53 protein-coding genes (1 of these 53 running past the window's edge) are annotated in these 55,521 nt (G+C 72.3%); 24 read left to right on the forward strand and 29 right to left on the reverse strand.

Annotated elements, in window-relative coordinates:
* The 7 genes from narH to ACQB60_RS37255 form a co-directional block, all read left to right on the forward strand.
* On the forward strand, positions 1-1,133 hold the 3' portion of the coding sequence (narH, locus tag ACQB60_RS37225) for a nitrate reductase subunit beta (RefSeq protein ID WP_496930522.1). It extends 388 nt beyond the left edge of the window; the window shows 1,133 of its 1,521 coding nt (coding positions 389-1,521); its start codon lies beyond the left edge, outside the window; it ends in the stop codon at positions 1,131-1,133.
* Positions 1,130-1,750: a nitrate reductase molybdenum cofactor assembly chaperone gene (gene narJ / locus ACQB60_RS37230; RefSeq protein ID WP_496930523.1), complete on the forward strand. Its 621-nt coding sequence runs from the start codon at positions 1,130-1,132 to the stop codon at positions 1,748-1,750. Before narH ends, narJ begins: the two co-directional genes overlap by 4 nt.
* Positions 1,750-2,472, forward strand: coding sequence for a respiratory nitrate reductase subunit gamma (gene narI, locus ACQB60_RS37235; RefSeq protein WP_496930524.1), 723 nt, complete (start codon positions 1,750-1,752; stop codon positions 2,470-2,472). The genes narJ and narI overlap by 1 nt, the downstream gene beginning before the upstream one ends.
* Positions 2,469-3,677, forward strand: coding sequence for a TIGR04053 family radical SAM/SPASM domain-containing protein (locus ACQB60_RS37240; RefSeq protein WP_496930525.1), 1,209 nt, complete (start codon positions 2,469-2,471; stop codon positions 3,675-3,677). Before narI ends, ACQB60_RS37240 begins: the two co-directional genes overlap by 4 nt.
* Before the next feature lie 253 nt (positions 3,678-3,930).
* Positions 3,931-5,427, forward strand: coding sequence for a protoporphyrinogen oxidase (hemG, locus tag ACQB60_RS37245; protein ID WP_496930526.1), 1,497 nt, complete (start codon positions 3,931-3,933; stop codon positions 5,425-5,427).
* Between the two features lie 81 nt (positions 5,428-5,508).
* Positions 5,509-7,056 (forward strand): alpha/beta hydrolase, encoded by a 1,548-nt coding sequence (locus tag ACQB60_RS37250; protein ID WP_496930527.1) that lies wholly within the window; start codon positions 5,509-5,511, stop codon positions 7,054-7,056.
* Between the two features lie 198 nt (positions 7,057-7,254).
* Positions 7,255-8,769 carry an alpha/beta hydrolase gene (locus ACQB60_RS37255; RefSeq protein ID WP_496930528.1) on the forward strand — a complete coding sequence of 505 codons (1,515 nt, stop codon included), beginning with the start codon at positions 7,255-7,257 and terminating at the stop codon, positions 8,767-8,769.
* Positions 8,770-8,837: 68 nt separating this feature from the next.
* Here the strand turns inward: ACQB60_RS37255 and moeZ are convergent, their stop codons facing one another.
* The 12 genes from moeZ to ACQB60_RS37315 all read right to left on the reverse strand — a co-directional run bounded on the left by moeZ (position 8,838) and on the right by ACQB60_RS37315 (position 23,616).
* Positions 8,838-10,016: an adenylyltransferase/sulfurtransferase MoeZ gene (moeZ, locus tag ACQB60_RS37260; protein ID WP_384846782.1), complete on the reverse strand. Its 1,179-nt coding sequence runs from the start codon at positions 10,014-10,016 to the stop codon at positions 8,838-8,840.
* A 63-nt stretch (positions 10,017-10,079) separates the two neighbouring features.
* Complete coding sequence (locus ACQB60_RS37265) at positions 10,080-10,874, reverse strand: spherulation-specific family 4 protein (protein WP_496930529.1); 795 nt, start codon at positions 10,872-10,874, stop codon at positions 10,080-10,082.
* Positions 10,862-11,818 carry an NAD-dependent epimerase/dehydratase family protein gene (locus ACQB60_RS37270; RefSeq protein WP_496930530.1) on the reverse strand — a complete coding sequence of 319 codons (957 nt, stop codon included), beginning with the start codon at positions 11,816-11,818 and terminating at the stop codon, positions 10,862-10,864. Before ACQB60_RS37270 ends, ACQB60_RS37265 begins: the two co-directional genes overlap by 13 nt.
* A gap of 126 nt (positions 11,819-11,944) precedes the next feature.
* Positions 11,945-13,552 carry a hypothetical protein gene (locus tag ACQB60_RS37275; RefSeq protein ID WP_496930531.1) on the reverse strand — a complete coding sequence of 536 codons (1,608 nt, stop codon included), beginning with the start codon at positions 13,550-13,552 and terminating at the stop codon, positions 11,945-11,947.
* Entirely contained in the window at positions 13,549-15,300 is a 1,752-nt protein-coding gene (locus ACQB60_RS37280; RefSeq protein WP_496930532.1) for a DUF3492 domain-containing protein, read from the reverse strand. The genes ACQB60_RS37275 and ACQB60_RS37280 overlap by 4 nt, the downstream gene beginning before the upstream one ends.
* Positions 15,301-15,501: 201 nt before the next feature.
* The gene (locus ACQB60_RS37285) at positions 15,502-17,157 is read right to left on the reverse strand and encodes a dipeptide ABC transporter ATP-binding protein (protein ID WP_496930533.1); all 1,656 of its coding nucleotides are present in this window, start codon (positions 17,155-17,157) and stop codon (positions 15,502-15,504) included.
* Positions 17,154-18,185 (reverse strand): ABC transporter permease, encoded by a 1,032-nt coding sequence (locus tag ACQB60_RS37290; RefSeq protein ID WP_496930534.1) that lies wholly within the window; start codon positions 18,183-18,185, stop codon positions 17,154-17,156. Before ACQB60_RS37290 ends, ACQB60_RS37285 begins: the two co-directional genes overlap by 4 nt.
* Positions 18,182-19,114 (reverse strand): ABC transporter permease, encoded by a 933-nt coding sequence (locus ACQB60_RS37295; protein WP_496930535.1) that lies wholly within the window; start codon positions 19,112-19,114, stop codon positions 18,182-18,184. Before ACQB60_RS37295 ends, ACQB60_RS37290 begins: the two co-directional genes overlap by 4 nt.
* 2 nt (positions 19,115-19,116) lie before the next feature.
* On the reverse strand, positions 19,117-20,835 hold the full coding sequence (locus ACQB60_RS37300; protein ID WP_496930536.1) for an ABC transporter substrate-binding protein: 1,719 nt from the start codon (positions 20,833-20,835) through the stop codon (positions 19,117-19,119).
* Positions 20,836-20,991: 156 nt separating this feature from the next.
* A complete protein-coding gene (locus tag ACQB60_RS37305) occupies positions 20,992-21,084 on the reverse strand; it encodes an Ms4533A family Cys-rich leader peptide (RefSeq protein WP_384846764.1) in 93 nt (30 codons plus the stop codon).
* Positions 21,085-21,151: 67 nt separating this feature from the next.
* Entirely contained in the window at positions 21,152-22,597 is a 1,446-nt protein-coding gene (locus ACQB60_RS37310; protein WP_496930537.1) for a DUF3152 domain-containing protein, read from the reverse strand.
* An 8-nt stretch (positions 22,598-22,605) separates the two neighbouring features.
* Positions 22,606-23,616 (reverse strand): alpha/beta fold hydrolase, encoded by a 1,011-nt coding sequence (locus ACQB60_RS37315; RefSeq protein WP_496930538.1) that lies wholly within the window; start codon positions 23,614-23,616, stop codon positions 22,606-22,608.
* Positions 23,617-23,823: 207 nt separating this feature from the next.
* Between ACQB60_RS37315 and ACQB60_RS37320 the strand changes: the two genes are divergently transcribed.
* The 4 genes from ACQB60_RS37320 to ACQB60_RS37335 all read left to right on the forward strand — a co-directional run bounded on the left by ACQB60_RS37320 (position 23,824) and on the right by ACQB60_RS37335 (position 25,725).
* Entirely contained in the window at positions 23,824-24,054 is a 231-nt protein-coding gene (locus tag ACQB60_RS37320) for an Rv3202a family protein (protein ID WP_384846758.1), read from the forward strand.
* Between the two features lie 190 nt (positions 24,055-24,244).
* The gene (locus ACQB60_RS37325; RefSeq protein ID WP_384846756.1) at positions 24,245-24,886 is read left to right on the forward strand and encodes a TetR/AcrR family transcriptional regulator; all 642 of its coding nucleotides are present in this window, start codon (positions 24,245-24,247) and stop codon (positions 24,884-24,886) included.
* 160 nt (positions 24,887-25,046) lie between these two features.
* On the forward strand, positions 25,047-25,274 hold the full coding sequence (locus tag ACQB60_RS37330) for a DUF3107 domain-containing protein (RefSeq protein WP_384846754.1): 228 nt from the start codon (positions 25,047-25,049) through the stop codon (positions 25,272-25,274).
* A gap of 184 nt (positions 25,275-25,458) precedes the next feature.
* The gene (locus tag ACQB60_RS37335) at positions 25,459-25,725 is read left to right on the forward strand and encodes a hypothetical protein (protein ID WP_384846752.1); all 267 of its coding nucleotides are present in this window, start codon (positions 25,459-25,461) and stop codon (positions 25,723-25,725) included.
* Between the two features lie 17 nt (positions 25,726-25,742).
* Here ACQB60_RS37335 and ACQB60_RS37340 read toward each other — a convergent pair whose 3' ends face one another.
* Complete coding sequence (locus ACQB60_RS37340; RefSeq protein WP_496930539.1) at positions 25,743-26,501, reverse strand: ferritin-like fold-containing protein; 759 nt, start codon at positions 26,499-26,501, stop codon at positions 25,743-25,745.
* Between the two features lie 467 nt (positions 26,502-26,968).
* Here ACQB60_RS37340 and ACQB60_RS37345 point away from each other — a divergent pair, with 467 nt between their 5' ends.
* Both ACQB60_RS37345 and ACQB60_RS37350 read left to right on the forward strand, forming a co-directional pair.
* Positions 26,969-29,032 carry a DEAD/DEAH box helicase gene (locus ACQB60_RS37345; protein WP_496930540.1) on the forward strand — a complete coding sequence of 688 codons (2,064 nt, stop codon included), beginning with the start codon at positions 26,969-26,971 and terminating at the stop codon, positions 29,030-29,032.
* A gap of 158 nt (positions 29,033-29,190) precedes the next feature.
* Positions 29,191-30,120, forward strand: coding sequence for an alpha/beta fold hydrolase (locus ACQB60_RS37350; RefSeq protein WP_496930541.1), 930 nt, complete (start codon positions 29,191-29,193; stop codon positions 30,118-30,120).
* An 18-nt stretch (positions 30,121-30,138) separates the two neighbouring features.
* Here ACQB60_RS37350 and ACQB60_RS37355 read toward each other — a convergent pair whose 3' ends face one another.
* Positions 30,139-31,026, reverse strand: a complete 888-nt coding sequence (locus ACQB60_RS37355; RefSeq protein WP_496930542.1) for an NYN domain-containing protein — start codon at positions 31,024-31,026, stop codon at positions 30,139-30,141.
* 249 nt (positions 31,027-31,275) lie between these two features.
* Here ACQB60_RS37355 and ACQB60_RS37360 point away from each other — a divergent pair, with 249 nt between their 5' ends.
* Complete coding sequence (locus ACQB60_RS37360) at positions 31,276-31,428, forward strand: DUF8834 family protein (RefSeq protein ID WP_496930543.1); 153 nt, start codon at positions 31,276-31,278, stop codon at positions 31,426-31,428.
* Positions 31,429-31,575: 147 nt separating this feature from the next.
* Here ACQB60_RS37360 and ACQB60_RS37365 read toward each other — a convergent pair whose 3' ends face one another.
* The 3 genes from ACQB60_RS37365 to ACQB60_RS37375 form a co-directional block, all read right to left on the reverse strand.
* Positions 31,576-32,181, reverse strand: a complete 606-nt coding sequence (locus ACQB60_RS37365; RefSeq protein ID WP_384846741.1) for a MarC family protein — start codon at positions 32,179-32,181, stop codon at positions 31,576-31,578.
* A 105-nt stretch (positions 32,182-32,286) separates the two neighbouring features.
* Positions 32,287-33,153, reverse strand: a complete 867-nt coding sequence (locus ACQB60_RS37370; RefSeq protein ID WP_496930544.1) for a PHP domain-containing protein — start codon at positions 33,151-33,153, stop codon at positions 32,287-32,289.
* Positions 33,154-33,386: 233 nt separating this feature from the next.
* Complete coding sequence (locus ACQB60_RS37375) at positions 33,387-34,028, reverse strand: DUF6758 family protein (protein ID WP_384846737.1); 642 nt, start codon at positions 34,026-34,028, stop codon at positions 33,387-33,389.
* A 197-nt stretch (positions 34,029-34,225) separates the two neighbouring features.
* On the opposite strand from ACQB60_RS37375, the gene ACQB60_RS37380 reads away from it, so the two are divergent.
* Positions 34,226-35,518, forward strand: a complete 1,293-nt coding sequence (locus tag ACQB60_RS37380) for an MFS transporter (protein WP_496930545.1) — start codon at positions 34,226-34,228, stop codon at positions 35,516-35,518.
* A gap of 137 nt (positions 35,519-35,655) precedes the next feature.
* Here the strand turns inward: ACQB60_RS37380 and ACQB60_RS37385 are convergent, their stop codons facing one another.
* On the reverse strand, positions 35,656-36,261 hold the full coding sequence (locus ACQB60_RS37385; protein ID WP_496930546.1) for a suppressor of fused domain protein: 606 nt from the start codon (positions 36,259-36,261) through the stop codon (positions 35,656-35,658).
* Between the two features lie 444 nt (positions 36,262-36,705).
* On the opposite strand from ACQB60_RS37385, the gene ACQB60_RS37390 reads away from it, so the two are divergent.
* Together ACQB60_RS37390 and ACQB60_RS37395 are read left to right on the forward strand one after the other, a co-directional pair.
* Entirely contained in the window at positions 36,706-37,830 is a 1,125-nt protein-coding gene (locus ACQB60_RS37390) for a magnesium and cobalt transport protein CorA (RefSeq protein WP_496930547.1), read from the forward strand.
* A 34-nt stretch (positions 37,831-37,864) separates the two neighbouring features.
* Positions 37,865-38,389, forward strand: coding sequence for a hypothetical protein (locus ACQB60_RS37395; RefSeq protein ID WP_496930548.1), 525 nt, complete (start codon positions 37,865-37,867; stop codon positions 38,387-38,389).
* A 21-nt stretch (positions 38,390-38,410) separates the two neighbouring features.
* Here ACQB60_RS37395 and ACQB60_RS37400 read toward each other — a convergent pair whose 3' ends face one another.
* Positions 38,411-39,193 (reverse strand): hypothetical protein, encoded by a 783-nt coding sequence (locus ACQB60_RS37400; protein WP_496930549.1) that lies wholly within the window; start codon positions 39,191-39,193, stop codon positions 38,411-38,413.
* 205 nt (positions 39,194-39,398) lie between these two features.
* Between ACQB60_RS37400 and ACQB60_RS37405 the strand changes: the two genes are divergently transcribed.
* From ACQB60_RS37405 to ACQB60_RS37415, 3 genes are read left to right on the forward strand one after another with little or no spacing between them, the layout of a single operon-like run.
* On the forward strand, positions 39,399-40,679 hold the full coding sequence (locus ACQB60_RS37405; protein ID WP_384846725.1) for a magnesium transporter MgtE N-terminal domain-containing protein: 1,281 nt from the start codon (positions 39,399-39,401) through the stop codon (positions 40,677-40,679).
* Positions 40,666-41,232: a DUF1003 domain-containing protein gene (locus ACQB60_RS37410; RefSeq protein WP_496930550.1), complete on the forward strand. Its 567-nt coding sequence runs from the start codon at positions 40,666-40,668 to the stop codon at positions 41,230-41,232. Before ACQB60_RS37405 ends, ACQB60_RS37410 begins: the two co-directional genes overlap by 14 nt.
* 44 nt (positions 41,233-41,276) lie before the next feature.
* Complete coding sequence (locus ACQB60_RS37415) at positions 41,277-42,410, forward strand: Mrp/NBP35 family ATP-binding protein (RefSeq protein WP_384846721.1); 1,134 nt, start codon at positions 41,277-41,279, stop codon at positions 42,408-42,410.
* A gap of 86 nt (positions 42,411-42,496) precedes the next feature.
* Here the strand turns inward: ACQB60_RS37415 and ACQB60_RS37420 are convergent, their stop codons facing one another.
* The 5 genes from ACQB60_RS37420 to sigE all read right to left on the reverse strand — a co-directional run bounded on the left by ACQB60_RS37420 (position 42,497) and on the right by sigE (position 47,873).
* Positions 42,497-43,168: a hypothetical protein gene (locus tag ACQB60_RS37420; protein ID WP_496930551.1), complete on the reverse strand. Its 672-nt coding sequence runs from the start codon at positions 43,166-43,168 to the stop codon at positions 42,497-42,499.
* 182 nt (positions 43,169-43,350) lie between these two features.
* Positions 43,351-43,806, reverse strand: coding sequence for a sec-independent translocase (locus ACQB60_RS37425; RefSeq protein ID WP_496930552.1), 456 nt, complete (start codon positions 43,804-43,806; stop codon positions 43,351-43,353).
* 116 nt (positions 43,807-43,922) lie between these two features.
* Positions 43,923-45,887, reverse strand: a complete 1,965-nt coding sequence (locus tag ACQB60_RS37430; RefSeq protein WP_496930553.1) for a S1C family serine protease — start codon at positions 45,885-45,887, stop codon at positions 43,923-43,925.
* A gap of 163 nt (positions 45,888-46,050) precedes the next feature.
* On the reverse strand, positions 46,051-47,103 hold the full coding sequence (locus tag ACQB60_RS37435; RefSeq protein ID WP_496930554.1) for an anti-sigma factor family protein: 1,053 nt from the start codon (positions 47,101-47,103) through the stop codon (positions 46,051-46,053).
* Positions 47,100-47,873: an RNA polymerase sigma factor SigE gene (gene sigE, locus ACQB60_RS37440; RefSeq protein ID WP_496930555.1), complete on the reverse strand. Its 774-nt coding sequence runs from the start codon at positions 47,871-47,873 to the stop codon at positions 47,100-47,102. The genes ACQB60_RS37435 and sigE overlap by 4 nt, the downstream gene beginning before the upstream one ends.
* A gap of 140 nt (positions 47,874-48,013) precedes the next feature.
* On the opposite strand from sigE, the gene ACQB60_RS37445 reads away from it, so the two are divergent.
* Complete coding sequence (locus ACQB60_RS37445; RefSeq protein WP_496930609.1) at positions 48,014-48,712, forward strand: O-methyltransferase; 699 nt, start codon at positions 48,014-48,016, stop codon at positions 48,710-48,712.
* A 118-nt stretch (positions 48,713-48,830) separates the two neighbouring features.
* On the opposite strand, the gene ACQB60_RS37450 is transcribed toward ACQB60_RS37445, so the two are convergent.
* Positions 48,831-48,998, reverse strand: a complete 168-nt coding sequence (locus ACQB60_RS37450; protein WP_003966491.1) for a DUF3117 domain-containing protein — start codon at positions 48,996-48,998, stop codon at positions 48,831-48,833.
* A 337-nt stretch (positions 48,999-49,335) separates the two neighbouring features.
* Here ACQB60_RS37450 and chcB point away from each other — a divergent pair, with 337 nt between their 5' ends.
* On the forward strand, positions 49,336-50,136 hold the full coding sequence (chcB, locus tag ACQB60_RS37455; protein ID WP_384846711.1) for a 2-cyclohexenylcarbonyl CoA isomerase: 801 nt from the start codon (positions 49,336-49,338) through the stop codon (positions 50,134-50,136).
* A gap of 33 nt (positions 50,137-50,169) precedes the next feature.
* Here chcB and ACQB60_RS37460 read toward each other — a convergent pair whose 3' ends face one another.
* Positions 50,170-50,763, reverse strand: coding sequence for a DNA-3-methyladenine glycosylase I (locus ACQB60_RS37460; protein WP_496930556.1), 594 nt, complete (start codon positions 50,761-50,763; stop codon positions 50,170-50,172).
* Positions 50,760-51,215, reverse strand: a complete 456-nt coding sequence (locus ACQB60_RS37465) for a DivIVA domain-containing protein (protein WP_496930557.1) — start codon at positions 51,213-51,215, stop codon at positions 50,760-50,762. Before ACQB60_RS37465 ends, ACQB60_RS37460 begins: the two co-directional genes overlap by 4 nt.
* 136 nt (positions 51,216-51,351) lie before the next feature.
* Here ACQB60_RS37465 and folP point away from each other — a divergent pair, with 136 nt between their 5' ends.
* The gene (gene folP, locus ACQB60_RS37470) at positions 51,352-52,212 is read left to right on the forward strand and encodes a dihydropteroate synthase (RefSeq protein ID WP_496930558.1); all 861 of its coding nucleotides are present in this window, start codon (positions 51,352-51,354) and stop codon (positions 52,210-52,212) included.
* A gap of 77 nt (positions 52,213-52,289) precedes the next feature.
* On the opposite strand, the gene ACQB60_RS37475 is transcribed toward folP, so the two are convergent.
* Positions 52,290-53,039: an LOG family protein gene (locus tag ACQB60_RS37475; protein WP_496930559.1), complete on the reverse strand. Its 750-nt coding sequence runs from the start codon at positions 53,037-53,039 to the stop codon at positions 52,290-52,292.
* A 99-nt stretch (positions 53,040-53,138) separates the two neighbouring features.
* Positions 53,139-54,227, reverse strand: a complete 1,089-nt coding sequence (gene dapE, locus ACQB60_RS37480; protein ID WP_496930560.1) for a succinyl-diaminopimelate desuccinylase — start codon at positions 54,225-54,227, stop codon at positions 53,139-53,141.
* Positions 54,228-54,310: 83 nt separating this feature from the next.
* Between dapE and ACQB60_RS37485 the strand changes: the two genes are divergently transcribed.
* A complete protein-coding gene (locus tag ACQB60_RS37485; RefSeq protein ID WP_496930561.1) occupies positions 54,311-55,267 on the forward strand; it encodes a VldE C-terminal domain-containing protein in 957 nt (318 codons plus the stop codon).
* Positions 55,268-55,521 lie beyond the last annotated feature (254 nt).

Consider the following 55,521-nt stretch of genomic DNA (forward strand, 5'->3'; position numbering starts at 1 on the left):
CGGGCGAGCCGATCGGCACCATCGAGTGGGGTCCGAACTGGGACGACAACCTGGGCGGCGCCCCGCAGAACGCGCCGCGCGACCCGCTCGTGGAGAAGATCCGCGACGAGGTGGGCGAGAAGATCCGCTTCGAGTTCGAGCAGAGCTTCATGTTCTACCTCCCGCGCGTGTGTGAGCATTGCCTGAACCCGGCGTGCGTCTCCTCGTGCCCGTCCGGCGCCATGTACAAGCGCGCGGAGGACGGCATCGTCCTGGTCGACCAGGACACGTGCAGGGGCTGGCGGATGTGCGTCAGCGGATGCCCGTACAAGAAGGTCTACTTCAACCACTCCACCGGCAAGGCCGAGAAGTGCACCCTGTGCTTCCCGCGCCTGGAGGCGGGCATGCCGACCGTCTGCTCCGAGACGTGCGTCGGCCGGATGCGCTACCTCGGAGTGATGCTCTACGACGCCGACAAGGTGACCGAGGCCGCCTCCGTGGAGGACGAACACGACCTCTACCCGGCGCAGTTGGAGTGCTTCCTCGACCCGAACGACCCGGCGGTGGCCGCGGCCGCGCGCGCGAGCGGCATCACCGACGAGTGGCTCGACGCCGCCCGCCGCTCCCCCGTCCACGACCTGATCCGCACCTACCAGGTGGCCCTTCCGCTGCACCCGGAGTACCGCACCATGCCGATGGTCTGGTACGTCCCGCCGCTCTCGCCGGTCGTGGAAGCGGTCGCGGCCGCCGGGCGCGACGGCGAGGACGCGGGCAACCTCTTCGGGGCGATCGACGCCATGCGCATCCCCGTCGAGTACCTGGCCGGGCTCCTCACGGCAGGCGACACGTACGCCGTGGAAGCCGTGCTGCGGCGCATGGCGGCCATGCGGTCGTACATGCGGGGCATCAACCTCGGCCAGGGCGCGGACGAGTCCGTGGCGGCCTCCGTGGGGCTCACCGGCGAGGAGCTCCAGGACATGTTCCGGCTGCTCGCGATCGCCAAGTACGAGGACCGGTACGTGATTCCGACGACCGCGCGCGCGGACGCGGACGCGCTGGCCGACGCGCACCCCTTGGACGACGACTGTCCCGTGGGCGAGGCCCCCAAGGAGCGCGTACTGCTCAACCTGAGCCCCACCCGGAGGAGCGCGTGAACGCCGACGCCGTCGCACGTCTGGTCGCGGGGCGGCTGCTCCAGTACCCGGACGAGCGCCTCCACGCGGATCTGGACCACCTCTACGAAGCGGCCGAACACCACCCCTTGCTGCGCGAGTTCATCGACCACGCGCGCACGGAGCGGCCCTTGGACCTCGCCGCGCACTACACGGAGGTCTTCGACACCCGCAACCGGCGCTGCCTCTACCTGACGTGGTGGACGGACGGCGACACCCGCAACCGCGGTCTCTCCCTGGTGCGCGTCAAGCAGGTCTACCGGGAGCACGGCCTGGAGTTCGCCTCCGAGGAACTCCCGGACTTCCTGCCGGTGCTGCTGGAGTTCGCCGCGCACGAAGAGGCCGCGGGCACGGAGCTCCTGGAGGAGCACCGCGCCGGACTCGAACTGCTGCGCCTCGCCGTCACCGACTTCGGCACCCCCTACGCGCGCGTGCTCGAAGCGGTCTGCGCAACGCTCCCCGGGCCCTCGCCCACCACGAAGGCGGAGGCGAAGGCCCTCGCCCGCAGCGGGCCGCCCCGCGAGACCGTCGGCCTGGAGCCCTTCGGCCCCGGAGTCGAACTCCCCTGGCCCACCGTCCCGGAAAGGACCCCGGCGTAATGGACCTCATCCTGTGGGGCGTGCTGCCCTACGTCGCCGTCACCCTCCTCGTGGCGGGCCTCGTCTGGCGCGCCCGCTACGACCGGTTCGGCTGGACCACGCACTCCTCGCAGCTGCACGAGTCGCGCCTGCTGCGCATCGGCTCGCCGCTGTTCCACTTCGGCATGGCCTTCGTGGTGCTCGGCCACGTCGTCGGCCTGGTGATCCCCGACTCCTGGACCGACGCGGTGGGCGTCGACGACCACACGTACCACCTGATGGCCGTCTCGACCGGTGCCGTCGCCGGGGTCGCCGCGGCCGCCGGCATCGGGATCCTGGTCTACCGGCGCTTCACGGTGCCCGCCGTGCGCAGGGCCACCCTCCGTAGTGACCACCTGATGTACACGGTGCTGCTCGGCGCCATGGCGCTCGGCCTGATCGCGACCGTCCTCAACTCCACCGGGGCGGTCGACTACAACTACCGCGAGGGCATCTCCGTCTGGTTCCGCAGCCTGTTCACGCTGCAGCCCGACTACCACCTGATGGGCGCCGCGCCGCTCGCCTTCAAGCTGCACATCGTCTTCGGGTTCGCGCTGTTCGCGCTGATCCCGTTCTCCCGCCTCGCGCACATGTTCAGCGCCCCCTTCAAGTACCTCTTCAGGCCGTACGTGGTCTACCGCGCGCGGGACCCGAAGCTGCTCGCCAACCGCGAGCCCAAGCGGGGCTGGGAGCGTGTCTCGTGAGCACCCGCCCCAAGGCCACGGGCCGGACGGAACGCGTCGTCCGGCGCCCCCGGCACTCCACCGCCGAGCGCCCCTTCATCGTCATCTGGGAGGCCACGCGCGCGTGCCCGCTGGCCTGCCTGCACTGCCGGGCCGAGGCGCAGCCCGACCGGAACCCGGGCGAGCTGGACGGCGCGGACGCCCGCCGCCTCATGGACCAGATCGCCGCCTTCGGGAAGCCGAGCCCCCTCTTCGTCATCACCGGGGGCGACCCCTTCCAGCGGCCCGACCTCACCGACCTGATCGCGTACGGCGCCTCGCTCGGCCTGCGCGTCGCGGTGTCGCCCTCGGGCACACCGACGCTGGACCGGGCCAATCTGACGGCCGTACGGGACGCGGGCGCCGTCGCCCTGTCGCTGAGCGTCGACGGCTCGACGGCCGAGCGGCACGACGCCTTCCGGGGTGTCGACGGGGTCTTCGAGTGGACCCTGGAGGGCTGGCGCACGGCGCGTGAGCTCGGCCTCAAGGTGCAGGTCAACACGACCGTGACCCGCAACAGCCTGGAGGACCTCGCGGACATCGCGGCGCTGGTGCGGCGCGAGGGCGCGATGCTGTGGAGCGGCTTCGTGCTGGTGCCGACCGGCCGCGGCGAACAGCTCTCCGCGCTCGGCGCCGACGAGGTCGAGGACGTGCTGCACTTCCTGTACGACACGGGTGCGGTCATGGCCACGAAGACCACCGAGGGCCATCACTTCCGGCGGGTCGCCCTCCAGCGGACGATCATGGAACGGCACGGCGAGAAGCCCGAGTTGGGCCCCCTGTACGCGCGGCTCACGGCACGCGCGCGCGTGCTGGGGCTCTTCGACGGCGAGCGGCGCGCGGTGCGGCGCCCGCCCATGGACGTCGGCTCGGGGCGCGGATTCGTCTTCGTGTCGCACACCGGAGAGGTGCACCCCAGCGGCTTCCTGCCGCTGTCGGCGGGCAACGTGAAGCACCACCCCCTGGTCGACATCTACCGGGGCTCGGCGCTCTTCACGACGCTGCGGGACCCCGCGCTGCTCGGCGGCAAGTGCGGCCAATGCGAGTTCAACTCCGTGTGCGGCGGCTCCCGTTCGCGTGCCTACGGGGCGACCGGGCGGGTGCTCGCCGCGGATCCGTGGTGCGCGTACCGGCCGGGCAGCTTCGCGCACCAGGAGGAGCTGCGGGAGCTGTTGGCCACTCCGTAGGAAGTGACCGGCCCGCAGGAAGTTACCGGCCCGCAGGAAATGACCGGCCCGCAGGAAGTGACCGACAGCTCTGGCCGAAAGAACTAGTCGCCGTGCCCCGCCCGGCCGACGGCCCGTTCCCCGTGCCCGTCCCGGGACTTGAGACCTCCCCCGCGGGACCTTCGCCGGGAATGCGCTGCTCCGAGGGCTCGTAGCGTGATCAGGGAGGCCCGTCGTACGTGCGGACCCTGGCGCCCGGCAGGGAGAAACACTCATGCGTTCAGTGATCGTCATCGGCGGCGGCATCAGCGGACTCGCCGCCGCGTGGGAGCTGCGCGACAGCGCGGACGTCACCGTCCTGGAGGCCGGCCCGCGCGTCGGCGGCAAGCTGCGCACCGGCACCCTCGCGGGCGCCCCCGTCGACGAGGGCGCCGAGTCGATCATGGCCCTGCGCCCGGAGGCCGTCCGGCTCGCCCAGGAGGTCGGCCTCGGCGACGCCCTGTGCGACCCCGCCCCCGCCCCCACCACCTTCTGGGCCGGCGGCGCCCTGCGCCCGCTCCCGAAGGGCCACGTCATGGGGATCCCGACGGACCCGGCGGCGATCCGGGGCACCGGGCTGCTGTCCGAGGAGGGGGCGGCCCGGCTGCGCCAGGAGGAGTCCCTGCCGGGCGAGCGGCTCCCCGCCGACGTCGACGTGTCCGTCGCGGAGTACCTCAGCGGGCGGCTCGGCCAGGAGGCCATGGAGCGCCTCGTCGAGCCCATGCTCGGCGGCGTGTACGCGGGCCGCGCCGACCGGCTCTCCCTGCGGGCGACGCTGCCGCGCGTCGCGGCCGTGGCGGAACGCGGCGGCTCACTGATCGCGGCGCTGCGCACGGCGATGTCGGGCGCTCCCTCAAGCACCCCCTCGGGCGCCCCCGCAGGCACCCCCTCGGGCACCCCCGCAGGAGCCCACCCCGGCGCCGCCCCGGGAGCCGCTCCCGCCGCCCCCTCCCGCCCCCGCCCCGTCCCCGTCCAGGGCCTGCGCGGCGGCACCGGACGGCTCGCCCTCAAGGTGGCCGCGGCCGGCGGTGCCCGCATCCTCACCGGCACGCGCGCATGCGAGCTGCGGCGCACGCCCAAGGGAGGGTGGCGCGTACTGGCCCGCACCGGCGACGGACAGCTCCTCATGGAGGCCGACGCGGTGATCCTCGCGCTGCCCGCGTACACCGCCGCCGAGCTCCTGCGCCCGCACTCCCCGGCCGCCGAGGACGAGCTGGCCTCGATCCCGCACGCCAGCAGCGCAGTGATCACCATGGCCTTCTCGCGCGCCAACGCGCTCTCCAAGTCGCACATCAGCGCCCTCCCCGAAGGCAACGGCTTCCTCGTACCCGCCGTCGACGGGCACACCATCAAGGCCGCGACCTTCCTCTCCAACAAGTGGGCCTGGCAGGGCGACGCCGACCCCTCCTTGTTCCTCCTGCGCACCTCCGTGGGGCGCTTCGGCGAGGAGCACCGGCTCGCCGTCCCGGACCGCCATCTGATCCGTACGTCCGTCGCCGAGCTGCACCAGGCGATCGGCGCCATCGGAGAGCCCGTCGCCGCGCGCGTGACCCGCTGGGACCGCGGGCTGCCGCAGTACGGCGTGGGCCACCTGGAGCGGGTCGCCAGGATCCGTGAGGCGGTCGACAAGCTGCCGGGCCTGGAGCTGTGCGGCGCGGCGTACGAGGGCGTGGGCGTGGCGGCCTGCGTGGCGACGGGGACGGCGGCGGCCCGCCGGATCAGCGAGGGCTGAGCGCGGCGGGCTCCGCAGGGGCCTCACCCACACGGCCCGCGCCCCGAGCGCACCGCCCCCGCCCGCCGCAGGATGGGGGTCATGCCGAACCGCCACCCGCGCGCCACCGCTCTGGCCGCCACCGCCGTCCTGCTCTCCGCCGCGCTCGCGGCGTGCTCCAGCGACGGCGACAAGAAGGACGAGGACCTCCCGGCCCAGAAGCTCAGCTGGAAGGCGTGCCCCGCCCCCTCCGCGGCCGAGGGCGGCGGCTCGGCCCCGTCCCCGCTGCCCGGCGGCGCCGAGTGGGAGTGCGCCACCATGAAGGCGCCCCTCGACTGGACGAAGCCCAAGGGAGACACCGTCGACCTGGCGCTGATCCGAGCCACGGCGAGCGGCGACAAGAAGGACCGCATCGGCTCCCTCGTGTTCAACTTCGGCGGCCCCGGCGGCTCCGGAGTCACCACGCTGCCCGCGTTCGGCACGGACTACGCGAAGCTGCGCACCCGCTACGACCTGGTGAGCTTCGACCCGCGCGGGGTGGGCCGCAGCGCTCCCGTCGAGTGCGAGGACGACGAGCAGCTGGACACCTACTTCCAGCAGGACTCCACGCCCGACGACGACGCCGAGAAGAAGAAGCTCGTCGAGAACGTCACCGCCTTCAACAACGCCTGCGACAAGAACTCCGGCAAGGTCCTGCCGCACGTCCGCACCACCGACGCGGCCCGCGACATGGACCTGATGCGCCAGGTCCTCGGCGACGACAAGCTGCACTACTTCGGCATCTCGTACGGCACCGAACTGGGCGGCGTCTACGCCCACTTGTTCCCCAAGAAGGTGGGCCGGGCCGTCTTCGACGCCGTCGTGGACCCCACCCAGACCCCCGAAGAGGGCTCCCTCGGGCAGGCCAAGGGCTTCCAGCTCGCCCTCGACAACTTCGCCGAGGACTGCACCTCGAAGGTGGACGACTGCCCCGTCGGCGACACCGCGCAGGACGTCAAGGACAAGATCGCGAAGCTGCTCGAGGACCTGGACGCCGAGCCCATCAAGGGCATCCCGCCGCGCCGGCTGACCCAGACCGCGGCGACCAACGGCATCGCGCAGTCGCTGTACTCCCAGGACTTCTGGCCGTACCTCACCGAGGGCCTTGAGCAGGCGTACGACGGCGACGGGAAGATCCTGATGGCGCTCTCCGACTCCATGAACGGGCGCAGCGAGAACGGCGAGTACAGCAACATCCAGGCGGCCAACGTCGCCATCAACTGCTCGGACGACAAGGCGCGTTACGACACCGCGTACGTGGAGCAGAAGCTCCCCCGGTTCCGCGAGGCGTCCCCGCTCTTCGGCGACTACCTGGCCTGGGGCATGGTCGGCTGCACGAAGTGGGCGGTCGAGGGCCAGGCCGACCACCCGGACGTGAGCGCCCAGGGGGCGCCGCCCATCGTCGTCATCGGCAACACCGGTGACCCGGCGACGCCCTACGAAGGCGCGAAGAAGATGGCGGACGCGCTCGGCAAGGGCGTCGGCGTCGAGCTCACGTACAAGGGCCAGGGCCACGGCGCGTACGACAGCAAGAACACCTGTGTGCGCGACAACGTGAACAGCTATCTGCTGGACGGGACGGTGCCGAAGGCGGGCACGGTCTGCGCGTGACGGTGAGCACGGCCCACGCCTGAGACCGGGCACGGTCCACGCCTGACACCACGCACGGTCTGCGCATGACGGAACGGGGCCGCCCGCCAGGGGCGCTGTCGGTGGCCCCGCCTACTATGGCCTGACTGTCTTCCGAGGGGGGAAGCGCCTGTGCCACGTTTCGTACGGTCAGCAGCTCTGGCCGCCGCAGGAGTTCTGATGGCGGGGCTCGCCGCGGGCTGCGGCTCGTCGTCCGGCGACGGGAAGGGCGACGACAAGCGGCCGGCCCCCACCACCCCCTCCGCCAAGCCGGACCCGGACTCCGCCCTGCCCGCCTCCCTCACCACGCAGAAGCCGGACTGGGGGCCCTGCAAGGCCGTGAAGGGCGCCGCGGCGCCGGGCTCCGAGTGGCAGTGCGCCACCCTCAAGGTCCCGCTGGACTACACGAAGCCGAAGGGCGAGACGATCGGCGTCGCCCTGATCCGCGCGGCGGCCACGGGCGACCAGAAGGACCGCATCGGCTCCCTGCTGTTCAACTTCGGCGGCCCCGGCGGCTCCGGAGTCTCCATGCTCCCCTCCTTCGCCGACTCCTACAGCAAGCTGCGCGAGCGGTACGACCTGGTGAGCTTCGACCCGCGCGGGGTCGCCGCGAGCGAGGGCGTGCGCTGCCGCAGCGACAAGGAGACACAGGCGGCCGAGGGCCTCGACCTCACCCCGGACACCGCGGCCGAGCAGGCGGCGTACTTCAAGGACGCGAAGGCGTTCGGCACGGGCTGCGCGCGGGACAACGCCAAGCTCATCGGGCACGTCTCCACGCAGGACGCGGCCCGCGACATGGACCTGATGCGCCAGGTCCTCGGCGACGACAAGCTGCACTACCTGGGCATCTCGTACGGCACCGAACTGGGCGGCGTCTACGCCCACTTGTTTCCCAAGAAGGTGGGCCGGCTGACCCTGGACGCGGTCGTCGACCCGAGCGCGGACACGGTCGGCCACTCCAAGAACCAGGCGCGGGGCTTCCAGCGCGCCCTGGACAACTACTTCACGGCGCAGGGCCAGGACCCGAAGGCGGGCTCCGAGAAGGTCGTGAAGCTCCTGAAGCGCATCGACGCGAAGCCCCTGCCGACCGGCTCGGACCGCAAGCTCACGGAGTCGCTCGCCATCACCGGCATCACGGTCACGCTCTACAGCAGGCAGAGCTGGCCCGCCCTGACCCGCGCCCTCGCGGAGGCGGAGGAGGGCAAGGGCGGCCCGCTCCTGGAGCTGGCGGACGCGTACAACGAACGGGACGCGTCGGGCCGCTACAGCACCCAGAGCCACTCCCAGCGCGCGATCTCCTGCCTCGACGACAAGAAGCGGCCCACACCGGCGGAGGCGAAGCGCTCGGTGCCCGACTTCGAGAAGATCTCCCCGGTCTTCGGCGCCTTCATGGCGTGGGACACGGCGGGCTGGTGCCATGACTGGCCGGTCCCGGGCCAGGTCGAGAACCCCGAGGTGAGCGCCCCGGGCGCCGCCCCCATCCTCGTCGTCGGCAACACGGGCGACCCGGCGACGCCGTACGAGGGCGCCCGCAGGATGGCCGACGAGCTCGGCAAGGGCGTGGGCGTCGAGCTGACCTGGAAGGGCGAGGGCCACGGGGCGTACGGGAGCGGCAGCAACTGCGTGGACGACTCGGTGAACGACTACTTGCTGAAGGGCACCGTCCCGAAGGACGGCACGGTCTGCGAGAACTGAGCGGGCTCGACGACGAGTGGGGCCCCGTACCAACCCGGTACGGGGCCCCACTCACACAGCTGCGACGCTCAGTAGACCGGCTTGTCGGGCTCGATCTGGTTGACCCACCCGATCACGCCGCCGCCCACGTGCACCGCGTCCGCGAAGCCCGCCGACTTCAGGACGGCGAGGACCTCCGCCGAGCGGACGCCCGTCTTGCAGTGCAAGACGATCTTCTTGTCCTGCGGAAGGTCCTGCAGGGCGTTGCCCATGAGGAACTCGTTCTTGGGGATCAGCTTGGCGCCCGGGATCGAGACGATCTCGTACTCGTTCTGCTCGCGGACGTCGATGATCTCGATGTTCTCGCCCTCGTCGATCCACTCCTTGAGCTGCTTGGGAGTGATCGTCGAGCCGAGAGCCGCCTCCTGGGCCTCGTCCGACACGACGCCGCAGAACGCCTCGTAGTCGATGAGCTCGGTGACCGTCGGGTTCTCGCCGCAGACCGCGCAGTTCGGGTCCTTGCGGACCTTGACCTGGCGGTACTGCATCTCCAGGGCGTCGTAGATCATCAGGCGGCCGACCAGCGGGTCGCCCACGCCGGCCAGGACCTTGATCGCCTCGGTGACCTGGATCGAGCCGATGGACGCGCACAGCACGCCGAGCACGCCGCCCTCGGCGCACGACGGGACCATGCCGGGCGGCGGGGGCTCCGGGTAGAGGCAGCGGTAGCAGGGGCCGTGCTCGGACCAGAAGACGGACGCCTGGCCGTCGAAGCGGTAGATCGAGCCCCACACGTACGGCTTGTTCAGGAGCACGCACGCGTCGTTGACCAGGTAGCGGGTGGCGAAGTTGTCCGTGCCGTCCACGATCAGGTCGTACTGGCTGAAGATGTCCATCACGTTCTCGGCCTCGAGCCGCTCTTCGTGAAGGATCACGTTCACGTACGGGTTGATGCCGAGGACGGTGTCCTTCGCGGACTCCGCCTTCGAGCGGCCGATGTCGGCCTGGCTGTGGATGATCTGGCGCTGCAGGTTCGACTCGTCGACCTCGTCGAACTCCACGATGCCGAGCGTGCCGACACCGGCGGCGGCCAGGTACATCAGCGCCGGCGACCCGAGGCCACCGGCGCCCACACACAGCACCTTGGCGTTCTTCAGCCGCTTCTGCCCGTCCATCCCGACGTCCGGGATGATCAGGTGGCGGGAGTACCTGCGGACCTCGTCTACGGTGAGCTCAGCAGCTGGCTCGACCAGGGGTGGCAGCGACACGGGGACTCCGTTGGTCGGTATCTACGTACGGTTGTTCTTCCGGTAACACTGCCACGGCCTTCTTCATTCCGAGACACCCGGTCCGATGCGCGAGACGATTTCGTCCCAGTAACCGGGCATGGCCTCCCAGGGGTCGCTCGCCCCGAGGCCGCCCGCGCGCTCCATCCGGTCCGTGAAGTAGATCGTCGAGGCCCCCTGCCAGCGGGCGATGCGCAGCGCCTCGTCGAGGTGGCCGCGCGGCATGCCGTGCACGAAGTGGCAGAAGAGGTCGGCCGGATAGTCGGCCGTCCACTCGGCCACCTGCGACCAGCGGTAGTCGCTCCACGGCCCCGAGAAGGTCACCAACTGGTCGCCGGATTCCGCGTATCCGGGGTACGGGTGGGTGCCGTGCCCGAGCACGACGTGCGCGCCCTCGCGCAGCGCCCGCAGCGTGGCGACGGTCCGGCGCACCTCCGGGAGCGCGGCGCGCTCGGTCGGGCAGCGGTCCAGGTAGAAGCCGTCGACCTGGTACCAGTCGAGGTAGCGGTGGGCTTCCGAGACGAGTTCGCCGAAAGAGCGGGCGCCGTACGTCGTGTCCACGTGACCGAGAACACGCACGCCCGCGTTGCGGAGCCGCCCCGCGGCCTCCAGGCAGTGCGGGTCGGGGCGCGCACCCGGACCGCCCGAGGCCGCCGGGCCGCCCGAACCCGCCACCCCGTTCCCGACATTCAGGACAACCCACTTCAAAGGGGTTCCGGGACGGGTGAGTTCGGCCCACTCGGCGGGCGCGACCAGAGGGTGCGCGAAACCGGGGATGCCGAAGCCGAGGTCCAGCTCGGTGCTCGCAAGGCTCGGCGCGGCGCGGGTCAGATGCGGCATGCCGCCTCCATCCAGATGTCGGCGAGGGACTCTTCGAGGTTGATGCGGGGCCGCCAGCCGAGCCGGTCGCGCGCGGTGCGCACATCGGCCTGCTGCCAGCTGCCGCAGCCGTCCGGGTACGGGTAGGCGCTGGGCGGCGTGTGCTCGGGATCGGTGCGGGGGTGGCCGATGGCGGCGGTCCGGGTGGGGGCGTGGTCCAGCTCGTGCAGGGCGCCGCCGAAGCCCGCGACGCGCGCGAGGACGGCGGCCGCGTCGCGCAGCCGCACCGCGCGGCCCGAGCCGATGTTGACGATGCCCTGCGCGGCGGAGAGCGAGGCGGCGTGCACGGCGCGGGCGACGTCCCGTACGTCGACGAAGTCCCGCTGCACGCCGAGCCCGCCGAGCTTCAGCTCGCCGTCCCCCGACTGCATGGCGCGCCGCATGGCCTCGGCGAGCCGCCCGAGCGGGGACCCTGCCGGGGTGCCGGGCCCGGCGGGCGAGAACACCCGAAGGACGACGGCGTCGAGCCCGGAGCCGAGCACCAGCTCGGTCGCCGCCAGCTTGCTGACGCCGTACGGGCCCCCGGGCCTGGGCACCGCGTCCTCCGCGGTGGACGAGCCGGGCTGGCTCGGCCCGTACTCGGCACCGCAGCCCAGCTGCACGAGCCGCGCCCCGCAGCCGCTGCGCCGCAGGGCCTCGCAGACGGTGGCGACGGCCACCGTGTTGTGCCGGGTCAGCTCGCGGGCGCCGCCGCGGGTCGCGCCCGCGCAGTTGATGACGACGCCCGGGTGGACGGCGTCCAGGAAGCGGGTGAGCGCGCCGGGGCTTCCGCTGGCGAGGTCGAACCGCACGTCCGAGTCGTCGCCGCGGCCGAGCGCGGTGAGCTGCACGGCCGGGTCGGCGAGGAGCCGGTCGGCGACGAAGCGGCCCAGGTATCCGTTGGCTCCGATCAGCAGCACCCTCATCGGGCGGCTCCCGGGGTGGATGCTCGGAGGCTGAGGGTGGTCATCTGGCGTTCTCCTTCAGGGTGTTGCTGAGAGTCGGAGGTAACGGGAGGCGGGCGCGGGGGTCGTACAGGGTCCGGATGACCCTCACCCCGCGTCGCCCGGCCGTGCGTGGGCCGACGCCGTCGTCAGCGTCCGCACCGCGTGGATGAGCAGGACCAGGGCCGCGCCGCCGCACAGGACGGCGGGCACGCACCCGGCGCCCCAGACGTCGACGGCGGACTCGACCGGCGCGCCGAGGAAGCCGCAGCCGGGCACCCGCCCGGCGAACACCAGGGCGAGCGCGGCGAGTTCACCGAGCCCGGCGGCGCGCAGCAGCACGACGGGGGCGCGCGGGAAGCCGTGCACCGCGAGCAGCCGCGCCAGCATCAGCAGCGCGCCGAGCGCGAGCGCCCCGGCGAGCGAGGCCCGGGCCGCGCCGGGCTCCGGCACCGCGAACACCCCGTCCAGGAGCGCCCCGGAGCCGACGAGCAGCAGCGCGAGCACACCCACGTAGAGCCCGAACACGCCCAGGAGCAGCGGCCGTACGGACACCGCGAACTCGTCGAGTCCGCGGCTGGCCCCGAGCCGCCCCCGGGCCCGCACGGCGAAGACCCGGGCGCACCAGGCGGCGGGCGCGACGGCGAGGGCGAGCCCGAGGGCGGCGGCGGGCGCGGACGGCCAGGGACCGTCCGGGCCACCGGCGACGGCCTCCCGCAGCAGGCCGTCGCCGAACAGCGCGTACGCGAGGAGGAAGCACACCCACGCGCGCGTGGCGGGCACGGCGGGGTGCGCGGTGCGCAGCGGCCCGAACCGGAGGGCCACCCGCAGGGCCACCCACACGGCGAGGGTGCCGCCGAGCCCGACCGCGAGCCGCGCCTGCCCCTCGGCGTGCGCGATTCCCGCCACGACGAGGGCGCACGCGAGGCCGGGCAGGAGTGCGAGGAGGGACCAATGCGGGTGGACGGGAAGCGTGTTGGCGCCGGGTTCGGAGGCCGGGAGCTCGCCGCTGTCGGCAAGGCGGCCCTCCCCTTCGTCACGCGGCACGCGCGCGTACATCTCCTCGGCGAGCGAGAAGACGTCCCGGTGCCGGAACCGCGCCGCCGTCCGGTCGGTCACCCCATGCGACTCCAGGCCCGCCGCGATCTCCAGGGGGTCGACGGCCCGTTCGCACAGCTCGCGGTGGCGGTGCATGAGGGCTTTGACGGGGTCGGCGGCGCCGCGCCGCTTGGGGGCCTTCTGCTCCTTCGGCTCCTTGGCCCCCTTCGGCCCCTTCAGCTCCTTCGGCTCCGTCGGCCCCTTCAGCTCCTTCGCGGCGGCGGTGGCACGTGTCTCCACGGTGTCGTCGGGCGCCTTCACCGCGGCGGTGCGCGTCATCGCCTCCGCGGCACGCACCTTCACCGCGGCGATACGGGCATCCGCCCCGGCGGTACGCGCGGCCGCCCCGGCGGCACGCGGGGCAGGCCGCCCCTCCGGTCCGGCGCGCCACGCGCCGGGCTCCCGCACCAACTCGGCGTCCTCGCGCGCGCGTTCACCCACGCCTTTCGGCAGCGCCCCGAACGCATCGGCCACCAGGGTCGCAGCGCCCCCGTCCGCCTCATCCGCTCCGCCGGCGCCCTCCGGCGTCAACGCCCCCTCCGCAAGCACCTCTTCGGAGCGCGTGTCCCACGCCCCGGGGCTGACCGGAGCCTGTGGTCCGTCCACCTGCCGCGTCATACCGCTGCTCCCTTGAGCTTCAACTCCGCGTCCGTGTCCGTGTCGCCGACCCACCGCGGCGCTCCCGCCGATCCGCCCGAGCCGCCCGTCGCCGCCCAGCGCCCCGGCACATGCGCCTCGGCCGGGTGCGCGAACGGCACCGGCTCGCCCGCCTCGTCGACGGCCTCCCGGCGCACCGGGCAGTGCGAGACGATCTCCAGGTAGATGGCGCGGAAGGCGGCGATGTTCTGCTCGACCGTGAAGAGTTCGAGCGCCCGCGCACGCGCGGCGGCGCCCAGGCGTTCGCGCCGCTCGGGGTCGCGCAGCAGCGCCACGCACGCCTCGGCGAGCGCCCGCGGATTGCGCGGCGGCACCACGAGACCGGTGCCGCCGATGACCTCGACGACCGCGCCGACGTCCGTCGAGACGGTCGCCCGGCCGCAGAACATGGCCTCGACCAGGCTGATCGGGAACCCCTCGACCACGCTCGACAGGACGACGACGCCCGCGGCCGCGTACGCCTCGGCGAGGTCGGGCGCCTCGGGGCCGCCGATCTCCTCGAAGGAGACGGGGTTGTCCCCGACCGCGTGCGCGCCCTCCGCCTCGTCGGGGAAGAGCTGGGCGGCCAGGGCCCGGCAGTGGGCGAGGTAGTTCAGGGACTCCTCGCTGCCGCCGGGCGCCCCGACGATCCGCAGGCGCGCCTTCGGCTCCTCCTTGCGGACCTCGGCGAAGGCGTGCAGGAGGGAGATCAGGTCCTTGGCGGGCTCGATGCGCCCGACCCACACGAGCGTGTCCGGGTCGCCCGCCGCCGCGGTGCCCTCGGCCTCGCCGACCTCGCCGAAGCGCCCCGACTCCATGCCGGGGTAGACCGTGCGGAGCTTGGCTCGCTCGGCGCCGCACCGCTCCTGCCAGCGCCGGGCGTGCGTGTTGCCGGGGGTGATGAGCGTGGCCCTGCGGTACACCTCGGCGGCGAGCCGCCCCCGGAAGGCGGCGAGCAGCGCACGCGCCGGCGCGCTCGACGCGGCCTCCGTGGCGGCCAGATAGTGGGCCCGCAGCTGCACCCCGTACTCGGTGACGAGCAGCGGTACGCCCGCGAAGTGCCGGGCGAGCAGCCCGGGGAGCGCCGCCGGGCCGCCGGACGTGGCGTGGCAGAGGTCGACCGCGCCGAGCCCGTCGTCCTCGTACCAGTCGAGGGAGAGCGGCCGCAGCGCGCGCTCGACCTCCGCGGTCACGGCGAGCAGGTCCGGCACCCGGGCGCCCCGCGCGGCCCGCAGCGCCCCCGGCGCACGGCAGGCGCTCTCCAGGGCGCGCACGGCGGCCTCGGAGCGCAGGGCGCCGACCAGGCCGCCCTCGTCGCGGGCGAGCTCGGCGAGCCCGTACAGAGCGCTGCCGAAACGGTCCGCCAACTCCCCGGAGCGGTCCTCGGGGGCGCCGGACTCACGGGAGTCCGCCACCACCGCCACCAGCTCACCGAAGAGCTCCGTGAACCGCCGCCGCGCCCGCCGCCCGTACCGGACCCGGGGCCCGAAGGCCGCGTCGGCGCCCGCCGCCCCCGCCTCGCCGTCGCCCGTCCACAGCGGCGCCGTCCGCACGCGGCTCACCTGGGGCGGCAGCTCGATCCAGCCGCGCCGCTCCTGCTCCTCGCTGCGGCTGAGCGCGTAGATGTCGAACTCGTGCTGCCCGAGCCCGCGCACGAGCCGGTCGCACCAGAGCCTGGCCTCACCGCTCACATACGGATAGCCACCCTCCGTAAGCAGTCCGATGCGCACGCGTACACCCCCGATCTCCCGTTCAGGGAGCCGCCGTTGACCCGGCGGCTCGCAGCGGCACGAACGTATGCGGACATGCCGGTGGCGCGATGGACGGTTGTCCATCGCGCCACCAAAAGGGGTGAACGGCCGTAACTTTCCCGCGCCGGTTGCGTTCTGTCGCGCTATAACGCTCTCAGAGCGGCTTTTCGTTACGGAGCGTCAGGCTGCGGCCAGCTCCCTCCGGGCCGTCCGGCGGCTTGCCGCCACTTCCGGGTCGAGCGCGGGCACGGCCGCCAACAGGCTGCGCGTGTACGGGTCCTGGGGCGCGTCGTACACCTCGTCGGCCGTCCCGGTCTCCACGATCCGGCCCGCCCGCATCACCGCGACCCGGTCGCTGACCTGCCGCACCACCGCCAGGTCGTGCGCGACGAAGACCAGCGCGAGTCCCAGTTCGCTCCGCAACTCGTCGAGCAGCGCGATCACTTGGGCCTGCGTCGTCACGTCGAGCGCGGAGACGGGCTCGTCGCAGACGATCAGGCGGGGCTCGGCGGCGAGCGCCCGTGCGATGCCGACGCGCTGACGCTGGCCGCCGCTGAACTCGTGCGGATAGCGGCCGTAGTGCGCCGGTTCGAGTCCGACGCGCTCCAGGAGCTCCGTCACGCGCCCGCGGATCAGCCGCTCGTCGCGGTCGCCCCGGGCGCGCAGCGGGTCGGCGACGGACTCGCCGACGGAGCGGCGCGGGTTGAGCGAGGAGACCGGGTCCTGGAACACCATCTGCACGTCGCGTGCCCCGCCCCGGCGCCCGGTCCGCCCCGCCCGTCCCATCTGCTCCGTCCGCCCGGCCTGCTCCGTACCCCCGTAACGGAGTCGACCGGACGTCGGTTCGAGGAGGCCGACGAGCATCCGGCCCAGGGTGGTCTTGCCGCTGCCGCTCTCGCCCACGACGCCGAGCGTCTCGCCCGCGCGGACGGTGAGGGACACTCCGTCGACGGCGGCGACCGACCGCTTGCCGCGCCCGAACTCCCGGCGCAGACCGGTGGCTTCGAGCACGATCTCGCCGGGCTCGCCCTTCCGCTCGGCGCGCACCGCGTCCACTCTCGGCACCGCGCCGAGGAGTTCGCGCGTGTACGGCTCCCGGGGCGCCCGCAGCACCTCCGTGGCCGGCCCGCGCTCCACGGCCCGGCCGCCCCGCATGACGAGCACGTCGTCCACGCTCTCGGCGGCGACGCCCACGTCATGGGTGACGAGGAGCAGGCCCATGCCCGTCTCGGCGCGCAGCGCGTGCAGCAGGTCGAGGATCTGGGCCTGGACGGTCACGTCGAGCGCGGTGGTCGGCTCGTCGGCGATGAGGAGGCGCGGTTCGCAGGCGAGGGCCATGGCGATCAGCGCGCGCTGGCGCATGCCGCCGCTGAACTCGTGCGGCCGCGAGCGGGCCCGCCGTGCCGCGTCCGCGATGCCGACGCGGTCGAGCACCTCGACGGCACGCGCGCGTGCCGCCTTCCGCGAGGCCCGCGTGTGCACCCGGTACACCTCGGCGATCTGGTCGCCCACCGCGTAGTACGGGTCGAGCGAGGAGAGCGGGTCCTGGAAGACCATGGCGGCCGTCCCGCCGCGCAGCCGCCTGAGCTCCGCGTCGGACGCCTCCCCCGGGTCGACGCCGCCGACCCGCACGTCCCCGCCGACCCGCGCCCCGGTCCCCCGGTGCAGCCCGAGCAGCGCGGCCGCCACGGTGGACTTGCCGGACCCCGACTCCCCCACGAGCCCCAGCGCCGCCCCCTCGGCGAGCGCGAAGGAGAGCCCGTCGACGGCCTTGAGGGCACCGAACTCCACGGTCAGGTCCTCGACTTGGACAAGAGGTGTTCGTACGAGACTCATGTCAGCACCACCCGACGGTCGGCCACCGCGTACAGGACGTCCGCGACGGCGTTGGCGAGCACCACGAAGAAGCCGGTGACCAGGACGAGGCCGACCACCACCGGCAGGTCGACGACGTTGACGGCGTGCACGAGTTCGCGCCCGATGCCGGGGAGCCCGAAGAGGGTCTCGCTGAGCACGGCCCCGCCGAACATCGTGCCGAAGTCGTTGGCGGTCAGCGCGATGACCGGCGCGAGCGCCCCCTTCAGGGCGTGCCGCCCGATGACGGACCGCTCCCCGACCCCGTACGCCCTGAAGGTGCGCACATGGTCCTCGGCGAGCGTCTCCAGCATCGAGGCCCGGGTCAGGCGCGCGTACTTGGCGGCCTCGATGAGCGCGAGCGACAGCCAGGGAAGGAGCAGGTTCCAGGCCCACTGCGTCGGGTCGTCGGTGAAGTTCACGTACTGCGGGAAGGGCAGCCACTGCAGCTGTCCGCAGACGACGATCATCAGGACCAGGCCGATCACGAAGACGGGCGTGGCCGTCCCGGCGAGCGTGACGCCGGTCAGGACGCGCTCGGTGAGCCGCCCGCGCCGCCATGCGGAGAGCACTCCGGTGCCGACGCCGAGGATCAGCCACAGCACCATGGCGCCGAGCGCGAGCGACCCGGTGACCGGGAGCTTGTGCAGGATCAGCCGCGTGACCTGCTGGTCGCTCTGGTAGGAGAGGCCGAGGCAGGGCGCCGGGCAGTGCTCGGTGCCGGTCCCGGTGGAGTAGTCGCGGCCCGCCACGATGCCCTGGAGGAAGTCCCAGTAGCGCACGTACACGGGCTCGTCGAGCTTCAACTGCCCGGCGACCTGCCGGACTTGTTCGGGCGAGCAGCGGGGCCCGCAGGTGATCTGCGCGACGTCGCCCGGAGCGACGTAGAAGACCGCGTAGATGATGACGGAGATGGCGAACAGGGTGACGACGGCGGCGACGGCACGGCGCAGGAGGAACCCGCCCATGCCGCTGAGGAAGCCGGTCACGCGACTGAGGAACCCGGTCATGCCGCCTCCTCCCGCTTCCGCCCCGTGCCGATCCGCAGCCGCGAGGCCGCACGCGGGTCGAGCGCGGTGCGCACCCCGTCGCCGAGGACGGTCAGGGCGAGGACGGTCACGAACAGCGCGCCCGCGGGCAGCAGCAGGTACTGCGGCGCCGCCTGGTACCAGACGTCCGCCGAGGTGAGCATCTGCCCCCAGGACGCGGTCGGCGGCTTCACGCCGACGCCGAGGAAGGAGAGCGCCGCCTCCACCGTGATGTTCATGGGCACGAGCAGCGCGGCATACGTGAGGACGGGCGCCGCGAGCGCGGGCAGCAGCTCGCGGCGGGCGATCTGCGCGGTGCGCCAGCCGCTGAGCCGGGCCGCGGCCACGTGGTCGAGCTCCTTGAGCGTGATGGTCTTCGCCCGCACGACCTTCGCCATGTTGCCCCAGGCGACGAGCCCGATGACCAGCGCGACGAGGACGGGCCGCGGGAATCCGCCGGGCACGATCGCCATCAGCGCGAGCGAGAGGATCATCAGCGGCATCGCCACGATGACGTCGGTGGCCCGGCTCAGCGCCTGGTCGACCCAGCGGTTGCCGAGCCCTGCCGCGATGCCGACGGCGACGCCGAGCAGCACCTGGATGAGGGTCGCGGCGAGCGCGACGCCCAGCGAGACGCGCGCTCCGTAGACGAGGCGGGCGAACAGGTCGCGCCCGGTCTGCGGTTCGACGCCGAGCCAGTGGTCGGCGCCGGCACCGCCGAAGGAGCCGATGGGCACGCCCCCGCGCGCGGAGTCGATGAGCTTCGGGTGGTAGGTGGTCGGGTCCTGGCCCTCCAGGGCGGTGAGCAGTGGCGCGCCGAGCGCGACCAGGACGAGCAGCGCGACGACGGCCGCCGCCGCGACGGCCGCGCGCTGTGCGCGCAGCCGTCGCCAGAACTGTGGTGCTCTCATGGCTACTTGACCGCGACCTGCGAGATGTCGAGGACGCCCGTCCAGTCGCTGATGACGATGTTCTTGACGTCCTTGCCGAAGGCCCGCTTGTAGACGGGGTGGAAGAGCGGCACGGTCAGGGCCTGCTCCCCGATCTTCTTGTCGAGCGCGCCCCAGCGCTTGGCGGCGGCGTCGAGGTCGGTCAGCTTGTTGATCTCGTCGATCTCATCGTTCACCGACGTGTCGTTCAGGAAGCCGGAGTTGAAGTTGTAGCCGTCCTCGACGATCTGCCGACCGTCGAAGATGGGGGCGAGGAAGGGACCGCCGGAGGGCCAGTCGGCACCCCAGTGCGCGAGGAAGAGACCGGGCTCCTTCTTGGCGCTGTGGACGGTGTCCTTGTAGTCGTTGTCCTCAAGTCCCTTGAGCTTGACGGTGATCCCGGCCTTCTTCAGGGCGTCCTGGAGGGCGGTGGCGATCTCCGGGCTGGTCTCGAAGTCCTTGGCGTTGGAGTGCACCAGGGTGACGGTGAGCCCGTCCTTGTACCCGGCCTGCTTCAGGAGCTCCTTGGCCTTCTTGGGGTTGCCGGAGGCGCCCGCCGGGAAGTGGTCGTACTTCGTGTATCCGAAGGACTTCTGGTTGGGCAGATAGGTCGTGGCGGGCTCGGCGAGCGAGGAGCCACCGGCCGCGTTGATCACCGACGAACGGTCGACGGCGTACGAGACGGCCTGCCGCACCTTCGGGTCGTCGAAGGGCTTCACCTTCGGGTTGAAGGCCAGGTAGTTGGTGTAGCCGAAGTGACCGGTGCCGACGTTGGCGGACTTGTCGTCCTTGCCGCCCAGCTTGGCGAGCTCGGCCGGGCCGAGGTTGGTGTCGGTGGTGACGGCGGTGGCGTCGGCGCCCTGCGAGGCCGCGAGCCGCTGGTTGATCACGGACGAGTCGAGCCCCGACCGCACGTCGATGACGTCCGGGTACGCCTTGCGCTCCGGGTCGGTCTTCGCGGACCAGTGCGGATTGCGCTCGAGGCGCAGCCGCTCGCCGTCGTTCTCGTTCTTGACGACCTTGTACGGCCCCGAGGACAGCGGGTGGTTCTCGTACTTCGTCCCCTTGTCCTTGCTCTTGGGGACAGGGGTGGTCTGCGTCTGGGTCGCCAGGAAGGGGAACTCGCCCTCGGGCTTGTTGAGGTGGAAGACGATGGTGGAGTCGTCGGGCGTCTCGATCGAGTCGAGCCCCTTCTTGTCCTTGTAGGGCCCGTCGTAGTCGGCCCCGCCGATGAGCCAGTCCCTCAAGTAGGGCGCGCCGCCGGAGAGTTCGGCGGCGAAGGAGCGCTCGATGCCGTACTTGATGTCACCGCTGGTGATCGGCGACCCGTCCTCGTACTTCAGGCCCTTCTTCAGGTGGTACGTCCACACGGTGGCGTTCTTGCTCGGCGTGCCCAGGTCCGTGGCGAGGTCGGGCACGACCTTCGCGCCCTCGGCGCCGTCCTCGCGGTTGCGCGTGGTCAGCGTGCGGAAGACGAGGCTCGGCACGTTGCCGCCGCCCGAGGTGTAGAGCCGCGCCGGGTCGAAGTCGACCTGCGGGTCGCGGTTGAGGACGGTGAGCGTGCCGCCCTTCGCGGGCTTCCCTTCGCCGCCGCTCCCGGCGTCGTTGTCCTTGGGGCCCGCGCAGGCGGCGGCGCCCGAGGCCAGGACCAGGCTGACGGATGCCGCTGCCACGCGGCGGGCTATGACGGACGGTTGACGCATCGGAGTGCCTCTCGGGGAAAGGGAGTTGAGGTGGTGCGGACGTACAGGAACCACCCCGGGCACGCCGAATGCCGGACCGCAGCCGTGGAAAGCCGCAGAAAAGGCGGCACAACGGTGCAGAAAGAGAGAAATGCGACGCACTCGCCGGGGCGGGCGTCAGCAACAGTGAATGTCGGCCACGCAGTGCGCGGTCACGCCGAAGAGCGCCAGCTCAAGGGCGGCGCACGAGGAGGCGTGACGAGGCGACATGCGCAGAAATATGAACGAACGCGCGACGAATGTCAAAGCCGTTCCCCGCGCCTCCGGCACGGATCGCTCAACTCCCGGGGAACGCCCACGGGTTGGGCTTGCAGTGAATCCCGTCGTGGTCGAGGAACTTCGTCTGCTGCTGCATGACGGGCGCGAGGTCCCCGTCCTTGGTGCAGTCGGTGTGGTTGAAGCCGAGCCGGTGGCCGGTCTCGTGATTGATCAGCATCTGCCGGTAGGCGAGGATGCCGACGTGGGCGTCGTCGTACGTCTTCGAGCCCTGCGCCCACCGATAGGCGTTGATCATGACGCGTTCGGTGGCGGCGGAGTCGCACGACACATTGTCCTCGGTCGTGTCGAGTCCCGATTTCGCGCACCATTTCGCGGTCGTTCCCGGACTCGCCAGCGTAATCACGAAATCGGGGTGCCCCGAGGAGATCCGCTCGAAGGTGCGACCGCCGCCGTGCGCCCAACTCCGGCCGTCGTTCAGGGTCTTCTGCACGGCCTGCGCGAACAGTCCGCCGTCCAGGCCGAGCCCCTTTTCGACGTCCACGCGATAGCGGAACACCTTCCCCTTTCCGGGGGCCTTGTCGAAGCCGGGTATCGCCTCGAAGTCACCGGACGCGGCGAGCTTGGCGTCCAGCGGGTACTTCTTGCCCATCTTCGCCTCGTAGCTCGCCGGCGAGGGCTCGGGCGGGGTGGGCCGGTCGTCGGAGCGGGAGGCGGAGCTGTCGTCGCGGTCCGCGGCGCCGCCCTTCGCGGCCTGCGCCTGCGACGGGGCCGAGTCGTCGCCCCGGTCGGCCACCTGCCCGGCCACGACGACGGCGAGCACGGTGGTCACGGCGGCGGCCGCGATCCCGGTGAACGTCCGCCCCCGGCCGCCCTTCTCGCCCTTGCCGTCCACGTCGGGGTGCTCGTACGGCGGCTCGTCCGCGCCGTCGTCACCGTCGTCGAGGCCGAGGGGCGCGGGGCCGCCGTCGGCGTGCCACTCGGTGACGGAGGCATACGGGTCCCGGGCCTGCCGGGGCACGAAGACGTCCTCGTCCCGCCGGCCGTCCGGGTCGAGATCGAGGTCGGCGGGTTCCGGACGCGTCCGGGGCGGCGGGACGGACCGCGCCTGCGGCACTCCGTAGGCCGCGCCGAGCCGGGGCCCGGAGCCACTGCCGGTGACGCTGCCCCAGCCGCCCCCGGGCTCCCGCTGCTCGGGGTGCCCGCCGCGTACGTGCGGGACGCCGTGGGGCGGGGTGGGCTGCGGGAATCCGTGGGCGGGGGTGCCGTGCGGCGGCGTCCCGTACGGCGGCCGGGGCTGGCCCTGGGGCTGCGGCCGGGCCTGCGACTGAGGCTGCGGCCGGGGCATGGGCGCCCCGCCCTCGGGTCCGGGTCCACCGGGCTGCGGCGCGCGCCGACGGCGTCCGGTGCCGGGCCCGGGCGGCCGGGTGTCCGGCGTGCCGGGTATGCCAGAGGTGCTGGTGGTGTCCGAGGTGCCCGCCGGACCGCGGCGGCTGTGACGTCCCACGCCCCGACTCAGCTCCCCGACCCGGCGACAGCGGCACGTGCGCCATGATCGGCGCGGGCGCTCAATTCCCGTACGTCCGTGAGGAGTTCACGGAAGGCCGTGGCGACCGTCGACGGATACTCCATCATCGCCACATGCCCGGCCTCCGGCAGCGTGAGCAGCCGCGAGTCCCGGAACGCGGCCGCCGCCTTGCGCGCCATCCGGTACGAGACGAGCTGGTCCCGGCCGCCGTAGACGAGCAGCGTCGGCGCGAGCACCCGCTCCGCCTGCCGCCACAGTCCGTGCTGACCGCCCAGCGTGTACGCGTTCACGATCCCGCGCGCCGACCGGGCCATCGCGTCCCACATGTACGGGAGTTCGAGCCTGCGCTCCATCTCCCGCACCGCAGCGCGGAACCCCTCGGGCGAGACCTTCCCCGGATCCCCGTAACAGAGCCCCATGACCCCGCGGACCCGCTGCTCCGCCGTCCAGTCCTTGGTGAGCCGGGTGAAGAGCCCCGCGACGCCCGGCACCGCGAGCAGCCCGGTCGGCATCGCGGTGCGCTGCACCCGCAGCTCGGGCAGGGCGGGCGAGACGAGCGTGAGGGTGCGCACGAGGTCGGGGCGGACGGCGGCGACGCGCGTCGTGACGGCCCCGCCCAGCGAGTTCCCGAAGAGGTGCACGGGGCCGCGCTCGCGCGCGTCCAGGTAGCGGATGACGGCGCGGGCGTGCCCGGTCACCGAGTAGTCCCCGTCGTCCGGCGGCGGCGAGTCGCCGAAGCCGGGCAGGTCGATCGCCTCGCAGTCCACGACGTCCTCGAGCAGCGGCATCAGCGCCGACCAGTTCTGCGAGGAGCCGCCGAGCCCGTGCACGAACAGCGCCCGGTCCAGGCCGGCCCCCGCCGAGGGCCGGGAGCGCACGCTCAGCGTGAGCCCGGGAAGCCCGACCGAATCGAGCCGCTCGCCCTCCGCGACGGCCACGGCACCCGGTTTGGGCGCGGCGGCGGCGGCCAGCGCGCGCGGCAGTTCGGTCGAAGACATGCGGCAATGTTACGAGACGATCACACAGTGGATCGTGTGTTCGCCGTCACAGGCCGGAAAGGGCCCCTTCTCCTCCCCCGTCCCGGGCCCCCGCATGGCTCCCCTGAGATCGCGTAGCGCCTCGATCGGGTGTCTCCTACGCTCGAAGGGGAAGGGCGAATGACGGAACTCGCACCTGACACTCGCACCCGAGCGAAGAAGGCATTGATGACCGTCGATCCGAGTGACCCCGACACCTTCGCGTCCGAGACCGCAGAGGAATCAGATCCCGGCGCGGCTCCCATGGAGACCCCCGAGGCGGACTCCGCGGAACAGCACACGGACCTGACCCCCGAGCAGGACGAGACCGTCCGGGGCACCGACCAGGACACCGCGAACGTGGCAGACCTCGCCGAACAGGCACGCGTCGTGAGCCTCGACGAGGACGACTACCGCTGACGATCACCCCACCGGGCCCGGGCGCCCCGGACTTGTGCCCGTGTTTGCCCTGCTACGCACGGCTTACGGGCCGTGCCGAGGCCATCCAGTCCGTGAAATTCTGCGCTCGCACCGCGCGCATCACGGTTACCGAAAAGTACGATGGCGGCGCGGCGCACACCGCAGCACATGGACGATCTTGGGAGGCGGCGTGACAGCCATCGAGCAGACAGAGGCGGCTCGCCCGCGGGGCACACGCCTGCCGCGCCGTGCCCGACGGAACCAGCTTCTGGGCGCGGCCCAGGAGGTCTTCGTCGCACAGGGCTACCACGCGGCCGCGATGGACGACATCGCCGAGCGCGCGGGCGTCAGCAAGCCGGTCCTCTACCAGCACTTCCCGGGCAAGCTCGACCTCTACCTGGCCCTGCTCGACCAGCACTGCGAGGCCCTGCTCCAGTCCATCCGCACGGCGCTCGCCTCCACCACGGACAACAAGCTGCGCGTGGCGGCCACGATGGACGCCTACTTCGCGTACGTGGAGGACGAGGGCGGCGCCTTCCGCCTGGTCTTCGAGTCGGACCTGACGAACGAGCCCGCGGTGCGCGAGCGCGTCGACCGCGTCACGCTCCAGTGCGCCGAGGCGATCTGCGAGGTCATCGCCGAGGACACCGGCCTGCCCGGCGACGAAGCGATGCTGCTCGCCGTCGGCCTCGGCGGCTACTCGCAGGTGGTGGCACGCTACTGGCTCGCCAGCGGCAGCTCCGTCCCGCGCGACAAGGCGGTGCAGATGCTCACGTCGCTCGCCTGGCGCGGCATCGCCGGCTTCCCGCTGCACGGCACCGAGGGCCACTGACACCGAGGCACGGAGCGCGGGTTTGTTCCCGATCTCTGTTCGCTACCGGCGTGCACGGGCAAGCCGTCCGCGCCCCCTGGCGGTCCCCTCACCGGGCTAATGTGTGCTGGGTACGGCGCGGACGCCCGCGCACATCACTGACCGTCGGAGGGACAAAGCCGTGGAGGTCAAGATCGGCGTGCAGCACGCGCCCCGCGAGATCGTGCTGGAGAGCGGCGAGAGCGCCGAGGAAATCGAGCGCGCCGTGTCCGAGGCCCTGTCCGGCAAGGCGCCGCTGCTGACCCTGGTCGACGACCACGGCCGCAAGGTCCTGGTTCCGGCCGACCGCCTCGCGTACGTGGAGCTCGGCGAGCCGACGACGCGCAAGGTGGGCTTCAGCGCCCTCTGAGAACGTTCGGGGAACGCTCGGAAAACACACGGAGAACGGCCCGGTGGTTGCCTCAACCACCGGGCCGTTCTTGCGCGTTGCGCGAACGCGTCGCGCGCCCCGCGGAGGATTGTCTTCCGGCCGCTTCGGGTAAGACCGGCTACAACCGTTTTGCCCGAGGGGGACAGTGAGGGAGGGAACACCCGTGATCCTGGAAGCACTCGGCTCCGCGCTGCTCGGCCTGGCCGCCGCCTGGTCGGCCGTCCACCGCCTGCACCACCGGCTCCCGGCCCGCAGCCTCGTCCTCGCCACCGGGGTGGCCGGGGCCCTCATCGGCGCGTTCATCATGCACACGGCCCTCGGCCCGGGCCACGCCGTCGCGACGCTCATCGGCGCGGTGGCCGTGGCGGCGGCACTGCTGTCGCTCCTGCTCCGCCCTGAAGGAAGGCTCCGCCGCGCCTCGACGGCGTGACGGGCCCTGCTCCTGAGCTAGGCGGCAAGCCCGAGCGCCGCCATCCGCTTCGTGTGCGCCTCGGTGATGCGCGAGAACATCCGGCCGACCTCGGCCAGGTCAAAGCCGTCGGCGACGCCCCCGACCAGCATGGTCGACAGGGCGTCGCGGTCGGCGACCACCCGCTGCGACTGCGAGAGCGCCTCGCCCATCAGGCGCCGCGCCCACAGCGCGAGCCGCCCGCCCACGCGCGGGTCCGCGTCGATCGCGGCGCGCACCTTCTCCACGGCGAAGCTGGCGTGCCCGGTGTCGTCGAGGACGCCGAGGACGAGGTCACGGGTGTCGCCGTCGAGCCGCGCCGCCACCTCGCGGTAGAAGTCGCTGGCGATCGAGTCGCCGACGTACGCCTTGACCAGGCCCTCCAGCCAGTCGGACGGCGCCGTCTGCCGGTGGAAGCCGTCGAGCGCGGCGACGAAGGGCTCCATCGCGTCGGTCGGCTCGGCGCCGATCGCGGAGAGCCGGTCGCGCAACTGCTCGAAGTGGTGGAACTCGGCCGACGCCATCTTCGCCAGCTCCGCCTTGTCGGCGAGGGTGGGCGCGAGCTTCGCGTCCTCCGCGAGCCGCTCGAACGCCGCGAGCTCCCCGTAGGCGAGCGCACCGAGCAGGTCCACGACGGCGGCGCGGTAGTTCGGGTCGCCGGAAGCCTTGGCCCAGTCCTGGGCGGCGACCCCGGTGGGCCCCTCGGCTGCTTCTTCGGAGGTGCGGTCGGTGCGGTCGGGCGTGTCAGGCGTCTCCATGAAGCGCACAATAGCCCGCTCCCCGTGGTGCGTAAGGCCCTGGTCAGTCACTGTGACGACGGCGACGTGACGAATGACCCAGACATCCATGCGAGATTCCGGGGTACAGTGGTATTGCGCCCGCCGAATATTCGTCGGGCCGTACGAATGAGGATGCCCGGTCGGTGGCCCGATCGGCTCCGACCCGACAGCCCTCCAGGCGGTACGCAGTGGTGCGTACGGCATGAGGAGGGAACCTCAGCGGTACGAGCGCTTGAGCGCTGGCAGTGGTCCCGCGCCACCCGGCCCGCTCCTCCTAGGCGACGGACGGTCACCGGCACGGTCAAGACCCCCTGCGTTCGCCTCGCGCCGCGTCTCACAGAAGAGGCATAGCCCTGACTACGACTTTCCGAGAGCTCGGGATCCTTCCCGAGACGGCCGAGGCCCTTGAGGCCGTCGGCATCATCAATCCCTTTCCCATCCAGGAGATGACGCTCCCCGTCGCCCTTTCCGGCACGGACGTCATCGGCCAGGCCAAGACCGGCACCGGCAAGACGCTCGGCTTCGGACTCCCGCTCCTGGAGCGCGTGACCGTCCCCGCCGACGTCGAGGCCGGCCGCGCCCAGCCCGAGGAGCTGACCGAGGCGCCGCAGGCCCTCGTCGTCGTCCCCACCCGCGAGCTCTGCCAGCAGGTGACCAACGACCTCCTCACCGCGGGCAAGGCGCGCAACGTCCGCGTCCTCGCCATATACGGCGGCCGCGCCTACGAGCCCCAGGTCGAGGCCCTGAAGAAGGGCGTCGACGTGGTCGTCGGCACCCCCGGGCGCCTGCTCGACCTCGCGGGCCAGCGCAAGCTGAACCTGAAGCACATCAAGTGCCTCGTCCTCGACGAGGCCGACGAGATGCTCGACCTGGGCTTCCTGCCCGACGTCGAGAAGATCATCAACATGCTTCCGGCGAAGCGCCAGACGATGCTCTTCTCCGCGACGATGCCGGGCGCCGTCATCGGCCTCGCCCGCCGCTACATGTCGCAGCCCACGCACATCCGCGCCACCGCGCCGGACGACGAGGGCCAGACGGTCGCGAACACGAAGCAGTTCGTCTACCGCGCGCACTCCATGGACAAGCCGGAGATGGTCTCCCGCATCCTGCAGGCCGACGGCCGCGGGCTCGCGATGATCTTCTGCCGTACGAAGCGCACGGCGGCCGACATCGCCGAGCAGCTGGAGCGCCGCGGCTTCGCCTCCGGCGCGGTCCACGGCGACCTCGGCCAGGGCGCCCGCGAGCAGGCCCTGCGCGCGTTCCGCAACGGCAAGGTGGACGTGCTCGTCTGCACCGACGTCGCCGCGCGCGGCATCGACGTCGAAGGCGTCACGCACGTCGTCAACTACCAGTCCCCCGAGGACGAGAAGACCTATCTGCACCGCATCGGCCGCACCGGCCGCGCGGGCGCCAAGGGCACCGCGATCACGCTGGTCGACTGGGACGACATCCCGCGCTGGCAGCTGATCAACAAGGCGCTCGAGCTGGACTTCAACGACCCGGTCGAGACGTACTCCAGCTCCCCGCACCTCTACGAGGACCTGAACATCCCGGCCGGCACGAAGGGCATCCTGCCCCGTGCCGAGCGCACCCGGGCCGGGCTCGACGCCGAGGAGATCGAGGACCTGGGCGAGACTGGTGGCCGTGGCGGCCGCGGTGGCCGTGGCGACCGCTCCCGCCCGTCCGACCGCGACCGCGCCGCCGACCGTGAGCGCGCGGAGCGTCCGGCCCGCACGCCGCGCCGTCGCCGCCGCACCCGCTCGGGCGAGCCCCTGGACGCCCCGGCGTCGACCGAGGCCGCCCAGGCCCCCGAGAGCCCGGCGGCTCCGGTGACCCCGGCGCCCGAGGCGGACACCGCGCCGCGCACCCCGCGCCGTCGCCGCCGCACGCGTGCGGGCGCCACGTCGGAGCCGACGGCCCCGCAGGTGGAGACCCCGGCCGAGACGCCCGCCGAGCCCGCCCTGGCGGAGCCCACGGAGGCCCCGGCCACCAAGCCCCGCCGCCGCACCCGCAAGGCGACGGCCCCGGCTGCCGAGGCAGCCGTCGACACGGCCGAGGGCAAGGCCCCCGCCGAGGAGACGGTGGAGGCCAAGCCCCGCCGCCGTACGCGCAAGGCGACCGCCCCGGCCGCCGAGGCAGCCGTCGACACGGCCGAGGGCAAGACCCCCGCCGAGGAGACGGTGGAGGCCAAGCCCCGCCGCCGCACCCGCAAGGCTGCCGCGGCCGAGCCGGTCGCCGCCGAGGCGGAGGTCGCGGAGGAGGCCCCGGCCGCCAAGCCGCGCCGCCGCACCCGCAAGACGGCAACTGCCGCCGCGGAGGCAGCCGTTGACACGGCCGAGGGCAAGACCCAGGCCGAGGAGCCGGAGGCCAAGCCCCGCCGCCGTACGCGCAAGGCGACCGCCGAGACCGCTGCCCCCAAGGCGGAGGCCGCTGAGGAGGCCCCGGCCACCAAGCCGCGCCGCCGCACCCGCAAGGCGACGGCCCCGGCCGCCGAGCCGACCGAGAGCTGACGCGCGAGCCGAGAGCTGACAGCTGACAGCCCTCAAGGCTCCTCTCGTACGAGGGCCCGTCCTTCCCCACCGGGGAGGGGCGGGCCCTCGCTCGTACCGGGGCACCTACGGGCGACCGGCACGCGGGCCCGCCGCCCCGCCTCGATTACGCTCGCCCCATGAGCAGGCCCCCCACCTTCGTCCCGCCCCCTTGCGCCCGCGCCCGCACGCTGGCCACCGCGCGAGGCGGCTTCGCCGTGCTGGACGCGCGGCCCGTGGACGGGCGGAGCGCCAAGGGGGCCGTGCTGCTGCTGCCCGGGTTCACCGGCAGCAAGGAGGACTTCATCGCCCTCCTCGAACCCTTCGCCGCCGCCGGCTACCGCGCCGTCACCGTGGACGGCCGCGGGCAGTACGAGACTCCGGGGCCCGACGACGAATCGGCGTACGCCCAGGGCGAGTTGGCGCGCGACGTGCTCGCGCAGGCCGCCGTGCTCACCGCCGAGGACGGCCGGGCCCCGCATCTGCTCGGGCACTCGCTCGGCGGCCTGGTGGCCCGCGCCGCCGTCCTGCTGGACCCCGCCGCCTTCGCCTCGCTGACCGTGATGTCCTCGGGCCCCGCCGCGGTCTCCCCCGGCCAGCAGGCCCGCGCGAAGATGCTGGCCGACGCCCTGGGCGTGCTGTCGATGGCGGAGATCTGGGAGGCGATGCGCGCCATGGATCCCCCCACCGACGCCGCGGAAGGAACCCAGGTCACCGACGCCACGGCCGACGCCGACAGCACGGCCGACAGCCCGGCCGACAGCGACGAGCCCGCCCTCCGCGCCCGCTGGCTGCGCCACCACCCCGCCCAACTGGGCGCCACCGCACGGCAGTTGTGCACGGAACCGGACCGGGTCGCGGAGCTCGCCGCCACCGCCCTGCCCAAGCACGTGCTCTCCGGCGCGCACGACGACGCCTGGCCGGTGCCGTGGCTCGACGACATGGCCGCGCGGCTCGGCGCGCACCGCTCCGTGATCTCGGGCGCGGACCACTCCCCCAACACCGACCGCCCCGCGGAGACCGCCGCGGCCCTCCTCGCCTTCTGGGACCGGCACGCACTCCAGCAGTGAGTCGGTGCCGCGGCCCGCTCAGTACTGGGTCTGCAAGTGGTCCCAGAACCCGTCCCGCAGCGCCCGCCGCAGGTCCGCCTGGCCGCGCAGCGAGTACTGCAGGACCTGCTCCGCGTCGACGAGCAGCTCCTGGTCGACGGAGCCGGGCAGATACGGGTGCCCCGGCATGAGCCCCATCAACGCCTCGCGCCCGCGCGCCGAGAGCCACTTCGCGGCGATCTGCGCGCCGACGAAGCGGACGTCGTCGCGCGAGGGCCGGGGCACCGCGGCCGACGGCTCGTACGCCGCGGCGGCCCGCCGCGTCACGTACGGCTTGAAGAAGGCGAGGTCGAAGGTCCGCTGGCTGTCGACCTCCCAGAGCAGCGGCTCCGCCTGGTTGCGGCCGTCGGGCGCCTCGATGCCCCAGAGGTGGACGCGCGCGCCGTACCCCTGCGCGGCCTCGACGGCGGAGACCAGGTCCTCGTCGCCGCCGATGAGCGCCGCATCGCTGATCGCGCGGTGCCGGGCGAGGGACTCCAGGTCCGACCTGATGAGGGAGTCGACGCCCTTCTGCTGGTTGTTGGCGTTCAGATTGCCGAGCCGGACCTTCACGTCCGGGAGCTCGGCGATCGACTGCTGCTCGGTGGTGTGGATGCGGCGGCGCGCGCCGTCGTACCAGTACAGCCGGAGCAGCCGGCTGTCCGCGAAGATCGTGCGTGCCTTGTCGATGAGCGCCTCGATGAGACCTTCCGCGTCCAGGTCGAAGGACCTCCGGTCTTCGGTGCCCGCGGCGAGGCGGCCCGCGGCCGCGTACAGGTATCCGGCGTCGACGAAGATCGCGTGGGTCGAGGGGGCCTTCGCCACCTCGGCGAGCATGCGCTCCAGCAGTCCGTTGGCGCGCTCCAGCTGTTCCAGCTGAGCGCTCATCTCGTCGTTCATACGGAACCCATTGTCCCGCCGGTCACGCTGCGAACACAACCAGTGCCGCTACTCGCGAGTAATTAGACGCTCGAAAAATTTCTTTAGCGTAGGGAATGTTTGCAGGGGGCAACCCGTTGTACCCGTATGGAACGCGGGGCACTGCAGCCACGCAATCCACCCGTAGCGGGCGGTCGAGGCACCGCCCACACCAGCAGTTCTCCTTCAGGAGGATGACCAGACGAAGGGAGAAGCCCTATGCGCTTCGAAATCATGCGACTCGACGACGTCGACGGCACCGCCGTGGACAGCACCGTCGTGGACGCCGCCTCCGTCAACCGGATCGTGCAGCAGGCCGCAGCGATCGGCCAGCGCATCTACATCCGCCCGGCCGAGGCCGCGGCCTCGTAACACTCACACCTGATCTTCGCCGCACGCCGCACGACGGCAGGCCGCCGAGACGCCCGAAGGGCCCCGGTACGCACTCGCGTACGAGGGGCCCTTCGCGCGTTCCGGGGCTGACACCAGCGACGCGCACCGAACAGCGGACGTCGGACGTCAGGCGCCCTTGATCACCTGCGTGACGCCGTTGATGATCTGCTGCACGGCGATCGCGGAGAGCATCATGCCCGCGAGCCGGGTCACCAGGACCACGCCGCCGTCCTTGATGACGCGGATGATCAGCAGCGAGTAGCGCATCACCAGCCAGAGCACGACGTGCATCGCGACGATCGCGGCCCAGACGGAGATCTGGGTGCCGACGCCGTGCGCGTTCTGCACGGCGAGGATCACCGAGACGATCGCGCCGGGCCCGGCGAGCAGCGGCATGCCGAGCGGCACGAGCGCGACATTGACGTCCTTGGTCTGCTTCGGCTCGTCCGTCTTGCCGGTGAGCAGGTCGAGCGCGATGAGGAGCAGCAGCAGTCCGCCCGCGATCATCAGCGCGGGCACGGAGACGTGGAGATAGTTGAGGATCTGGTGGCCGACGAGGCCGAAGACCGTGATCACGCCGAAGGCGACGCAGACGGCCTGGAAGGCCATCCGCTGCTGCACCTTGGCGGGGCGGCCGGCGGTCAGGCCGAGGAAGATCGGGGTGATTCCCGGGGGGTCCATAATCACGAAAAGCGTGAGAAAGAGGGATCCGAAGACAGCGAAGTCGAACACAGTGTGGCCTTGCAGAGAGTCGTACGAGGGGCCGCGCACGGGCGCGGTGAGCGGGCACCGCGGGGGCGCGGCGCGCGAAGGAACAGCCGATGGCCGATGGCTCGGTCAGGCGGTGGGGCGTCCGCCCGCGCCCGGCACCGGGAACGCCCCGGTCGCCCGGCGCGTGATCTCGCCGTAGATCTCGGGGTCGGTGGTGAACTCCCCGAGCACGCACGTCTTGCGGCTGCCGTGGTAGTCGCTGGACCCGGTGGCAAGGAGACCCAGGTCGCCCGCGAGGCCCTTCAGCCGGGCGCGGGTCTCGGCCGAGTGGTCCATGTGGTCCGCCTCGATGCCGTCGAGCCCGGCGGCGGCGAGTTCGGCTATCGCGGCCTCGGGCACGACCTGGCCGCGCTTGGCGGCGGCGGGGTGCGCGAAGACGGTGACCCCGCCCGCGGCCTTGACCAGGCGGATCGCCTCGAAGGGGTCGAGCTCGTGCTTCTCGGCGTAGGCGCGCCCGCCGTCGGCGAGCCACTCGGGCGTGAAGGCGTCCGAGACGCTGCCCACGACGCCCAGCTCGACGAGGGCCTCCGCGACGTGCGGCCGCCCGACGGACCCGTCGCCCGCGATCCGCGCGACCTGCTCCCAGGTCACCCCCACGCCGAGCTCCTGGAGCTTGCGCACCATGGTCTGCGCCCGCGGCACCCGGTCGTCCCGGACCAGCTCCCGCTCCCGGGCGAGCTCCGGCTCCTGCGGGTCGAAGAGGTACGCCAGCATGTGCAGGCCCACGCCGTCGAGCCGGCACGACAGCTCGGCCCCGGTGACGAGGGTCAGCCCCTCGGGCAGCGCCCCGATCGCCTCGGCGTACCCGCGGGTGGTGTCGTGGTCGGTCAGCGCGACGACGTCGAGCCCGGCGGCGCGAGCGTTCCGAACGAGCTCGGCCGGACTGTCCGTGCCGTCGGAGGCGGTGGAGTGGGTGTGCAGATCGATGCGCACGAGGAGCACTCCAACCACTGCGGGGACGGACACGGGCACGCGAAAGGGCAGCGTGGGACCGTAAGGGGACAGTTAAGGATAACGGCAGGCCGACCCGCTTCAGGTCGTGACGGCGGCCACCGCCCGGGGCCCGCCGGACCGCCACCGGCCCGTCCGGCCTGCACCCCAACGGGCCCGCAGCCGCGCATCCGGCCGAGGGGCGGGGGCGCGGACGAAGCAGGCGCACCCCACCCTCAAGGCATGAGCAACCGCGGCGACAGCGCCCCGCACGGGAGCAGCTCGACCTCCGCCCCCGCGTCCCGCAGGTCCGTGAGCACCAGCTCGTCGTACATCAGGAGCCCCGACTGCTCCGGCCACGCGATCGCCCACAGCCACAGGCCGCGCGCCTCGCCCGCGAAGACCGCGCGGTCGTCCGGGGTGCCCGACACATGCCACAGCGGGGTCGGCCGCCCGGCGGCGAGGACCTTGGCCTGGGGTGGCTTCTCGACGCTCAGCGATGGTCCCGGGTCGGGTCCGTCGATGCCCGCGTAGCGCGCACCGAGGCCGACGCCGAGCTCCTCCGCGACCAGGACCAGCTCGCCGACCCCGCCGAGCGGCGCGGGCCCCGAGCAGGCCACGGCGGTCGCCCGGCCGCCGCTGCGGTCGTCGCCCGCGCACGCCACCCCGGTGAAGAGCCAGCCGACGGGTAGCGGCCACGGCATCCACACCGGCACGTGCGCACGGTGCACCACGACGCTGAGGGCCTCGACGCTGGGCGGGATCACGGGCTGCAGCGGGTGCACGGTGCCGTGCACATCGCACTGCCAGGAGTCGGCAAAGAGACCGGGAGCCCTGACCCGGCCACCACACTTCGGGCAACTGGGTTCGCCCCTCATAGCGACCGAGGGTCCTCCCCGGTCGTCGCCGCGTCAAGGACGATCACCCGTCCGGAGTCCGTCGGCACCGCACTTCCACGCCGCTTTCCCGTGCCCCTCACCAGGCAAAACTAGATGTAGCTTGCATCCTTTAGCCTCTCTAACTTAATATATGCATACGTCAACGATCTCTCCGTGAGCAGTGAAGGAGCGGCTGTATGAACAGCAGCACAGGAGGTCCCGCCGAAGGGGACCCATTCGACGCCGGGGCGGGCGGCCTCCTGCGGCAGCCGAAGGCCGTGTGGGCGACGGCCGGCGCCTCCGTCGTCGCCTTCATGGGCATCGGGCTCGTCGACCCGATCCTGCCCTCCATCGCCAAGGGCCTGGACGCGAGCGCCAGTCAGGTCTCGCTGCTCTTCACCTCGTACTTCCTGATCACCGCCGTCGCGATGCTGGTGACCGGCTTCGTCTCCAGCCGCATCGGCGGCAAGAAGACCCTCTTGCTCGGCCTCGCGCTCGTGGTCGTCTTCGCCGGGCTCTCCGGCACCTCGGGCTCGGTCGGTGAGCTCGTCGGGTTCCGCGCGGGCTGGGGCCTCGGCAACGCGCTCTTCGCCTCCACCGCGCTCGCCGTCATCGTGGGCGCGGCCGCCGGGGGCAGCGCCGCCGCGATCCTCCTGTACGAGTCGGCGCTCGGCCTCGGCATGGCGTGCGGGCCGCTGCTCGGCGCCCTGCTCGGGGACGCCAGCTGGCGCTACCCGTTCTTCGGCACCGCGGCCCTGATGGCCATCGGCTTCCTGTGCATCTCGGCGTTCCTGAAGGAACAGCCGAGGCCCGCGAGGAAGACCTCGCTGCTTGACCCGATCAAGGCGCTCGGCCACGGCGGGCTCGCCTCCGCCGCCGCCTCGGCGTTCTTCTACAACTACACGTTCTTCACGGTGCTGGCCTTCACGCCGTTCGTGCTGAACATGACCCCGTACAGGTCGGGGGCGGTCTTCTTCGCCTGGGGTGTGCTGCTCGCCGTCTTCTCGGTGATCGTCGCGCCGCGCCTGCAGGGGCGGTTCGGTTCCCTGAAGGTGCTCGGCGGCTCGCTGCTGCTGCTCGCCGTGGACGTCCTGGTGCTCGGCTACGGAAACCACACCGCGGCCGTCGTCTGCACGGTCCTGTCCGGCGCCTTCATCGGCGTGAACAACACCGTCTACACGGAGCTGGCGCTCGGCGTCTCGGACGCGCCGCGGCCCGTGGCCAGCGCCGGGTACAACTTCGTGCGCTGGTTCGCCGCGGCCGCCGCCCCGTTCTTCGCGCCGAAGATCGAGGAGTGGAGCGACATCCACGTCCCGTTCGTGGTCGCGGCGGTGACCGCGGTGCTCGGCGCCGGAGTGGTCTGGGTCCGCCGCAGTGCGCTCACCCTTCCCCGAGCTCTCGACTCCGCTCGAGCAGGGGAGACCCCATTGGCCGAGGAGCTGGAGCCGCGGCACGCGGCGGAGGACGGCGTCACGGTCTTCGCCAACTAGAGACACGACCGGCCACCGGACAGGGTGGCCGAAGCAATTCGGCCAACTGGCCGTCCCCGTCGTTCAACTGGCGGCCGCCCCCTTCAACCGGCCACCGCCCAGGCGGAGTTGAATCGGTCACACTCCCCGGACCGGACTCAGTCGAGCGCCACGGACCTGCGCAGCGGATCGCGCAGGTCCGTCCCGCTGTTCAGCCACCGCTCCTGGAGCGCCTGCGCGCCGTGCACCCGCTTCCACGCCGCCTCGTTCTGCGTCATCGGGAGCAGGGGCAGAAACCGTACGGGTTCCTTCGGCTCGTCGAGCTCCAGGTCCGCCACGAGGCCGCCCGGCTCGGCGACCAGGACCGAGGTGAACGGGGCGCCGGGCCACAGCGGTTCACCCACGTCGAGGGAGGCGCCCGGCGCCACGATCACGCCCTCCACCTGCGGCGAGGCGGCCAGCACGGCGAGCGGGCGGAGCACCTTGTCGGTCTCCGCGAGACCCCCGCGCACCGACAGGACCAGCTCCGCGCGCGGCCCCTTGACCGGGTCGGCGAGGGCGGCGGTGGGGTCGGCCATCGGGGCGGCGGACATGCCGAGCGTGGCGTAACGGACGATGTCCCCGCCGTCGTTCCCGCCCTCCGTACCGGTGAAGCGGAGCACCTCGATGCGGTCCGTGCCGAGGAAGGTCACCGCGGCGCGCGCGTCCGGTTCCCCCAGGGCGGTGCGCAGCCGGGCCTCGACCAGAGCAAGAACATCTTCCATGCGGCGAGCATAGAACTCGTACGTGGCGGGTAAAGAAGGGCCTTCGCTCTCCGGTCGGCTGATAGTGTTGGCCGCTGGTGAGTGGGCGACACGCAGAAGCGTCGTTTTCAAGCCCCGCACCATGAGACTCCCCTACGGGGGACCGGCCGGAGGAGGTGGGGCTGTCAATGGATCGAAGTCGACCGTGCAGTACCACCCGCTCTTCCGGTCACTGAGTCACGTAGCTCCGTACAGCAGCTGCCGCCTCGCGCACGCATTCCCGCGTACGACGGAAGAGCACGTCGTTTTCGTCTGATCCGTTTCAGCAGCGAAGCCGCCACCGCGATGGCGCGGTGCTCCCCGCTTTGTGGACGTGCACAGTCCCGCAGTCGCAGACGTCCTCATTCCGGGTAGTTCCGAACCTCTTTGAGGGGCGGCGGCTCATGCCCGCGAAGGAGCCTGCCCATGTCGATGATCCGTGACCTGCGCGCCGCCGTCCGCCCCTCGCTCCGCAAGGAGCACGGCACCGGCTACGGCACCTCGTACGACACGTACGACGCCACCCGTGAAGCCGCCAGCGCCGTCGTGGACTGCGCCGTGTACCGCGAGGGCCGCCGCGTCGAGAGCGACCACTGCCTCACCCCGCACGAGGCGATGCTGCAGGTGCGGCGCGACGGGGGCTTCGCGTGGATCGGCCTGCACGAGCCGACGGAGGCCGAATTCTCCGGCATCGCCGCCGAGTTCGGGCTGCACCCGCTCGCCGTCGAGGACGCCGTCCACGCCCACCAGCGCCCCAAGCTGGAGCGCTACGACGACACGCTCTTCACCGTCTTCAAGACCATCCACTACGTGGAGCACGCCGAACTCACCGCCACCAGCGAGGTGGTGGAGACCGGCGAGGTGATGTGCTTCACCGGGCGGGACTTCTTCATCACCGTGCGGCACGGCGGCCACGGCTCGCTGCGCTCCCTGCGCCGCCGCCTCCAGGAGGACCCCGAGCTGCTCGCCAAGGGCCCCTCGTCCGTCCTGCACACCATCGCCGACCACGTCGTCGACGGCTACCTCGCGGTGGCCGACGCCATGCAGGTCGACATCGACGACGTCGAGAACGAGGTGTTCGCGGCCCCCGGCAAGGGCGTCTCGCGCGGTGTCGACGCCGGGCGGATCTACCAGCTCAAGCGCGAGGTCCTGGAGTTCAAGCGGGCCGTGTCGCCGCTCCTGCGCCCCATGCAGCTGCTCAGCGAGCGGCCCATGCGGCTCGTCGACCCCGACATCCAGAAGTACTTCCGCGACGTGGCCGACCACCTCGCGCGCGTACAGGAGCAGGTCGTCGGCTTCGACGAGCTCCTCAACTCGATCCTCCAGGCCAACCTCGCGCAGGCCGCGGTCGCCCAGAACGAGGACATGCGCAAGATCACCTCCTGGGCGGCCATCATCGCCGTGCCCACGGCGGTGTGCGGGGTCTACGGCATGAACTTCGACCACATGCCGGAGCTGCACTGGCGCTTCGGCTACCCGCTGGTGCTCGGCCTCATCGGCACCGCCTGCTACGCCATCCACCGCACCCTGAAGCGGAACGGCTGGCTGTAGGCCGCCCCTTCCACCCGCTCGGTAGGCTGCGCCCATGACTGCTGCTGAGACGTCCGCCGACGCGCTGCTGGGGCAGGCCCTCGTCGAAGAGGCCACCAAGAAGTCCGGCCTCATCTGGGTCCAGGGCGAGGGCCCCGCCCGCGCCCTGTGGCACGCGTGGCACGACGGCGCGGCCCACCTCGTCGGCGACGGCCCCGGCGAGCAGCCGCTGGCCGGGCTCACCGACGGCGGCAGCGCCGAAGTGACCGTCCGCAGCAAGGACAAGGGCGGCCGCCTGGTCGCCTGGACCGCCACGGTCACCGAACTCGCCCCGCACAGCGAGGCGTGGGAGGCGGCGGTCGCCGAGCTCAAGGGGAAGCGGCTCAACGCCCCCGACGGCGAGCAGATGACGGGGCGGTGGGCCGCCGAGTGCCGGGTGCTGCGGCTGACTCCGCAGGACGCCCGCACCGACCTGCCGGACGCCTCGCTGGCGGCGCCTCCGCTGCCGACGTCCGCCACGACCCGGCACGCCGCACCGGAGGCGCTGCCCCGGCTGCTGCTCAAGCGCAGGAAGCGGTAGCCCGCGCCCCCGTAGCGCCTCTCACGACGTGGGCAACTGCTTCCCGTAGTCCACCATCTCGCTCTTGTCCGGTTCCTTGAGCGCGAAGTCCTTGTTCCAGTCGGCGAGTTGGAGCGTGCCCGCGCCGCCCGCCCGCTCCAGGAGCAGGGGGTAGGGCTTGCCGTTCAGGGAGACGTTCAGGGTGCCGCCGGAGCCGTCGTCGCCGGTGATCTTGATGGTGGGGGTCCCGGCGGTCTCGCCCCGGTCGCCCGTGGCCAGCTCGCCGTGGAGCGTGAGCATCCCCGCGAGCAGCACGTCCTTGTCGGTGAAGCCGCTCAGCTGCTCGTACGAGGGATCGCCCTTGGGCACCTTGACGTACTTACCGTCGAGCTTGGCCGCCGCCGTGCTGTCCGACGGCGAACCGGCGGACTCGCCCTTGCCGCCGCCCTGGCCGTCCTGGTGGCTCCAGAACTCCGAGTCGGCCTTCAGATAGAGCTCCTCGCCGACCCGCAGCAGCCGGAACGTCTGCCCCTTGGAGGTGACGGAGCCGGTGCCGCCGTCGTCCTTCAGGCGCATGTCGAGCTTGTACGTGTGCCCCTTGCTGACCAGCGACCCGGAGAGCCGTACCGAGGACGCGGCCTGCGCGGCGGCCCGGGACTTGCTCTGGATCTGCTGGGCGGAGAGCTTGCCCACGCCGTTCGTGCCCGCGTCCGGGTCGTCCCCGCCGCACCCCGTGAGCCCGGTGCCCACGACGACGAGGCCCGCGCACGCAGCGCCGAGGAGGGCGGCCCTGCGGCCGTGGCGACCCTGCGGAATGACGGTCACTGGTGGGCTGCCTCTCGTACGGGATGCGGAGTCCGGCGGATCCAGCAGTACGGCAGCGTACCCGTGCCGCCTACGCAGATCGGCGTCAGTCCGTCCGGACCCGGTGCCGGAGCGCGAAGGACCGGGACGGGCTAGCCTGAAGCCCGTATCAGCGCATATATGCCTGGATGAGTAGACAGATCCGTATGAAAGGGAGGCGCGTGGCATGGCGGCAGGCGCCCCCCGGATCTTCGTCTCCCATCTGTCCGGCACCGCCGTCTTCGACCCCAACGGCGACCAGGTGGGACGCGTGCGCGACCTGGTGGCCATGCTGCGGGTCGGCAAGAAGCCGCCGCGGCTGCTCGGGCTCGTCGTCGAACTCTCCACGCGCCGCCGCATCTTCCTGCCCATGACCCGGGTCACCGGCATCGAGTCGGGCCAGGTCATCACCACCGGCGTGGTCAACGTCCGCCGGTTCGAGCAGCGGCCCACCGAGCGGCTCGTCCTCGGCGAGATGCTGGACCGCCGGGTCCGGCTCGTCGAGACCGGCGAGGAGGTTGCCGTCCTCGACGTCTCCGTGCAGCAGCTCCCGGCCCGCCGGGACTGGGAGATCGACCGGGTCTTCGTACGGAAGGGGAAGGCGGGGGCGCTCCGGCGCAAGGGCGAGACGCTGACCGTGGAGTGGTCGGCCGTCACCGGGTTCTCCCTGGAGGAGCACGGCCAGGGCGCCGAGAACCTCCTCGCCACCTTCGAGCAGCTGCGCCCCGCCGACCTCGCCAACGTCCTGCACCACCTGTCGGCGAAGCGGCGCGCGGAGGTGGCCGCGGCCCTCGACGACGACCGGCTCGCCGACGTCCTCGAGGAGCTCCCCGAGGACGACCAGATCGAGATCCTCGGCAAGCTGAAGGAGGAGCGCGCCGCCGACGTCCTGGAGGCCATGGACCCGGACGACGCCGCCGACCTCCTCGCCGAGCTCCCCGAGGACGACAAGGAGCGGCTGCTCACGCTCATGCAGCCGGACGACGCGGCCGACGTGCGGCGCCTGATGGCCTACGAGGAGCGCACCGCGGGCGGTCTCATGACCACCGAGCCCATCGTGCTGCGGCCCGACTCCACCGTCGCCGACGCCCTCGCCCGCGTCCGCATGGAGGACCTCTCCCCCGCGCTCGCCGCCCAGGTCTACGTGTGCCGCCCGCCGGACGAGACGCCGACCGGCAAATACCTCGGCACCGTGCACTTCCAGCGGCTGCTGCGCGACCCCCCGTACACCCTCGTCAGCTCGATCCTCGACGACGACCTGCGGCCGCTGAGCCCGCAGGCGCCGCTGCCCGCCGTGGCCGGGTTCTTCGCCACGTACGACATGGTGGCGGCGCCCGTCGTCGACGACAGCGGCTCGCTGCTCGGCGCGGTCACCGTCGACGACGTGCTCGACCACATGCTGCCGGACGACTGGCGCGAGACCGAGTTCCACCAGGAGGAAGGGGGCGACCACCATGGCGGCGGCTGACCGCGAGCGGGACGGCGCCAGGCCGGAGGCGGCCCGGCCGCCCCGGCTCCGCCTCGACCAGCCACGGGCGCCCCGGCGCAAGCTGCTGCCGGAGTACGACCCGGAGGCGTTCGGGCGGCTCTCGGAGCGGATCGCGCGGTTCCTCGGCACGGGGCGCTTCATCGTCTGGATGACGGTCATCATCATCCTGTGGGTGGTGTGGAACATCGCGGCCCCGGACGACCTCCGCTTCGACCAGTACCCGTTCATCTTCCTCACGCTGATGCTGTCCCTGCAGGCGTCGTACGCGGCCCCGCTGATCCTGCTCGCGCAGAACCGCCAGGACGACCGCGACCGCGTCAACCTCGAACAGGACCGGCGGCAGAACGAGCGGTCCATCGCGGACACCGAGTACCTGACCCGGGAGATCGCCTCGCTGCGCATGGGCCTCGGCGAGGTGGCGACCCGCGACTGGATCCGCTCCGAACTCCAGGACCTGGTCAAGGAGCTGGAGGAGCAGCGCGCCGTATTCCCGCCGGAGGCGGGCGGCGGACGTGACGTAGGCGACCGCTGACGGCCCTTTCCCGAGCCCCGTTACCGAGCCGTACTATCGACTCCATGGCTACGGAAGACGCGGTGCGCGAAGCACTGGCGACGGTGAACGACCCCGAGATCCAGCGACCCATCACCGAGTTGGGGATGGTCAAATCGGTCGACATCGGCGCGGACGGGACCGTCGCGGTCACCGTGTACCTGACGGTCTCCGGCTGCCCGATGCGCGACACCATCACCACGAACGTCCAGGAGGCCGTCGGCCGCGTCGAGGGCGTCACCCGCGTCGACGTCACGCTCGACGTGATGAGCGACGAGCAGCGCAAGGAGCTCGCTGCCGCGCTCCGCGGCGGCACCGCCGAGCGCGAGGTCCCCTTCGCCAAGCCGGGCTCGCTGACCCGGGTCTACGCGGTCGCGTCCGGCAAGGGCGGCGTCGGCAAGTCCTCGGTGACGGTGAACCTCGCGGCCGCTCTCGCGGCGGACGGCCTCAAGGTCGGCGTCGTGGACGCGGACATCTACGGCCACAGCGTGCCCCGCATGCTCGGCGCCGAGGGCCGGCCCACCCAGGTCGAGAACATGATCATGCCTCCGTCGGCGAACGGCGTGAAGGTCATCTCGATCGGCATGTTCACGCCCGGCAACGCCCCGGTCGTCTGGCGCGGCCCGATGCTCCACCGCGCCCTCCAGCAGTTCCTCGCGGACGTCTTCTGGGGCGACCTGGACGTGCTCCTGCTCGACCTGCCGCCGGGGACGGGCGACATCGCCATCTCGGTCGCGCAGCTCGTGCCGAACGCCGAGATCCTCGTCGTGACGACCCCGCAGCAGGCCGCCGCCGAGGTCGCCGAGCGCGCGGGCTCCATCGCCGTGCAGACCCACCAGAAGATCGTGGGCGTCGTCGAGAACATGTCCGGGCTGCCCTGCCCGCACTGCGGCGAGATGGTCGACGTGTTCGGCACCGGCGGCGGCCAGAAGGTCGCCGAGGGCCTGACCAAGACCACGGGCGCCAACGTTCCCGTCCTCGGCTCCATCCCGATCGACGTCCGCCTGCGCGAGGGCGGCGACGAGGGCAAGCCGGTCGTCCTGTCCGACCCGGACTCGCCCGCGGGCTCGGCGCTGCGCACGATCGCGGGCAAGCTGGGCGGGCGCCAGCGCGGGCTCTCGGGGATGTCCCTGGGGATCACGCCGCGCAACAAGTTCTGATTCTGAGCAGTTCCGCTCGTCCCGGCATACGAGGAAGGGGGCGCCGTCATCGCGACGGCGCCCCCTTCCTCGTACGTACCGGAGCTCTAACCCGCGTACTCCGTGATGTCCTTGACCACCGAGAAGCCCAGGCCGTACGCGCTCATGCCGCGCCCGTACGCGCCCAGGTGGACGCCCTCCTTGGTGGAGCCCGCGAGCACCCAGCCGAACTCGGACTCGCGGTAGTGGAACGGGGTCGGGACCCCGTCCACCGGCAGCGAGAGCGTGGACCAGTCCGCGCCGTGCAGATCGTCGGCGAGCACCCACGCGGTCTCGGTCTGCTGGTCCAGCCAGTCGTCGCGCAGGGTGTGGTCCATCTGGCCCGGCCAGGTGAAGGACAGCAGTCCGACGCCGGCCAGCCAGGCCGCCGAGGAGACCGAGGTGGCCTCCAGGACGCCCGTGCCGTCGGCGCTGCGCCGCACGGGGTTGGCCGCGATGGTCACCACGACCGCGAAGCGCTCCTTGTCGCTGTTGCCGAGGCTCCCCTCGGCGCGGACCGAGGGCTCATCGCCGTGGCCGATCGAACCGTGCTCCACCGCGCCGTCCGCAGCCGTGCCGACCTGCATCAGCCAGCGCTGTCCCGTGAACGCCTCGTCGAGGCCGTACCAGGGGAAGGGCGCCAGCAGGTAGCCGTCGACCGTGCGTCGGGCGGAGGGCACCGCTTGGGCAGTGCCGTCCTCGGTCGGCGCCTGCGCGCCCACCCGACTTGTCGTCTCCATGTACCCGGCCGCCTCCTCGCTCTCGTCGGTCCGGAGCGGCCCGCCCCCCTCGGGCGTCCTCACGCCGGACAACAAGGCAGGATAGCCACACCTCTTGCGCGGGGGTTCGAGGCAGGGGGCGGCGGCAGGTCATCTGGCCGGTCTCAGACGGTTCCTGAGCGGGCGGCCGGGCCCGGTGCGGCTCAGGTGGCGTCGGCGTCGAACGGGGGCCGCTCGTCGGCCGTGACGGCCTCCGGCTTCTTCACCATGTCGGGCTTCTTGCGCATGTCGAGCTTGCCGCCGGACGCGTCGCCGTCGGCGTCGGAGGTGTCGCTGTCGCGGCCGTGCACCGCGTCCGCCACCTCGTTGATCTCCTTCTTCAGGTCGAATCCGTTACGGATTTCCTTCAGACCGAGCTCGTCGTTGTCCAGCTGCTTGCGGATGAACTTCTTCGGGTTGAGGTCGTCGAACTCGAAGTCCTTGAACTCCGGGCCGAGCTCATCCCTGATGTCCCGCTTCGCGCTGTCCGAGAACTCGCGGATCTTGCGCAGCGTGCGCGAGGCGTCCTGGATCAGCTTGGGCAGCTTGTCCGGGCCGAAGATGAGCACGGCGAGGACGACAAGCGCCACCACTTCCAGGGGGCCAACGTCTGTGAACACCTTCAGCTCCTCGCCATCCGAACCTCGACCACGGTACCCGGCGAGGCTGTCCGTCCGGTAGCCGCTGGGCAACAACGTGGATCAGGATCGGTGCTGCCGTCCATGACCGCCCTCGGTCACCCGTCCGAGGCGCCGAGCACCAGGGTCACCTTCCGCTGGGCGCCGCCGCGCTCGACCGTCAGCTGGAGGCTGTCCTTCGGCCGGTGCGCCCGGACCTTGACGATGAGTTCCTCGCCGGAGTGGACGCGCTGTCCGTCGACCTCGGTGATGACGTCGCGGGGCTTGATCCCGGCCCTGTCGCCGGGGCCGCCGCGGTTGACGGCCGGGCCGCCGGTGTTGCCCTTGACCGCGACGCGGGCGCCGTCGCCCGAGTACTCCATGTCGAGTGTGACGCCGATCACCGGGTGCGTGGCCTTGCCGGTGTTGATGAGCTCCTCGGCGACGCGCTTGCCCTGGTTGACCGGGATGGCGAAGCCGAGCCCGATGGACCCGGCCTGGCCGCCCTCGGGCTGTGAGCCGTTGTCGGCGGAGCGGATGGCGCTGTTGATGCCGATGACGCGGCCCTGCGAGTCGACCAGCGGGCCGCCCGAGTTGCCCGGGTTGATGGGGGCGTCCGTCTGCAGGGCGTCGACGTAGCTGATGTCGCTGCCGTCGCCCTTCTCGCCGCCCGCGGTGATGGGGCGCTCCTTGGCGCTGATGATGCCCGAGGTCACCGTGTTCTCGAGGTCGAAGGGCGCGCCGATGGCCACGACGGGGTCGCCGACCTGGACGTTCTCCGAGTTGCCGAGGGGCAGCGGCCGCAAGCCCCGGACGCCGGAGACCTTCACGACGGCGAGGTCGTAACCGGTGTCGCGGCCCACGACCTTGGCCTTGGCGCTCTGGCCGCCGCTGAACGTCACGGAGATGTCGCCGCCCGAAGCGGCGGGCTCCACCACGTGGTTGTTGGTGAGGATGTGGCCCTTGCCGTCGAGGACGAAGCCGGTGCCGGTGCCCTGTCCGTCGTCGCCGCGCACATGCAGGGTGACGACGCCGGGCAGCGAGCGCGCGGCGATCCCCGCGACGCTCTCCTTGGGCCGGGCCTTGGACTCGGCGCCGGGCTGGTCCAGTTGTACGTCGCCGAAGCTGCCGTCGCGCTCCAGGTAGGCCCCGGCGACGCCCCCGACGAGGCCCGAGATGACGGCGACGACGGCGGTGTAGGTCACGAAGATCCGCCGGCTGCTCTTCTGCCGCTTCTCCTTGGACGGGGGCGGCAGGGCCCCGTTCTGCTGCAGCGGTGCGTTCGCGTTCCAGGGGTCGTAGCCCTGCCAGGCGGGGGCCGGGGCGGGGGCCGGGGCGGCGGCCTGCTGGGCCTGTGCCTGCGGGGGCTGGGGCTGAGGGACCTGTGGTGCTTGTGGTGCTTGTGGTGCTTGTGGTGCTTGTGGCACCTGTGGTGCCTGTGGCTGGGGCGCCTGCGGGGGGATGTGGGTCCCGTGCGTCGGTGTGGTGACCGCCGGGGGCTGCGGGGCTTGCGGGGCCTGCGGCGGCAGTTGGGTGCCGTGGGCCGGGGTCGCCACCGGATGCTGGACGGGCGGCGCGGGCGCCCAGGGGCCGGGCTCACCGTAGGGCGGGGTGCTGTAGGGGTCGGGGTCGTGGAGGGGGCGGGGGCGCTCGGCGTCGGCCGGGGCGGGCGCGGGCGTCTGGGGTGCGGCGGCGTCCGCGGGGGAGGTCGTCCCCGCGTGGGGAGCCGCCTCCGCGAGGGGAGCCGCCTCCTGCTGAGGCACCGCGTCCCGCTGGGGTATCGCGTCCTGCGCGGATATCGCGTCGTGCCCTGCCGTGGGAGGCGCGTCCGCCCCGGCGGGGAGCGGCGCACCCGGCACCGGGACAGATGCCTCGCCCGACCCGGCCAGGGACGGCGGCACGTCCGCCCCGGCGCTCAGCGGCGCACCCGGTCCCGCGGCAGACGGCGCGGCACCCGGCCCGGCCATGGGCGGTTCCTCCGGCCCGGCGACGGGCGGCGGCGTGTCCATGCCCTCGGGCGCCCCCGGCGCCTGGGCCCTGGGACGGCTCCACCACTTCGCCTTCGTGGGCTTCCCCTCGTCCATGCTCTCCCCACAACTGGCCTGCGGCGGGAGCCCGTTGAGCCCCCGCCGCGCGGCGGTAGCCGCTACCTTGACTGTTTTCCGGGCCCCGCACACGCCGGAATCCCCGGCGGGCCTTGGCCCACCGAGGATTCAATCAGGTTCCGCCGCCGTCGCGCAGAGCGCGTCAGCGGATGGACGTCGAGCCGGCCTGCGAAGCCCGCAGGGGCGTCGAGGACGGTACGGCCGCGGGATCGGCCGGGGCGCCCGCCGCTCCCAGGGGCGGCACCACGGGTCCGGCGGCGGCCGTCGCGGAGGGCGAGGCCGAGGACGACGGGGACGGGTCGGAGGGAGGAGTCGGTGTCGCCGGGCGTATCAGCGGCGACATCACCGCGGCCCCGGCGCTCAGCGGCGCCGTGAGCTCATGCAGGCCGGGCAGCGACGCGCCCCCGTCCGCGGGCGGAGCGGGCATCGACGGCACCCCCGGCAGCAGCGGCGCCGCCGCCTCGGTCGGGGAGACCGGCGCGGACAGGGCGCCGGGCCGCTGGCCGCGCAGGGCGAAGGGACCCGGGCCCCGGCGGCGCAGGGAGTCGGGGGTGGCCGCCGAGGCGCCCGTGCCCGCCGAACGCTGCGGCGTCACATTACTGTTGCTGCCCGAGCCGCTCGCGCGGTCCGTCGTGTCCGTGGGGACGCCCGCCGAGACACCGCCGAGCGCTATCGCCGCGAGCGAGACCGCGCCCGCCGCGGCGAAGGCGAACCGCCGCCCGCGCCAGGCCGACCGCTCCGCCTCGTGGCGGCTGACGTCATGGATGCGGAAGCCCCGCCCCGCGCTGGGCAGCACGGCGGCATGGGCGCCCGAGGGCACGTACTCAAAGGGCTCGGCGCGTGAGCCGAAGAGCCCGGACGGGGGCAGCCCGGCCGAGTCGGTGGAGCCCGTCGCGAAGCCTTCGTCACCGAAGGGGCTTCTCGGGCCTGACGGGTCACCTCCGGGGAGGCCCTGGAGGCGGGCGAGGAAGCTGTCGGACGGAGGCGGCGGGGCGGTCTGTGCGAAGACGCTCTTCAGCCGCCGCTGCGCGTCGGCCTCGGTCTTGCACATCGCGCAGGTCGCCAGATGTGCGAGGACGCGCTCGCGCGCGTCATGGCCCAACTCCCCGTCCACCAGGGCGGCGAGTCGGTCCCCCAGATGCTGCTCGGCCTCGGCGAGATGCCGCTCGGCAGGATTCGACCGTGATCCACTCACGCGGTCGCGCCCCCTCCTCCCAGCGCCAGGGCTCCGGTGACCGCGAGCGAGCGGCGCTCGGCGCGGGCCTCGGGCGAGCGGTGGGACAGGGCCTTGCGCAGCTGCGAGCGGCCACGGTGGATACGGCTGCGGACCGTACCGAGCTTGACCCCGAGGGTCGCGGCGATCTCCTCGTACGACAGGCCCTCGATGTCGCAGAGGACCACGGCGGCACGGAACTCGGGGGCGAGGGTGTCGAGGGCCTGCTGGACGTCCGCGTCGAAGTGCGTGTCGTTGAACACCTGCTGCGGGGAGGGCTCACGGCTGGGGAGACGCTCGGCGGCGTCGTCCCCCAGGGCGTCGAAGCGGATGCGCTGCTTGCGGCGCACCATGTCCAGGAAGAGGTTCGTGGTGATGCGGTGCAGCCAGCCCTCGAAGGTGCCGGGCGTGTACGTCGACAACGAGCGGAAGACGCGGACGAAGACCTCCTGCGTGAGGTCCTCGGCGTCGTGCTGGTTGCCCGTCAGGCGGTAGGCGAGGCGGTAGACGCGGCCGCTGTGCGTGCTGACGATCTCCTCCCAGGTGGGCGGAGTCCACGCCTGCGATTCCGCGTCAGCGGCAAAGGTCGCGGTCTGCGCGGAGTCGGCGGTGTGGGTTCGTGCAGCGGTGTTGGTCACGGATTTCGGCTCACCCGCCAATCCGAGAAAGCGCCTCAGCGCTCCTCCCCGATCCGCGGACGCAGCCGCACCTCCCCTGTCGGCTCTGGTGGTGTCCAGTGGAGCCCCTACCATAACCACCCCGCCCGTTAGCTCCGGATAAGCGTTTTTACCGAGATTTGCCAGTTGGCCGTACGTGAATTCCGTACGCGCCTCAACGGGTTGTGCCCCGTCTCGGCCGCAGGCCCTCACACCCCTTCTAAACGCCCGGTCCCATCTGCGGGTTCCCGCCCCCAACGGATACAGTCACGGCCAGGCATACACGGGGACAGGAGAGGGCCATTACCGGCAACCGGCAGACGAGCTGGGCGTTCGCTGACGCCTTTGTCGCCGAGGACGAAGCTCTGCGCTGGGCCCGGGACCGGGCCCGCGAGGCGGGGCTGCCCTCGGTGTCGCCCGGCACCGGCGCCGCGCTGCGGTTGCTCGCCGCCACCGCCGACGCCAAGGCGGTCGCCGAGATCGGTACGGGCACGGGCGTGTCCGGCATCCATCTGCTGCACGGCATGCGCCCCGACGGCGTCCTCACCACCGTCGACCCGGAGCCGGAGCGCCAGCAGTTCGCCCGGCAGGCGTTCCGGGCGGCCGGCTTCGCCGGGAACCGCGCGCGGTTCATCCCCGGCCGCGCCCTCGACGTCCTGCCGCGCCTCGCGGACGGAGGCTATGACCTCGTCTTCTGTGACGGCGACCGCATGGAGTGCCTCGACTATCTCGCTGAATCGTTGCGCCTCCTCCGCCCCGGCGGCCTCGTCTGCTTCGAGGGCGTCTTCTCGGACGGGCGGACGGTGGACTCGGGGCCGCAGCCCGTGGAGGTGCTGCGCCTGCGCGAACTGCTGCGGGCGGTGCGGGAGAGCCAGGACCTGGTGCCCACGCTGCTGCCGGTGGGAGACGGACTGCTCTGCGCGGTCAAGAAGTAGGTCCTCGCGAAGGCGACCCCATCAAGATCACGTACGGCCTCGGGACCCCGGACACAGCGCTGCCCCGGACCGTCGTACGATGCCGGGGCAGTGCATGAAAAGTGTGGGCGCTTCCGCGTCAGCCGACGACCTTCTTCAGGGCGTCGCCGAGCGCGTCGGCCTCGTCCGGGGTCAGTTCGACGACAAGTCGACCGCCGCCTTCGAGGGGAACGCGCATGACGATGCCCCGCCCCTCCTTGGTCACCTCGAGCGGGCCGTCGCCCGTCCGCGGCTTCATGGCCGCCATGCTCGTTCCCCTTCCTGAAACCAGCTCATCGCAGCCGACAACCCAGGTGTCACCGGCATCGAACACATTGCTTCCAGGCCATTATCCCGCATCGCAGGACCCGATGACCAACATCGGTCGGCATCGCTTGGGCAACGCGCGCCCGCAAAACCACTCAATTCGGGGATGTGGCTGCGATACTTCGCCGCCTCTCGTGTCCGTGCGCGCCGGAATTGTTTGACGCAGGTCACATATCCGGGCTCATGTCCGCGGCCGATGATCTCCGTCATGCTGGCCTCGGACGTACCGGACGACCACGACCGCGCAGACCAGCGCAGGACAGCGGAGGGGACCCACCATGGCCGACACCGTGCTCTACGAAGTGAGCGACGGACTCGCGACGATCACGCTGAACCGCCCCGAGGCGATGAACGCGATGAACACCGAGGCCAAGGTCGCCCTGCGGGAGGCGGCGCGCTCGGCCGAGGCGGACCCCGCGGTGCGGGCGGTGCTGCTGACCGCGACCGGGCGCGCCTTCTGCGTGGGCCAGGACCTGAAGGAGCACATCGGCTCGCTCTCGGCGCCGCGCGACGCGGGCTCCGGCAAGACCATGAGCACCGTCTCCGAGCACTACAACCCGATCGTGCGGGCCCTGACCGGGATGCCGAAGCCGGTGGTCGCCGGGGTCAACGGCGTCGCCGCGGGGGCGGGCTTCGGGTTCGCGCTCGCCGCCGACTTCCGGGTCGTCGCGGACACAGCCTCGTTCAACACGTCCTTCGCCGGGGTCGCCCTGACCGCCGACTCGGGGGTCTCCTGGACGCTGCCCCGGCTCATCGGGCCCGGCCGCGCCGCCGACCTGCTGCTGTTCCCGCGCACCGTGAAGGCGCAGGAGGCCCTGGACCTGGGGATCGCCAACAGGGTCGTACCGGCGGCGGAGTTGGCGGACGAGGCGCGCAAGGTGGCGCGGGTGCTCGCGGAGGGGCCGACCCTCGCCTACGCCGCGCTCAAGGAGTCCCTCGCCTACGCCGCGAGCCACTCCCTGGACGAGGCTCTGGAGAAGGAGGACGAGCTCCAGGAGCGGGCGGGCAACTCCGAGGACCACACGATCGCCGTCAAGGCGTTCATCGCCAAGGAGAAGCCCACCTACCTGGGGCGCTGAGCCTCTGGGTCCCTGGGTCCCTGGGTCCCAGCCTCAGCGGCGGCCGGACGCCTCGCGGGCCACGCAGTCCGCGAGGTGGTCGTTGACCAGGCCGCATGCCTGCATCAGGGCGTAGGCCGTGGTGGGGCCGACGAAGCGGATGCCGCGCTTCTTCAGGGTCTTGGACAGGGCCGTCGACTCGTCGGTGATCGCCGGGACGTCGGCGAGGGTGCGGGGGGCCGGGCGGCTCGCGGGGTCCGGGGCGTGGCTCCAGATCAGCTCGTCGAGCTCGCCCTCGGACCAGTCGGCCAGCACGCGCGCGTTGGCGAGCGTCGCGTCGATCTTGGCGCGGTTGCGGATGATGCCCGGGTCGGCGAGCAGGCGCTCCCGGTCCGACTCCGTGAACGCGGCCACCTTGGCGATCTCGAAGCCCGCGAAGGCGGTGCGGAAGCCCTCGCGGCGGCGCAGGATCGTGAGCCACGACAGGCCCGACTGGAAGGCTTCGAGGCAGAGCCGCTCGTAGAGCGCGTCGTCGCCGTGGACCGGGCGGCCCCACTCGTCGTCGTGGTACGCCACATAGTCCTCGGCCGACAGGCCCCAGGGGCAGCGCAGGCCGCCGTCGGGCCCGCGGAGTGCGTCCGTCGTCACTTCTCGTCCCCCGTCCGCCCGCCCTGTTCGGGCCGCTCGCCCTGCGGGTCCTGTGCGCCTTGCTGATCCTGCTCTTCCTGGGCGGCGGCGGGGGTCGTGGCGGTGCGCGCCGCACCGTACTCCTTGAAGAGGGCGGGGCCGCCGACCGCCGTCGCCTGGGCGCCGGCGAGCGCCGCCTCCAGCTCGGCGATACGGGCGTCCCGCTCGGCGAGCTCGGCGCCGACGCGGGCCAGCGCCTCGTCCACGTCCGCCATGCGGTAGCCGCGCGGGGTCATCGGGAAGCGCAGCGCGTCCACGTCGGCGCGGCGCAGGGGGCGGTCCTCGGGCAGCGGGTCGGCGAGGTGCTCGGGCGCGGTCTCGGGCAGCGCACCGCCGCCGCCTCCGACGACAAAGAGGGTCACCGCCGCGACCACCACGACGAGGGCGATGACCAAGAACAAGAACAAGACCATCTCTTCGGTCCCCACGCTCGACTGCCGGACTGTGTTGCAAGTGTCAGGGTCCGATCGTGCCATGCGGGTGTGACAGTTAAGGTCGCAGGCGGCTGATCGGCAGCAACGGCAACAACCACGAGGAGGGCCACGGCGGATGCTCAGGCTTGGGCGGCGCGAGTTCGACGCGCACGAGCCGGTGATCATGGCGATCGTGAACCGGACCCCGGACTCCTTCTACGACCAGGGCGCCACGTTCCGCGACGAGCCCGCCCTCGCGCGCGTGGAGCAGGCCGTGGCCGAGGGCGCGGCCATCATCGACATCGGCGGGGTCAAGGCCGGTCCCGGCGACGAGGTGAGCGCCGAGGAGGAGGCGCGGCGCACCGTGGGCTTCGTCGCCGAGGTGCGGCGGCGCTTCCCCGACGTCGTCATCAGCGTCGACACCTGGCGCCACGAAGTCGGCGAGGCCGTCTGCGAGGCGGGCGCCGATCTGCTCAACGACGCGTGGGGCGGCGTCGATCCGCGCCTCGCGGAGGTCGCGGCGCGGTACCGGGTGGGGCTCGTCTGCACGCACGCCGGGGGCGCGGAGCCGCGGACGCGGCCGCACCGGGTGACGTACGAGGACGTCATGGCGGACATCCTGCGGGTGACCGTGGGGCTCGCCGAGCGGGCCGTGGAGCTCGGGGTACCGCGGGAGTCCGTGCTGATCGACCCGGGGCACGACTTCGGGAAGAACACGCGGCATTCACTGGAGGCGACGCGGCGGCTCGGCGAGATGGTCGACACCGGGTGGCCGGTGCTCGTCTCCCTGTCCAACAAGGACTTCGTGGGCGAGACGCTGGACAAGCCCGTGAAGGAGCGGGTCACCGGGACGCTCGCCACGACGGCGGTGTCCGCGTGGCTGGGGGCGCAGGTGTACCGCGTGCATGAGGTCGCCGAGACCCGGCAGGTGGTGGACATGGTGGCGACGATCGCGGGGCACCGTGCGCCTGCTGTCGCGCGGCGGGGGCTGGCGTAGGAGCTTCGCCCCTGGACCCCCGGTGGACCCCCGGTCGGCGCCGGACGGGCTGTAGGAAGCCCGTCCGGCCTCCAGGACTAGCGGCCGACCTCCTTCGTCACCAACGCCACCGCCTCGTCCACGTCGTCCGTCACGTGGAACAGGAGCAGGTCGCGCTCCGACGCCTTGCCCTGGGCCACCACCGTGTCGCGGAGCCAGTCGACGAGGCCGCCCCAGTACGCCGAGCCGAAGAGGACGATCGGGAAGCGGGTGACCTTGCGGGTCTGGACCAGGGTGAGCGCCTCGAAGAGTTCGTCGAGGGTGCCGAGGCCGCCGGGCAGGACCACGAAGCCCTGGGCGTACTTGACGAACATGGTCTTGCGCACGAAGAAGTAGCGGAAGTTGACGCCGATGTCGACGTGCGGGTTGAGCCCCTGCTCGAAGGGGAGCTCGATGCCGAGGCCGACGGAGACGCCCTTCGCCTCGCGCGCTCCTCTGTTGGCCGCCTCCATGGCTCCCGGGCCGCCGCCCGTGATCACCGCGAAGCCCGCGTCGACGAGTGCCCGGCCGATCGACACCCCCGCCTCGTACTCGGGAGACTCGGCCGGTGTGCGCGCCGAACCGAAGACGCTGATGGCGGACGGGAGTTCGGCGAGGGCGCCGAAGCCCTCCACGAACTCCGACTGAATGCGCATGACCCGCCAGGGGTCGGTGTGCACCCACTCCGAGTCGCCCTCGGAGTCGAGGAGGCGTTGGTCGGTGGTGCCGGGGGTGATCTGCTCGCGCCGCCTCACCACCGGCCCCAAGTACTGCTCCTCCGGCGGACCCTGCGCTTCCGGACTGCCCATGAACGTCCCCTTCCGCTGACGGTCTTGCCTGGTGTTGCTAGAAGTGCCACTTCAGCGTAGGTGGACGGGGGTGACGAATGGCGTAACTCATGGCGTCACTCAGGAGGTGAGCCACGTACGCAGGCGCTCCTCGGCCTCGGGGATCAGGGATGCCCGCACGCGCTCGTCGACCTTGTGGGCGAGCAGCTGGGCGCCCGGGCCGTAGTTCACCGCGGGCACGCCGAGCGCGCTGAAGCGGGAGACGTCGGTCCAGCCGAACTTGGGGCGGGCCTCGCCGCCGACGGCCGCCATGAAGGCGACGGCCGCGGGGTGGGTGAGACCGGGCCGGGCACCTCCCGTGTGGTCGTCCACGATGAACTCCGCGATGTCGCAGTCCGCGAAGAAGTCGCGTACGAACTTCTCCGCCTCCGCCTCGGTGCGGTCGGGCGCGTAGCGGAAGTTGACGACCACGGTGCAGGCGTCGGGGATGACGTTGTTGGCGACGCCCGCTTCGACGCGGACCGCGTTGAGGCCCTCGTGGTACTGGAGGCCGTCGACGACGGGCGTGCGCGGCTCGTAGGCGGCGAGCTTCGCGAGGATCGGGGCCACCTTGTGGATCGCGTTGTCGCCCATCCACGCGCGCGCGGAGTGCGCCCGCTCGCCCGTCGTCTTCAGGAAGACGCGCAGCGTGCCCTGGCAGCCGCCCTCGACCTGGCCGTCCGTGGGCTCCAGGAGGACCGCGAAGTCGCCCGCCAGCCAGTCCGGGTGGGCCTCGGCCACGTGCCCGAGGCCGTTGAGGTGCGCGGCGACCTCTTCGTTGTCGTAGAAGACGAAGGTGAGGTCCCGGTTGGGCTCCGTGACCGTCTGGGCGATGCGCAGCTGGACCGCGACGCCGGACTTCATGTCGCAGGTGCCGCAGCCCCACAGGACGCCGTCCTCGTCGAGGCGCGACGGGACGTTCGGCGGGTTGTCCGCGATCGGGACCGTGTCGATGTGCCCGGCGAGGATCACGCGCTCGGCGCGGCCCAGGTTCGTGCGGGCCACCACGTTGTTGCCGTACCGGTCGACGGTGAGGTGCGGCAGCGGGCGCAGGGCCGCCTCGATGGCGTCCGCGAGGGCCTTCTCCGCGCCGCTCGGGGACGGGAAGTCGACGAGCCGGGCGGTGAGCGCGGCGGCGTCCAGCGTGAGGTCAAGCGACGTGTCAGCCATGGCTTCGACCCTAACGCCACCCCACGCCACCTCGGCGCGCCGCCTTGTCTGCGCCCTCTTGGCCCTCCAGTACCTTGGTGCGCGTGCCTGAGCCCCCCACCCCCGTCCGGCGCGGCCGCCTCTCCCGTATCGGAGCGGCCGTCGCGGTGCTGCTCGCGGTCACGGGCTACGTGGCGGTCAATTACGTCTCCGGGGGCAAGCCCGCACCACGCTGCGAAGTGGTGTCGGCGCACTCCCGTGAGGGCGCCGGGGCGTCGTACGAATTCACCGCCGAGCAGGCCGAGAACGCGGCGACGGTGGCCGCCGTCGGCACCTCGCGCGGCATGCCCGAGCGCGGCGTGACCATCGCCCTCGCGACGGCACTGCAGGAGTCGGGCCTCTACAACATCAGCCACGGCGACCGCGATTCGCTCGGCCTGTTCCAGCAGCGGCCCTCACAGGGCTGGGGGAACGAGCGGCAGATCATGGACCCGGCGTACTCGGCGGCGCGGTTCTACGCCCACCTGGACAAGGTCCCCGGCTACTCCCGGCTGCCCCTGACGGTCGCCGCCCAGCGCGTGCAGCGCAGCGGCTTCCCCCAGGCGTACGCGAAGCACGAGCCGGACGCCGCGCTGCTCGCCGCCGCGCTCACCGGCCGCGCCCCCGCGACCTTCACCTGCGAGGGCCGCCCGGTCGTGGCGGCCGGTGACCCGGCGAAGGTCCGGGCCGCCCTGGACCGCGACTTCGGCGCGGGCACGGCCCCCGGAAGCGGAAGCGGCAACGGGCACGGCGGTGAGCGGGGCCGCACCCTCGCCGTCCCGGTGTACGCGACGCGCGCGAGCACGGACGGCGGCGCCCCGCAGCGCGGCTGGGAGCTGGCCCACTGGGCGGTGGCCCACTCGTCCGCGCTGCGTATCGAACGGGTCTCCTACGCGGGCCGGGAGTGGAGCGCCGACGCGGCGGGGAATGAGTGGCACAGGACGTCCGCCGAGGGCACGGGAAAGGGCGGCGAAACCGGGGAACGGGGTGCGGACGAGGTCCGAATCGTCACTGCGCAGTAGTGCGGCGCCTCACTCGATCAGGCGACCGCGGGCGCACCGCTTGGACGGCGACGCGCACTTCTTTCCCGTAAGGCGCCTCGGGCCTCAAATCCCTTGAGAACAAAGGGAATTAAGGATTCGTCCGGGCTCAGCGGGCAATGCCCTTTGCCCGATTTTATCCGCGGTCGATAATGCGACGCATTACCAACTCTTTACGCAGGGCCACCGCAACCTTCGCGGCCGTCGAGTCGGTAGTCACTGCGTCCGAACGCTGG

It is taken from the genome of Streptomyces odontotermitis (assembly GCF_050510915.1).
Classification (GTDB): Bacteria; Actinomycetota; Actinomycetes; order Streptomycetales; family Streptomycetaceae; genus Streptomyces.

Excerpts from the sequence above, each read along its gene's own strand:
- narI (WP_496930524.1), top strand. The coding sequence starts at position 1,750 with ATGGACCTCATCCTGTGGGGCGTGCTGCCCTACGTCGCCGTCACCCTC.
- hemG (WP_496930526.1), top strand. The coding sequence starts at position 3,931 with ATGCGTTCAGTGATCGTCATCGGCGGCGGCATCAGCGGACTCGCCGCC.
- ACQB60_RS37250 (WP_496930527.1), top strand. The coding sequence starts at position 5,509 with ATGCCGAACCGCCACCCGCGCGCCACCGCTCTGGCCGCCACCGCCGTC.
- ACQB60_RS37255 (WP_496930528.1), top strand. The coding sequence starts at position 7,255 with ATGGCGGGGCTCGCCGCGGGCTGCGGCTCGTCGTCCGGCGACGGGAAG.
- ACQB60_RS37265 (WP_496930529.1), bottom strand. The coding sequence starts at position 10,874 with ATGCCGCATCTGACCCGCGCCGCGCCGAGCCTTGCGAGCACCGAGCTG.
- ACQB60_RS37270 (WP_496930530.1), bottom strand. The coding sequence starts at position 11,818 with ATGAGGGTGCTGCTGATCGGAGCCAACGGATACCTGGGCCGCTTCGTC.
- ACQB60_RS37275 (WP_496930531.1), bottom strand. The coding sequence starts at position 13,552 with ATGACGCGGCAGGTGGACGGACCACAGGCTCCGGTCAGCCCCGGGGCG.
- ACQB60_RS37285 (WP_496930533.1), bottom strand. The coding sequence starts at position 17,157 with ATGAGTCTCGTACGAACACCTCTTGTCCAAGTCGAGGACCTGACCGTG.
- ACQB60_RS37290 (WP_496930534.1), bottom strand. The coding sequence starts at position 18,185 with ATGACCGGGTTCCTCAGTCGCGTGACCGGCTTCCTCAGCGGCATGGGC.
- ACQB60_RS37295 (WP_496930535.1), bottom strand. The coding sequence starts at position 19,114 with ATGAGAGCACCACAGTTCTGGCGACGGCTGCGCGCACAGCGCGCGGCC.
- ACQB60_RS37300 (WP_496930536.1), bottom strand. The coding sequence starts at position 20,835 with ATGCGTCAACCGTCCGTCATAGCCCGCCGCGTGGCAGCGGCATCCGTC.
- ACQB60_RS37305 (WP_384846764.1), bottom strand. The coding sequence starts at position 21,084 with ATGTCGCCTCGTCACGCCTCCTCGTGCGCCGCCCTTGAGCTGGCGCTC.
- ACQB60_RS37315 (WP_496930538.1), bottom strand. The coding sequence starts at position 23,616 with ATGTCTTCGACCGAACTGCCGCGCGCGCTGGCCGCCGCCGCCGCGCCC.
- ACQB60_RS37320 (WP_384846758.1), top strand. The coding sequence starts at position 23,824 with ATGACCGTCGATCCGAGTGACCCCGACACCTTCGCGTCCGAGACCGCA.
- ACQB60_RS37340 (WP_496930539.1), bottom strand. The coding sequence starts at position 26,501 with ATGGAGACGCCTGACACGCCCGACCGCACCGACCGCACCTCCGAAGAA.
- ACQB60_RS37345 (WP_496930540.1), top strand. The coding sequence starts at position 26,969 with ATGACGCTCCCCGTCGCCCTTTCCGGCACGGACGTCATCGGCCAGGCC.
- ACQB60_RS37350 (WP_496930541.1), top strand. The coding sequence starts at position 29,191 with ATGAGCAGGCCCCCCACCTTCGTCCCGCCCCCTTGCGCCCGCGCCCGC.
- ACQB60_RS37355 (WP_496930542.1), bottom strand. The coding sequence starts at position 31,026 with ATGAGCGCTCAGCTGGAACAGCTGGAGCGCGCCAACGGACTGCTGGAG.
- ACQB60_RS37360 (WP_496930543.1), top strand. The coding sequence starts at position 31,276 with ATGCGCTTCGAAATCATGCGACTCGACGACGTCGACGGCACCGCCGTG.
- ACQB60_RS37375 (WP_384846737.1), bottom strand. The coding sequence starts at position 34,028 with ATGAGGGGCGAACCCAGTTGCCCGAAGTGTGGTGGCCGGGTCAGGGCT.
- ACQB60_RS37380 (WP_496930545.1), top strand. The coding sequence starts at position 34,226 with ATGAACAGCAGCACAGGAGGTCCCGCCGAAGGGGACCCATTCGACGCC.
- ACQB60_RS37385 (WP_496930546.1), bottom strand. The coding sequence starts at position 36,261 with ATGGAAGATGTTCTTGCTCTGGTCGAGGCCCGGCTGCGCACCGCCCTG.
- ACQB60_RS37390 (WP_496930547.1), top strand. The coding sequence starts at position 36,706 with ATGTCGATGATCCGTGACCTGCGCGCCGCCGTCCGCCCCTCGCTCCGC.
- ACQB60_RS37395 (WP_496930548.1), top strand. The coding sequence starts at position 37,865 with ATGACTGCTGCTGAGACGTCCGCCGACGCGCTGCTGGGGCAGGCCCTC.
- ACQB60_RS37405 (WP_384846725.1), top strand. The coding sequence starts at position 39,399 with ATGGCGGCAGGCGCCCCCCGGATCTTCGTCTCCCATCTGTCCGGCACC.
- ACQB60_RS37410 (WP_496930550.1), top strand. The coding sequence starts at position 40,666 with ATGGCGGCGGCTGACCGCGAGCGGGACGGCGCCAGGCCGGAGGCGGCC.
- ACQB60_RS37415 (WP_384846721.1), top strand. The coding sequence starts at position 41,277 with ATGGCTACGGAAGACGCGGTGCGCGAAGCACTGGCGACGGTGAACGAC.
- ACQB60_RS37420 (WP_496930551.1), bottom strand. The coding sequence starts at position 43,168 with ATGGAGACGACAAGTCGGGTGGGCGCGCAGGCGCCGACCGAGGACGGC.
- ACQB60_RS37430 (WP_496930553.1), bottom strand. The coding sequence starts at position 45,887 with ATGGACGAGGGGAAGCCCACGAAGGCGAAGTGGTGGAGCCGTCCCAGG.
- sigE (WP_496930555.1), bottom strand. The coding sequence starts at position 47,873 with ATGGTAGGGGCTCCACTGGACACCACCAGAGCCGACAGGGGAGGTGCG.
- ACQB60_RS37450 (WP_003966491.1), bottom strand. The coding sequence starts at position 48,998 with ATGGCGGCCATGAAGCCGCGGACGGGCGACGGCCCGCTCGAGGTGACC.
- chcB (WP_384846711.1), top strand. The coding sequence starts at position 49,336 with ATGGCCGACACCGTGCTCTACGAAGTGAGCGACGGACTCGCGACGATC.
- ACQB60_RS37465 (WP_496930557.1), bottom strand. The coding sequence starts at position 51,215 with ATGGTCTTGTTCTTGTTCTTGGTCATCGCCCTCGTCGTGGTGGTCGCG.
- folP (WP_496930558.1), top strand. The coding sequence starts at position 51,352 with ATGCTCAGGCTTGGGCGGCGCGAGTTCGACGCGCACGAGCCGGTGATC.
- ACQB60_RS37475 (WP_496930559.1), bottom strand. The coding sequence starts at position 53,039 with ATGGGCAGTCCGGAAGCGCAGGGTCCGCCGGAGGAGCAGTACTTGGGG.
- dapE (WP_496930560.1), bottom strand. The coding sequence starts at position 54,227 with ATGGCTGACACGTCGCTTGACCTCACGCTGGACGCCGCCGCGCTCACC.